Origin of the sequence: Variovorax paradoxus, from assembly GCF_009498455.1 — a bacterium.
Taxonomy (GTDB): Bacteria; Pseudomonadota; Gammaproteobacteria; order Burkholderiales; family Burkholderiaceae_C; genus Variovorax; species Variovorax paradoxus_H.
In genome coordinates, this window is sequence record NZ_CP045644.1 from 5789965 (window position 1) to 5847635 (window position 57671).

The window sequence follows — 57671 nt, forward strand, 5'->3', positions numbered from 1 at the left end:
CGGGCTTCGAGACCTGCCGGCGCATCAAGGCCAACGCGGCGCTCGCGCACATCCCCGTGCTGTTCATGACCGGCCTCTCGGAAACCGCGCATGTCGTCGAAGGCTTCGAGTGCGGCGGCGTCGACTACGTGGTGAAGCCGATCCGCGCACAGGAGGTGCTGGCCCGCCTGCACACCCACACGCGCAACGCCCGCATCACGCGCATGGCGCGCGACGCGGTCGATGTGGCGGGCATGGGCGTGGTGTTCGTCGACACGCGCGGGCGCATCGCCTGGCGCTCGCCGCAGGCCGCGCTGTGGCTGCATGCGCTCGAAGACCCGGTGGCACCGGGCCGGCTGCCTGCATCGGTAGAGCCCGCGCTGGCGCCCGGCGCATCGATCGCCATCGGCACCGCCACGGCCATGCGCCTGTCGGTGCGCAACCTGGGTGCGGCGGCGCTCGGCGAGACCATGCTGCTGTTCGCCATCCAGCGCGAAGGCCCGGCCGCGCGCCTGGCCGACGCAGCCCTCACGCCGCGCGAAACCGAAGTGCTGTCGTGGCTCGCCAAGGGCAAGACCAACCGCGACATCGGCGAGATCCTGGGCACCAGCCCGCGCACGGTGAACAAGCACCTGGAGCACATCTTCGAGAAGCTGGGCGTGGAAACGCGGGCGGCGGCGGCGGCGCTGGCGAGCGGTATGTAACCTCCATGGGGTAACCGCCCCAACGGCGCCGGGCTATCGCCCTCTAAAGCCCCGGTTGCGCTCAGAATGGGCATGCCACCGGAGACAGAGATGCTTTCAAGCCTGCTGGCCTTCCCGCCCCGCGAAAGCGCCTACAAGCGCAAGTTTTTGAACAACACGGACGAAAACCTCTTCATGGGGTCGTTCGAGAGCTTCGCGGCGGCCGAAGCCGGCGCGCCGCCCAGCAAGGCCGTCGGCTATGCCAATGCCGACGCGGGCGAGCTCTACAGCCCGCAGATCTATTTCTACGACTATCCCGGCCTCTTCTGGCTGGGCCGCTCCATCGATGCGGGCCTGACGCGCGTGTTCGACCTGGGCGGGCACGTCGGCATCAAGTACTACGCCTTCCGCCGCGTGCTGACCTATCCCGACACCCTGCGCTGGACGGTGTGCGACGTGCCCGGCGTGGTCGAGAGCGGCCGCGCAATGGCCGTCAAGCGCGAAGCGACCGGCCAACTGAGCTTCACCACCGACTACCGCGATGCGAGCGGCTGCGACGTGCTGTATGTCTCGGGCAGCCTGCAGTACCTGCCGACACGCATGGACGCGATTCTTTCCTCGCTCGCCGTGAAGCCCCGGCGCATCGTCATGAACACCACGGCCGTGCACCCCGAGCGCACGATCTACACGCTCAACAGCATCGGCGTGGCCGTGTGCGCCTACCGCATCCAGCACCACGACGAGCTGCTGGCCGACCTGGCACGCTCCGGCTACCGCAAGCGGGACGTGTGGCGCAACGAGGGCAAGCCGATCGAGGTGCCCTTCGTCGACGGTGGGGACAAGCCCTACTACGCGGGCTGCTGCTTTGACCTGATCGTTTGATTCGCCCCCATCGGCTTGTCGCGGGGGTGAGCCCAGGCGGCCCTTGTCAGACGGCGAACAGCGAATCCAGATCCGCAAAAGACTTCAGCTCGATGGCGTTGCCCGACGGGTCGAGAAAGAACATCGTCGCCTGTTCGCCGGGCTCGCCCTTGAACCGGATGTAGGGCTCGATCACGAACTTCGTCTGGCGCGCGATGAGCTTGTCGGCCATCGCCTGCCACAGGTCCATCGGCAGCACGGCGCCGAAGTGGCGCACGGGCACGTCGTGGCCGTCCACGGCGCTGTGCGACTTGTGGCCGCATTCGTCGGGCGCCAGGTGCGCAACGATCTGGTGGCCATGGAAGTTGAAGTCGACCCACTCGGCCGAACTGCGGCCTTCCGGACATTCGAGCAACTCGCCGTAGAAGGCGCGTGCCTCGGCGATGTCGCGAACGGGAAAGGCCAGGTGGAACGGGATGCGTGCAGTGGGCGTATTCATGGGGTTCATCGTTCAAGGAGTTCAGGGTGAACGAACTCTAAGCAGCGAGCCACATAACCGAAAACGATATATTTCGACGCTGAGCACCACCAATTTCGATGAATAAAAAATGATCACCGAGCTTCGAACCTTCATCGCCGTGTGCCGCCACGGCACCTTCGCCGCAGCGGGAGAGCGCATCGGCCTCACGCAATCGGCCGTCAGCAGCCAGATCAAGCGGCTCGAGGAATCGCTGGGCTTCCCGCTCTTCGATCGCACGGGCCGCTCCGCCACCTTGAATGCAGCGGGCGAGACGACGCTGGGACGGGCGGAAGAAATCTGCGCGCTCTACGCCGGGCTCGGCGAGCTGCCCGACGACGCGGCGAGCATCGGGCTGCTGCGCATCGGCGCCATTGCGTCCGCGCAGCCGACGCTGGTGGCGCGGGCGCTCGAGAAACTGCGCGCCGGCTTTCCCCTGCTGCGCGTGCACATCTCGCCCGGCGTGTCGATGCGCCTCATGGACGACCTGGACGCCGGCAGCATCGATGCGGCCGTGATCATCCGGCCGCCCTTCGGCATTCTTCCGGAGCTCACGTGGCAGACCCTGGTGCGCGAGCCCTATGTGCTCATTGCGCCGGCCGACGTGCCCGGCAGGAACTGGCGCACGCTGCTGCGCGAACAGCCGTTCCTGCGCTACGACCGCGCGTCGTTCGGCGGGCGCATGGTCGAAAGATTTCTCCAGCGCGAAGGCCTTGTGGTCAGCGATGCCATCGAGGTCGACGAAATCTCCGGGCTCATTCACCTGGCCTCGAAAGGCCTGGGCGTTGCGCTCGTGCCGTGGGTCGAGGCCCACCTTCCGCTGCCGCCGGGCGTGCGCATGCTGTCGCTGGGCGAGTCCACGTTCCATCGCGAAGTCGGGCTGCTGCAGCGCAAGCCGCGGGCCAGCCCGCCCCTCGTGGCGCAGTTTGCGCAGTGCCTGCGCGAAGCGGCCGAACCGGCGAAGGCAGGCCGAAAGAAAGTCTTGACGACCTCCAAAAAGATATTAAAGTGATATCACTTTCAACAGGAGGCCTTCATGCACGAGCAGACCCCGTCCATCCCCCGCCCGGTTCGCAGGGAGCGGCCCTACCGGTCCGTCAACGGATACGGCATCGTCGCCGTGGCGCTGCTGATCCTTGCGGTCGGCGCCTGGGTTCTCGTGCAGCGGATGCTGCCGCTGCCCCTGAGCATCTTGCTGATCGTCGTCGGCGTCGCGCTGCTGCCGGGGCTGTACATGCTCAAGCCCAACGAGGGCATCATCCTCACGCTCTTCGGTAAGTACCAGGGCACCGACCGCGCCGAGGGCTTGCGCTGGACCAACCCGTTCCAGTCGGGCCAGAAGATCTCGCTGCGCGCGCGCAACCTCAACACGCCGCCGCTGAAGGTGAACGACAAGCGCGGCAACCCGGTGGAGATCGGCGCGGCCGTGGTCTGGCGCGTGCACGACACGGCGCAGGCCGTGTTCGAGATCGACGACTACAACAAGTTCGTCGCCATCCAGTCCGAAGCCGCGATTCGCCACCTGGCCACGGTCTACGCGTACGACAGCGGCGACGACCTGCAAAGCGACGAGGTCACGCTGCGCGCCGGCCTCGACGTGGTGGCCGATGCGCTCAAGGCCGAACTGAACCAGCGCTTTTCCAGCGCCGGCGTCGAGGTGCTCGATGCCAAGCTCACCCACCTCGCCTACGCGCCGGAAATTGCCCAGGTGATGCTGCGGCGCCAGCAGGCGGTGGCCATCGTGAGCGCGCGGCACCAGATCGTGGCGGGCGCGGTCGGCATGGTCGAAGCGGCACTCAAGGGGCTGTCGGAGCGCAACCTCGTCGTGCTCGACGACGAGCGCAAGGCCTCGATGGTGTCGAACCTGCTGGTGGTACTGTGCTCGGACCGCGAAACCCAGCCCGTGGTCAACACGGGCACGCTCTACACCTGATGCATCCACGGCACCGCCCTGCTGCCGCCGCTACGTTTTTCCTCTGATGGCCAGTCCCGGTAAGAAGTCCTATCCGCTGCGCATCGATCCGGCCCTGTGGGCCGAGATCGAGCGGCTGGCGGCGCAGGAGCTGCGCAGCGCGAACGCGCAGGTCGAGTTCCTGCTGCGCGAAGGGCTTGCGAAGCGGGGGCGCCTGCCAGCGGTGGATGCGCCCGCCAAGGACGGGGCTCCGCCCAAGCCACCGCGCTAGGCTGGTAGTAACCCCGAATTTTCTGAGGGCCGATTGACAGCCTCGGCCTCTACGATGAAACGGCACCCTTCCTTCATCAGGAGACACACGCCGTGACCACTTTCGCCTCCCGTTCCGCCCTGACCCGCCGCGCCGCCCTGGCGCTGGCCGCTTCCTTCGCCCTCGCCGGTTGCGTCAGCACGCCACCCGCCGCCACCGGCGACATCCACGTCATGACCTCCGGCGGCTTCACCGCCGCCTACAACGAGCTGCGCCCCGGCTTCGAGCGCAGCAGCGGCCGCAGCGTGAAGACGGCCTACGGCGCGTCGATGGGCAACGCCAGCGATTCGATTCCCAGCCGCCTCGGGCGCAACGAGCCGGCCGACGTCGTGATCCTCGCGCGCCCCGCGCTCGATGCGCTGGTGGCGCAGGGCAAGGTCGTGGCGGGCAGCCAGGTCGACCTCGTGCGTTCGTCGATCGGCTTCGCGGTGCGCAAGGGCGCGCCCAAGCCGGACATCAGCACCGTGGACGCGCTCAAGCGCACGCTGATCGCCGCGCCGTCGATTGCCTACTCGGCGAGCGCGAGCGGCACCTACTACGAGACCGAGCTGCTCAAGAAGCTCGGCATCGAAGACCAGGTGAAGCCCAAGAGCAAGCGCATCCTCAGCGAGCGCGTGGGCACGGTGGTGGCGCGCGGCGATGCGGCCCTCGGCCTGCAGCAGGTGAGCGAGCTGCTGCCCATCGAAGGCATCGACTACATCGGCCCGCTGCCCGCCGAGGTGCAGCGCGTGACGGTGTTCTCGGCCGGCGTTGCCACGGCGTCCAAGCAGCCCGACGCGGCGCGCCAACTCATCCGCTACCTCAATGCACCGGCCGCGGCGCCCACCATCGCGAAGACGGGGCTGGAGCCGCTCTCCGCGCGCTGAACGCCGCGCGCCGGTCGCCTCACTTCATCTTGATGACGACCTTGCCCTTGGCCCGCCCCGTCTCGAGGTAAGCGAGCGCGTCGTTGGTCGCGTCGAACGCGAAGACCCGGTCGATGACCGGGCGTATCGCGCCGGCATCGATGAGCGAGGCGATCTCGCGCAACTGCGCTCCGCTGGCGCGCATGAAGAGAAACGAATAGCGCAGGCCGAGACGGCGCGCGCTGTTCCTGGCCTTGGCACTGAGCAGGCGCACGACGAGCTTCACGAACCACGGCGCCTTGATGCCACTGGCAAACGCGGGATCCGGCGGTCCTGAGATCGAGACGAGCGTGCCGCCGCGCCGCAGCACGCGCAGCGACTTGTGCAACGCGGCCGCGTCCTGGCTGTGCAGGACCACGTCGACGCCCTGCAGCACTTTTTCGAAGTCGTCTTGTCTGTAGTCGATGACGGTGTCGGCCCCCAGGCCCTTCACGAGCGCGGTGTTGGCGGCGCTCGTGGTGGTGGCGACGGTGGCGCCGAGCTGCCGCGCCAGCTGAATGGCAAACGTGCCCACGCCGCCCGAGCCCGCCTGGATGAAGACCTTCTGCCCCGCCTTCAGGTTCGCCCTTTCGACGAGCGCCTGCCATGCCGTCAGGCCCACCATCGGCATGCTCGCCGCCTCTTCCATGCTCAGCGTTGCAGGCTTGATCGCCACGGAGGCCTCGGCCACCGCCACGTACTCCGCGAAGGTGCCGATGCGAAAGTCGTCCGCCCGCGCATAGACCTCGTCACCCGCCTTGAAGCGCTGCACGCGCGGCCCGACCCTGACCACGACACCGGCGACGTCGTGGCCCAGCACCAGCGGCAAGCGGTACGGCAGGATGAGCTTGAACTCGCCGTCCCTGATCTTGGCGTCGAGCAGGTTCACGCCGGCGGCGTGGACCTCGACCAGGACCTCGTCGTCGCGCAGCTCGGGCGCGGGCACATCGGCCAGGCGCAGTGCACCCTTCTTGCCGTAGCGGTCGAGGACAAATGCTTTCATGGCGTTTTCTTTCGGGATTGGGCGATCAGTTGTGGCGCCGGAAACAGAAAATCATCGATTCAGATGATGACCGTCATACATAAAAACGAGCGAATGGGGCGGTGTTCGATCAGGCGCGTCAGGCGCCGGCGGGCAGCAGCTTGTCGAGCGCGGCTTCGCGCAGGCGCGCCGACAGCGCCGGCTCGTCGACGGCGCGCGCCAGCACCAGCGCGCCGACCATGGTCGCCAGGGTCACGAGCGCTTGCTCGTGCACCTCGGGCTGGCCCCAGCCGGGCGACTGGCGGGCGATCAGGTCGACCATCGCCTTGATATGCCGGGTCGTGGTGCGGCGCACTTCGGGGGTTTGACGGGGCGTTTCGGAACCGAGCGCCGCCAGCGGGCAGCCGGTGTCCATGCCGTCCTGGTGCTGCTGCGAGAGGTAGCCGCGCAACATGCGCTCCAGCGTTTTTTCGGGCGGCGCGGCGGCCACGACATCCGCGGCCGCGGCGGCTGATTCGGCGCAGGCCCGGCTCGCAGCCTCGGCCAGCATGGCCTCGCGCGAAGCAAAGTGGGCATAGAAGGCGCCATGCGTCAGGCCGGCCTCTTTCATGATGTCGGCCACGCCGGTGCCGTCGTAGCCGTCGCGACGGATCGCCCGGGCGGCCGCGGCCACAATGCGCTCGTGCGAGGCTTCCTTGGCTGCGTTGCGGGCATTGATTTTCTCATTTCGCATGATTTGCATCATATCAACATTGCGCGCGAGGCATGCGGGCGGGTTGCCGCTCTTAAACTGCACGCTCCTGCCTTCCCCACCCCTGACGAACGGACGCCATGACTCACCCGACGCCCTCTTCCGCCCTCGTGAACGCCTTCGCTCCCACCGGCACGCTGCGCGCCTCGATCAACCTCGGCAACCCGATCCTCGCCAACAAGGACACCACCACGGGCGAGCCTGTCGGCGTGTCGATCGACCTGGCCCGCGAGTTCGCGCGGCGGCTTGGCGTGGGCATCGAGCTGGTGGTGTTCGAGAAGGCCGCAGCTTCGGTGGACGCGGTGAAGAACGAGAAGGCCGACATCGGTTTCTTCGCGGTCGACCCTGCGCGCAGCGAAGGGCTGCGCTTCACGGCGCCCTATGTGCTGATCGAAGGCAGCTACCTCGTGGCTGAATCCTCTGCGCTGACCGACAACGCGCAGGTCGATGCGAAGGGCCACCGCATCTCGGTCGGCTCGGGGAGCGCTTACGACCTGTTCCTCACGCGCGAGATCAAGCAGGCCGAGATCGTGCGGCTGCAAGGTGCTGGGCCTGCTCTCGCTGCCTTGCGGGCGGGCGCGGTCGAGGTGGCGGCGGGCATCCGCCAGCTGCTCGAAGGCGAAGCGGCCCGCGCACCGGGCGTGCGTGTGCTGCCGGGGCGCTTCATGGTGATCCAGCAGGCGATGGGGACGCCGGCCAGTCGCGGGGCTGAGGCGCAGGCGCTGCTTTCCTCCTTCGTCGAGGAGATGAAGGCTTCTGGTTTTGTGGCCGATGCATTGAAGCGCCATCGCATCGAGGGCGCGATCGTTGCGCCGTAACTGAACGCTGCTGTTCAGGGCGCGTGCACAGGCCACCGGGTACTTCCCTCCGCGAATGTCCCCCGGGGCTGCGCCCCTCCTCCTTTATTTCGCTGCGGGAAGCACCCAGTGTCCTGTGCCCGCTGGGCGCTGTCGTGGTGCTGGCTGATCAACCACCGCTCTGAATCCGCTCACGTCGATGAGGTGCCTTGCGCAGCGAAATCAAGGAGGAGCCGAAGGCGGGGGACATTCGCGGAGCAAGGTACCGCGTCGGCGGGAGCGACGCCCTGAACATCAAAGCTTGTGCGCCTCCACAGGCCCCTGCGAATAGAACAGGAAGTAGCCCGTCTGCGTCTTGAAGCCGTTCTTCTGCCATCCGGGCGGCACCTTGAAGATGCCGAGCTGGTCGCTCGAGATGCCGACGAAAGACGTGTTTTCCGTGTCGGTGGTGATGCGGCTCCAGCGCTCGCGCGTCACCGGCTGCATCTGCATCTTGGGCTCGCTCCATTCGGGCGTGCGCACCTTGTCGCGCATGATGAAGCGGTCGCCGTCGCGCTCGATCTTGACGACCTCCTTGAGCACGCCGTTGCGTTCGACGGCGTAGACGCCGACCAGTTCGGTCTCGGGTCCGCCGCGTGCGCCGCAGGCCGAGAGCAGCGCCGCGCAGGCCACTGCCAGCAAAGAATTCAGAAGTGTTTTCATGGGATTCGGATGAGGTGACGCATGCACCGCCAGGCAGGCCCGGCGGCACATGCGGGGTTCACGAAAGAAGGCTCAGTTCAACTCAGCCCCACTCAGCGCTTCTGGTTCTCACGCAGCGGCAGCTTGCCCTGGAAGCGCAGTGCGTGCGGGTACTCTTCCTTGCCGCCCGCGTCCGCCGCCGCCATCTTCTGCTGGCTCAGCTGTGTCTTGGCGAGCAGCGGCGCCGGCAGGTTGAGCACGCCCTTGATCTGGTCGTACTGCGCCTGCGTGATGCGCCCCACGCCCAGCAGGCGGAAGGCATCGCGCTCGATGTTCAGCAGCAAGGGCTTGTTGCCCGCGAAGTTCTGCACCTTGGCCAGCAGGTTGCTCCACGACGGCGCGCTGTAGTTGCTCACGTAGTAGTCCTGCCCCGTCGGTCCGGCGAGCACGGCGGTGCAGCCCGGCAGTTCGACCTGCGTGGCGTTGTTCGACATCACGAAGGTCTCGCGCTTTTCCATCGCGTCGCCGTACGCCAGCGTGACGGGAATGGTCCACGTCGAGGCCGGGAACTGGTTCTGGTTGGGGAACGACTCCTGCGTGATGTTGACGTAGGTGCGGTCGCCGGCGCACTGCGCATCGACCGTGAGCAGCGGCACGCCGGTCTGGCGGATGAGGCTGTCGCCGATGTCGCTGACCTTCTTGTTGGTGGCCTTTTCCAATGAGGTCCACAAGCGCGTGGGCGTGACGTTGCCATACGCATAGTCCTTCAGGTAGATCTGCAGGCCCTTCTGCATCGCCTCTTCGCCGATGTAGTTCTGGATCGTCTCCAGCACGTGGCTGCCCTTGTTGTAGACGAAGATCGACGGACTGATGAAGCCGAACGAGCCTGCGTCGTTCAGGTTGCGCTGCACCGGCACCGCCGTGTTCTTCAGGTCGGCCACGATCACGTTGTGCTTGTCGAGCACGTAGTCGGAGAAGCTGTAGTACTCGGGGTGGAACTTGATGGTGGTGCGCCGTTCGAACCAGCGCGCAAACGACTCGTTGAGCCACACGTTGTCCCACCAGTCGAGCGTGACCAGGTCACCGAACCACTGGTGCGCCACCTCGTGCGTGACCACGGTCACCGAGTACAGCGTGGGCTTGTCGCCGGGCTTGGTGAGCACCGCGTCGGCAAACTCGAAGATCGCGCCCCAGTTCTCCATGCCGCCGAAGCCGGTGTTGGGCTTGTTGTCGTAGCTGTCGTTGGCGGCCACGGTGTCGAACTTCTTGAAGGGCAGCGAGATGCCGGTGTACTTGTAGTAGTAGTCCATCGAGACCTTGGTCCACTCCATGGCGAACTTGGCCCAGTCGGAGCGGCCCGGCGGCGTGAACCAGCGCAGCGCCATGTCGGTGCCGTCGAGCGGGTTCTTGAAGGTGTCGGCCAGGATGTCGAACTTGCCGCCGCCGAAGAAGGCCAGGTACATCGGCATCGAGGGCGTCTTCTCGAAGGCCACGCGCTGGTAGCCGTCGGGCAGTTTCACGGCCTCGGTCTGCGCGCCGTTCGACACGGTTTTCCAGTCGCCCGGCACCTCGGCCGAGATCTCGAAGGTGTGGCGAAAGGCCGGCTCGTCCCAGCCCGGGAACCACTGGCGCGCGAAGTTGGTTTCGCCCTGCGTCACGATGGCGTCGCTGCTCACGCCCTCGGGTGTCGAGAGGCCCACCTTGAAGATGCCCGACGCGGCCGAGCACAGCGGGTTCTTCGCGAGCACTTCCGGCGTGCAGTACTCGGCATCGGAGAACTGGATCTTGCCGTCCCACTCCATGTGCAGCAGGTACTTGCCCTTGGCGATCTGGCCGTCGTTCAGGCGCAGCTGCACGAAGTCGCCGCGCGTCTGCGGCGTGGGAATCAGCGGGATCGCCTCGCCCGGCTTGGACACCTTGCGCAGCGTGGTGCGTCCGCGCGCAAAGTTGAGGTCGTGCGCGGCGACGACGATGGCGTCGACCGGCTGGAGCACGTCGATCTCCACGTCGGCGCGGCCCACGAAGGTCTTGAGCGCTGCATCGGGGCGGAACCACAGCTTGTAGTTGACGGGCCAGACCGTGTCGGGAAGCTCCATCGGCCGCGCCGAACGATCGACCGCGGCCACTGCCGAGTCGGGTGCGGCGGGCACGCCGTCGTCGGGTGTCTTCTTGGTGGTGTCGCCGCTGTCGGCCGCGGGTGCCGTGGCCACCGACGGCGCGTTCAGGCCGGAGCCGCCGAACGATGCGCCGCCGCCGCTGTCTCCGCCGCCGCCGCAGGCCGTCAGCGCGGCAAGGGTCACGGCCGTGAGGGCCAGACGATGAACGACAGGTGTATTCAGTGTTTTCATGATCGCCTCTGGGTACGCTTGGTAAGGAACATGCGCCGCACCGCAGGCACCGGCGGATAGCCGGTGATGCACGTGACGCGCGCGGGATGAGTGGAACGACGGGTCAGCAAGAAATGCGGGCAGCACAACGCCCTCCCGGCGAACAGACAGTTCGTCAGGAACGCAGGCTCAGACCGGACCGCACCGCGCGTGTTGCGGTGGTCCCAGAATGCGCGGGGCGAGCGGCGCCATTCCCGTCAGGACGCGGGGTGTGGGGGGAGCGTTTGAACGCGGTGGGGTGTCGCGGGCCGGGCTCAGTGCCCGTGCATCGACACGATGCGTTCACCCGTCAGGTGAACGGCCGGGGCCATGGCGAAAGCGATGGCGACGGCAAGACTGGCTGCGGCTCTTGTGGTTGATTTCACGCGCATTCCCTCGTCCGTTGAAGTGCTCGCAGTTGTAGCTGATCGATGCAATGAGCTCAACGATTCGCGGAACTTTTCTCTCTCCAATTGTTCGCGCGCGATAGGCCGAATGGCGTCATGGCACGCAGCGCGTGCCATGCGATACGAAGATGGTTCTGCGACCGAAACACCTGCTCACGCAGATGACGAAAACACGGGCCGTTCACTGTGACGAAGCGGCCACAGTACGAAGGTTCCAGCCGCGGCGAAGGCTACGAAAGCTGTGAACCAGAGACTGCAGCGGTGCGTTGCGCGCGCTCGCGCCACCACAGCAGAAAGCCGCACGCGAACACCACCACCTGCGTGCCGATGAGCAGCGCAAAGCCCGCGAAGAAACCCGCCGCCGACGAGGCCGCTGTCACCGTGGTGTGTGCTGCACCGCCGCTGTGCGACACCGCGGCGATCACGCCGCCCATGAGCGCCGGCATGAAGCCCGCCACGAGGCTGCCCACGCCGTTGGTCACGCCGAACGCGCTGGCCGTGTGCTCGGCACGCGAGCAATGCTGCACGGTGCTTGGAATGGCCGGGCTCTGCAGGCCCCAGAAGAAGTTGGCGGCCACGAGGCAGGTCGCGGCCATGTACGGGTCGCGCGCGTTGATGGCCAGCAGCACCGACAGTGCCACGCCCGCGCTCGCGCCCATGAAGATGAAGGGCACGCGGTCGCGCCCGAGCTTGTCGATGAGCACGCCGCCCGTGAACACGGCGAGCACCGTCGCGTACTGCGGCAGCGAGGCGATCCAGCCCATCTCGCGCAGCGAGAAGCCGCGCGCTTCGCGCAGGTAGGTCGGCAGCCAGTTGCTGCTGCCCCAGAGGTAGGCCAGCGCCGCCGACGTCAGCAGCGTGATGAGAAACAGGTGCCGCGTGTGCAGCGCGCCCTTCACGATGCCCGCCACGCGCGCCATCGCATCGCCGAGCGACGAAGGCTTGATGCCGTCGCCGTGCCCCGGCGGCATGCGCACGAAGGCCAGCACCAGTGGAATGCCCAGCACGATGTTGAGCACGCCGAGCACATGGAACGAGCTGTCCCAATCGAACTGCGTGAGCAGGTAGCCCACCAGCGGATAACCCACCGCCAGCCCCAGCCCCGTGCCCATGTTCACCAGCGCGTTGGGCTTGCCGTTCTCGTCGCTCTTGAAGTGCGCCTTGATGTACGACGAGGCCAGCGAAAACAGCGGCCCCTCCGACACACCGAGCAGCACGCGCGAGGCCAGCAGCAGGCCGTAGCTGTTGAACATCGGCGAGGCCCAGGTCACCACGCCCCACAGGATGAGGCCGTAGATCAGGCTGCGCCGCACGCCGAACAGCGCCGAGCAGAACGGCGTGAGCACGAAGGCCGAGATGCCGTAGCCGAGCATGAAGGCCGTGGCCAGGAGGCCCTGGCTCACGCGGTCGGAGGGGTCGAGCCCGACGTGCTTCAGAAAGTCCGCATCGGTGATCAGCACCGCGATGTTGATGCGGTCGACGTAAGAGATCGCCACGATCACGAACAGCGTGATGACGCCGTACCAACGGAAGTTCTTGCTCTGCATGACCGGGGCTCTCTCTTGCTTGGGGGATGCGCGTCGTGTGGCCGCGCCTAGAACATGTGGCGCATGCCGAACTCGACGCCGCTGGAGGCGCGGTTGGGCCGCGTGATGGCGCCGGCCAAAGCCTGCGTTGCGCCGTTCTTGTTGCTGATGCGGGCAATGGTTCCGTACACCGCCGTGCGCTTCGAAAGGTTGTGCACGTAGCCCAGCGCCAGCTTCGACGTCGTGGGCTCGCGCACCGCGTTGAGCGGCTCCAGCTTGTAGCGCGCGTACGAGGCCTTGATTTCGCCCGGACCGATGGGCAGCTGGAAGCCGACCAGCACGCCCTTGGCGTCGGTGCTGCCCTTCGATTCCTTGTACAGCTCGCTCGTGAGCTTGAGGTTCATGAGCGAGGGGCCGAAGGTGTAGGCCGCGCCGAGGTTGGTCACGCGCAGGTCGCCGCTCACGTAGCGCGTGCGGCCGGTGGCAATGGCCACGTTGAGGCCGCCGCTCTGGTAGCCGAAGCGTGCGCCCGTGTGCTGGCCGTCGCGCTTGTTCGACACCTGCGTGCCGGGCAGCACCGAGGTCGAATCGTTCTCGCCCATCGCGTACATCACTTGGCCGTAGAAGCCGCCGAGATTGGCCGGCAGGAAGTAGCCGATGCTGTTCGACGCGCGCGTGCCGGTGGGCGCCACGAGGCCGCCCAGGCCCGAGAAGTAGATCTGGTTGGCGCCGATGCCGCCGCCGGTGCCGAAGGGATCGAAGATCGCGGTGTTCCAGAAGGCGGGCACGTAGTCGCGGCCCAGGCGCACTTCACCGAAGGGCCCAGCCAGGCTCACGGTCGAGCGGCGGTTGAAGCTCATCACGCCGGGCGTGCCGTTGCCGCTGGCCTGGTTGTTCGAGTTCGACGGAAAGCCCGTACCGCTGTCGTTCTGCAGGCCCATCTCGAGCCAGAAGCTGGCCGAGAGTCCGCCGCCGAGGTCTTCGGTGCCGCGGAAACCGAGGCGGCTGAACATGTTGCCGCTGTTGCCCAGCTGCGTCTTGTGGGCCGATCCGTCGCCGCTGCCGCGCGTGTAGATCACGGAGGCATCGACCACGCCGAACAGCGTGACGGAAGATTGGGCCAGCGCTCCGCCAGCCGCGGTGGCCGCAGCCATCGCGATCAAGTACTTTTTCATTGAATGTCTCGGTTGGTTTTTCTCTCGGCCGTCTTTTGGGTTGTGGCCTTGTTGCTCAGATATCCAGCACCAGCCGCTCGCCCTTGCAGCGAGAGACGCAGATCATCATGGTCTTGTTGGACGCACGTTCGATCTTGGTGAGGATGCCGTCGTGGTGATCGACTTCGCCCTCGAGCACCGCTGTTTCGCAGGCGCCGCAGACGCCTTCCTTGCAGCTGTGGTCGGGGTTGAGGCCAGCGTCGATCAGGCTGTCGAGAATCGATTTGCCCGGGGGCACCTCGACACTCTTGCCGCTCTTGGCGCACTGCACCACGCAGGTCTGTGTGGCGCTGGGCGCCTCCACATGCACGGCGGCGAAGCGCTCGATGTGTGCGTTGGCGTAGCCCAGTTGCTCGCAGCTCTTTTCAAAGGCGTCGAGCATCGGCGTGGGGCCGCAGCAGTAGTAATGGCTGGTGGCGCCCTTGCCGGCCAGCAGCGATGCGAGGTCGGGCGGAGCACCCTTCTCGTCGTCGAAGTGCCAGGTGAGCTGCACCGATTTTTCGGCGGCCAGCGCCTCGATGGCATCGCAGAAGGCGGCCTCCTTGCGGGTGCGTGCGCAGTAGACGATTTCGACCGGTTTGCCGATGGCAATGAGCCGCTGCAGCATGCACCAGATGGGCGTCACGCCGATGCCGCCGGCCACGAGCACCGAGCGTTCGGCGCCCTCTTCCAGCTTGAAGTTGTTGCGCGGCGCCGAGATCGGCAGCGTCATGCCCACGCGCAATTGCTGGTGCACGTAGCGCGAGCCGCCGCGGCTCTTGCGGTCGTTGAGCACGCCCACCACGTAGCGCTGGCGGTCGCTCGAGGGGTTGCACAGCGAGTAGCTGCGCACCAGCCCGTTGGGCAGGTGCAGGTCGATGTGGGAGCCGGCCTCGAAGGCGGGAAAGTCCACCGTCGGCGTGGCCGGCCGGAACTCGACGCTGACGATGCCGTCGGCCTCGTAGCGCATGGTGTGCACGAGGGCGTTCAGCGTGGGAGAAGACATGGCGATGCTCGCTTGCTTGCAGTTCAGGCCGTGGCGGCCTCGGCTTCGGCCAGCTGCGCTTGGGCCAGGTTGCGCATGTGCCGGCGCAGGCGGACGATGCCCAGGTCGTGCTGGTACAGGTTCTCGTGCTGGTTGGCGTCGGCTTCCATCTCTTCGAGCATCACGCGGTCTTGCTCCAGCACGTGCCAGTGGCGCGCCTCGAGGCGGTTCTTGTACAAGAAGCGCCAGGTGTCGCGCTCCCAGCCCGGCGACAGCTTGCGTGCGCGCCAGAAGAAGGTGGCCGTCATGCCGTTGGCCATCGGCGAGAAGGCGCCGATGATGATGAAGTTGCCGCCGGGGCCGCCGGTCTTCGGGTACGGAATCTCCAGGCGCATCCAGTGGATGCCGGTGTCGGCCCACTCGGTCCAGTCGAAGTTGACGTTGCGCTGGCCTTCCTTCTCGAACACGAAGCCGATGTCGGTCGGGCGAACGCCGAACTTGGCGCTCGAGTCGCCCTCGGCCATCGAGTGCGACTGCTTGTGCAGGTACGTGCCGTGCATCGGGTCCATCACGTTGTCCAGCACGTAGCGGTAGTCGCCCTTCCACTCGGTGTAGCACAGGAAGTTGGAATACTCCGCTTCATCGGTCAGCTGCTCGGGCAGCACCAGCGGCGGCGGCACGTCGACCGGCTCTTTCGAGTTGTAGAGGAACACGGCGCCCGCGCGCTCCTGCACATGGAAGTGGCGCGTGGCGCGCGAGCCTTCGAGCTTGCAGCCCGGGCTGCCGGGCACGCGCGTGACCACGCCGTCGTGGCGAACTTCAACGCCGTGGTACGGGCACGAGAGGCGGTCGCCCAGGATCACGCCCTGCGACAGCGGCGCGCCGCGGTGCGGGCAGCGGTCTTCCAGTGCGTGCAGCACGCCTTCGCCGTCGCGCCACAGCGCGATCTTGCGGCCGAGGCGGCGCAGGGAGATGGGGTTCTCCTTGATGAAGTGCGAAGGGCAGATCGGGTACCAGAGGTCTTTCAGGCCGATCTCCAACAGATGGTCGACCGGGTCAGCGGGAACGGGATGGATGGCGATGGTCATGATGGGTTCTCCTCAGGCGGCCAGCGTGGCCATTTCCTTGCGGTACAGCGCCTCGGTCCATGCGAGGCCGCCCGGCGTGGCCAGGCCGCTGTCGTTCAGGCGCTGCACGAGGCCCGGCAGGTCATGGATGCCGTCGCCATAGGCGCGTTCGATCACGTCGCCCAGCAGGTCTTCGTAGGTGGTCGCGGGGCGCTGGCGCGCCTGGTGCGGTTGGAGATAGCGGTCTTGTTGCATCGTGAGCCTCCGTAGGGCGAGGAGAAAAATTTCAGGCGGTGGCAGCAGCAGAGGCAGCGACGGCACCCTGCGCCGGCACGCCCAGCGGCACGGCCCAGGCGTCGTAGGCGTACACCCAGTCGGCGTTGCCGCCTTCGCGCAGCCAGTTGTTGCCGCGCGAGCCAAGCTGCACCTGGCTGGCGCGCTCGATGCGGGCGGTCTGGTAGCCCTGCAGCGCGGCGGGAATGTCGGCCATGGCCACGCCGTCGAGGTGGCGCGACAGCACCACGGCGTCTTCGATCGCCATGCCGGCGCCCTGCGCCATGAAGGGCAGCATCGGGTGCGCGGCATCACCCAGCAGCGCCATGCGGCCCTGCGCCCAGGCGGGCATGGGATCGCGCTCGTACAGCGCGGTCTTCAGCACGGTGTCGCAGGCATCGAGCAGCGCGCGCGCCTCGGGATGGTAGGCCACGTACTGCTCGCGCAGCTCGTCGACGCTGCCCGGCGCGGTCCACGACTCGAGGTGCCAGGTGTCCTGCGGCGTGGTGGCGAAGATAAAGATGTCCTTGCCGCGGTTCAGCGGGAAGGTGACGATCTGGCTTTGCGGGTTCGGGCCCCACCACTTGGTGAAGGCGCCCAGGTTGGGCACGCCGGCCACGCGCTCGGCGGGCACCACGGCGCGGTAGGCGACGATGCCGGTGAAGCGCGGGCTCTCGGCGCCGAACATCGCGGTGCGCACGCCCGAGTGGATGCCGTCGGCACCAATGAGCACGCCCACGCGGGCGCTGGTGCCGTCGCTGAACGACAGGGTCACGCCCTGGTCGTCGGCTGCGATGGTCTCGGCGCGCTTGCCGAGCGCCACGCGTTCGGCGGGGAACATGTCGGCCAGCGCGGCCAGCAGGTCGGCGCGGTGGATGGTGAGCTGCGGCGCGCCGTAGCGCTGTTCGGCCGAGTCGGCCATTTCGAGGCGCGAGGTTTCTTCGCCGCTGTCGTAGGTGCGGCTGATGCGGTGCGACGGGCGCGCCGCTGTTACGCGGGCGGCGTCGCCCACGCCCAGGCCGTCGAGTGCGCGCACGGCGTTCGGCGTGAGGTTGATGTCGGCGCCAACGCGGGCGAACTGCCTGGCCTGTTCGAACACGACCACGTCGTGCCCGGCACGGCGCAGTGCAATGGCGGTGACCAGGCCGCCGATGCCGGCACCGACGATGCCGATGGTGGATTCGCTTGTGTGCATGCTGTCTCTCTTTGTTCTTGCGTGCGGCTTACTCGGCCACGATGTTGCGGGCCTTGATGATCCGGGCCCAGACGGCCGTCTCATCGCGGATGTGGGTGGCGAACTCGGCGGGCTTCATGGCCGCGTCGGTCATGCCTTGCGCCTTCAGGCGTTCGCGCACATCGGGCTGTGCCAGCATCTCGGCCGCGTCTTTTGCGAGTTGCTCGACGACGGCGGGCGGCGTGCCCTTGGGGGCCAGCAGGCCGTACCACGAGGTCACGGCCACGCCCTGGATGCCCTGCTCCGCCAGCGTGGGAATGTCGGGTGCGGCGGGGCTGCGCTTGGCCTCGGTCACGCCCAGCGCGATGAGCTTGCCGTTCTTGATGAAGGGCATGGTCGCGGGCAGGTTGCTGAACATCAGCGGCACCGAGCCGCCGAGCACGTCGTTGAGCGCGGGCGCCGTGCCCTTGTAGGGCACGTGCAGCAGGTCGATGCCGGCCTGCTGCTTGAACAGCTCGCCCGCCAGGTGCAGGCCGCTGCCCACGCCGGGCGAGGCGTACGACAGCGTGTTGGGCTTGGCCTTGGCCATGGCCACCAGCTCCTTCGCGCTCTTGATGCCCGAGGCCGGCGCGGCCACCAGCACGTTGGGCGCCTTGGCGAGCATGGTGACGGGCACGAAGTCTTTTTCGATGTTGAACGGAAAGTTCGGCATCAGCGTCGGGTTGATCGTGAGGTTGCCGGCCGGCACCACGAGCAGCGTGTGGCCGTCGCCCTTGGCGCGCTTGACCTTGTCGATGCCGATGTTGCCGGCCGCGCCGACAAGGTTCTCGACCACGGCCGCCTGGCCGTAGCGCTTGGCCAGGCCGTCGGACAGCACGCGGGCCAGCGTGTCGACCGGGCCGCCGGGCGGGAACGGCGAGACGATGGTGAAGCGGTCGCTCGACAGCTGCTTGTGCGCGTCGCTCTGTGCGTGCGCGGGCAAGGCGATGGCCAGTGCGGCGGCCGCCATCAGGGAGAAAGAAAGACGTCGTTGCATGAGGTTCACCGGGTTCACTTCTTCTCGGTCAGGAAAGCACCTTTCGGGCCTTCGGCGTTCTTCTGGCGGCGCGTGTGGCCGTCCAGGCCGCCATCGACGGCCCATTCGGCGAACACGGTCGGACCGGGTTCGAACTCGCGCGGCTGCCAGTCGGCGGTGAGCTGGTCTTCGTCGGCGTAGTACTCGATGAGGCCGCCGGCCGGATTCTTGAAGTACCAGAAGTACGCGGACGACACCGGGTGACGGCCCGGGCCGAGTTGCGTGTCCCAGCCGCAGCGCGAGAAATGCAGGCCGCCTCCGAACACCTCGTGGATGTCGCGCACGGTAAAGGCCACGTGGTTGAGCCCGCGCTTGCCCGAAGGAATCTGCAGCAGGAACAGGTCGTGGTGACCGCCCTCGGGCGCACAGCGCATGAAGGCGCCACGGTTCGGATAGCCGTCGGACGACACAAAACCGAAGCGCTGCGCATAGAACGCGCTCGTCGCTTTCACGTCGCTCACGAAGAACACGACGTGGCCGACCTCGATCGGCGTGGCGCGTTCGTAGATCGGTGCGGCCTGGTTCACGCGCGGCTTGGCGTTCCAGGTGTTCATGGCGCCGCAGTCGACTTCGACCGCGCGCTTGCGGCTCACCTGCAGGCGCACGGCCAGGCCGTTGGGGTCGGTGCAGCCGATGCGGCGCGCGCCGTCGACCGTGATGTCGATGAAGGCCGGGTCTTGCGCGATGGCGGCGGCGTAGCGGTCCAGGTCCGCGTCGCTTTCCACGCCCCACACCACTTCACGCAATGTCGGGCCCTCTTCCATCGCGGGCGGCAGGTTCGCGTTGTCCAACGCCGCGACGACCACCTTGCAGCCGTTGAGGCACTCGAAGACGAGTTCGTCGGCGGCTTCGGACGTGAGTGACAGGCCCCAGTCCTGGAAGAACTGGCGGCAGGCGGGCAGGTCGTCTGCGCCGTAGGTGATCTGGTCGATGCCAAGTACGCTCATCGTGCGTTCCTCTTCAGTTCGCCCACGGGAGCGGTTGTTCGTTCGTGCCCCAGTACATGCTCTTCTGCTCCATGTACTGGAAGATGCCTTCGCGGCCCTTCTCGCGGCCCAGGCCGCTGTCGCGCCAGCCGCCGAACGGCGTGGACACCGAGAACTGCTTGTAGGTGTTGACCCAGACCGTGCCGGCCTGCACCGCGCGGCCCAGCTTCCAGGCGCGCTTGAAGTCGCGGCTCCACACGCCGGCGGCCAGCGCGTAGATGCTGTCGTTGGCCTGCGCGATCAGTTCTTCTTCGGTGTCGAAAGGCATCGCGACCAGCACCGGGCCGAAGATTTCTTCCTGGCTGATGCGCGCGTTGTTGGTCAGGCCTTCGAGGATGGTGGGCTGGTAGAAGTAGCCCTTGTCGTAGTCCGCGCCGTGCGGGCGCACGCCGCCCGTACGGATGCGGCCGCCTTCGGACACGCCCAGGTCCACATAGCGCTCGATGCCTTCGCGGTGCTTGGCCGTGATGAGCGGCCCCATCTGCGTGCGCTCCGAGGCCGGGTCGCCCACGCGCAGTGCATTGGCGCCTTCGGCCAGCCGCGTGAGGAACTCGTCGTAGATGCTGCGTGCCACGAACAGGCGCGAGCCCGCGATGCACGACTCGCCCGACGAACTGAAGATGCCGTAGAGCACGCCGTTCACCGCATGGTCGAGGTCGGCATCGTCGAGCACCATGGTCGGCGACTTGCCGCCGAGCTCGAGCGACACCGGCATCATCTTGTCGGCCGCGATGTGGGCGATGTGCTTGCCGGTGGTGGTGCCGCCGGTGAACGACACGCGCTTGACCAGCGGGTGCTTGGTGATCGCGTCGCCGATCACCGAGCCCTTGCCCGGCAGCACGCTCACGATGCCCTTGGGCACGCCGGCCGCTTCACAGATGCGCGCCAGTTCCAGCGCCATGAGCGGCGTGACTTCGGCGGGCTTCACGACCACCGCGTTGCCGGCCGCCAGCGCAGGCGCCAGCTTCTGGGCTTCGCTCGCGATGGGCGAGTTCCACGGCGTGATGGCCGCGACCACGCCCATGGGCTCGTGCACGCTCATCGTGACGAAGGCACCGCGCGAGGGGGTGATGGTTTCTTCGAGCGTCTCGAGCGCGGCGGCGAAGAACTGGAAGGTGGCCGCAGCGCTGGCCACGAGGTTGCGCGTTTCGCTGATCGGCTTGCCGTTGTCCAGGCGCTGCTTCTGCGCGAGCGACTCGCCCTCTTCGCGGATGAGCTGCGCCACGCGGTGCAGCACGGCGGCGCGCTCGTGCGGCAGGCGCTGGGCCCAGCCGCTGGTGCGAAAGGCGTGGTCGGCACGCGTGATGGCTTCTTCGACGTCGGCCAGGCTCGCGGCCTTCAGGCGCGCAATGGGCTCGCCGGTGGCCGGGTAGAGGCTTTCGTAGACGTCGCCGCCGCCCAGGCGCCATTCGCCGGCGATGCAGATCGGAAGGAGTTCGGTGGAGATCATGGGATGACTCGAAAGGTCAGATGGCCAGGGGCGCGACGCGGTTGCGCAGCGCGCGCACGGCGCTGTACACGGTCAGGGCCGAGGTCTTGGGGTTGGCCGCGAGCGGCTTGTTGCGCATGGTCAGCGTGAAGCTGCCGAAGGCGCCTTCGGCTTCGACGGTGTGCACGTTCTCGGTGGTGCCCGGGTCGGCAATGAGGCGCACCAGCGTCTGATCGAGGCCCAGGCCCGCGAGCGAGACGGTGGCCGCCACGTTGGCGTTCTTCGGATAGAGCAAGGCCGCTTCGCGCGCGCTGCCTTCGAAGATGATGGTTTCGTGGGCCAGCGTGTCGAGGTTGCGGCCCTGCTCGGCCGGCGTGCCCTTCCAGGCCTGCGGCGGCTTGCGGCCCGTGTAGCGCACGCTGCTCAAGCCGCCGATGCGGGCCGCGGCGAGCGCATCGATGCCGCCGATGGCGCCGGGAATCAGCTGCACCTGCGTGTGGCCGGCGACGGCGGCGGCTTCGAGCTTCTCGGCGAAGCCCGTGGCCGACAGCGCGCCGACCGATGCCACCACGCAGGGCGTGCCGCGTGCCAGCGCGGGCAGCACGTGCTGCTCGATGGCGGCATGGCCGGCGGTCTCGACCACGAGGTCGATGCCGGTGGCGGGCACGGCGCTGCCCACTTGCGCGTCGGGTGCGACCTTCTGCGCGGCGGCAACGCCTTCGAACGGCACGACGATGGCCACCACCTTCAGGGCGGGATCGCCGCGCAGCAGTTCGAGCACCGAGGTGCCGATGGCTCCGCAGCCGACGAGTGCAATGCGCGTGATGGCAGTGGTCATGCGTGGGGTTCCGCGTTCGCTCACTGGGCCGCGCCGAGCGCGGGAATCTGCGTGACCGTGTTGGTCGGCGGGCCGGCGAAGGTCGTCTTGAAACCGCCGATCGACAGCATGTCGATTTCCAGCAAGAACGGGCCGTTGGCGGCGAGCGCCTTGTCCAGGTGGGCCGGCAGGTCGGCCAGGTCCTTCACGCGGGCATGCGGCAGCGCGATCGACTGGCACAGCAGGTCGTAGTCGGGCGTGTGCAGCTCGGCGTAGCACTGGCGGCCGCCGTACTGCGCGTCCTGGATGTTCTTGATGACGCCGTAGCTCTTGTCGTTCATGAGCACGATGACCATGGGCGCCTTCTCCTGCACCATGCAGGCCAGCTCGCCCAGGTTCAGGATGAAGCCGCCGTCGCCGGCCAGGCAGAAGGTCTTGCGACCCGAGCCCGTCACCGCCGCGCCGATGGCCGCGCCAATGGCCATGGGCATGCCCTGGCCGATGCCGCCGCCCGTGGCGTGCACGCCGGCACTGGGTTCGAACACGCGCAACTCGCGGTTGCCCCAGGTGCTGTTCGACACCGTGACGTCGCGCACCCAGTTGAATTGGCGCCCGGCCACCGACTGCAGCTGGCGCACGAGTTCGGCATACGGGCCGAGGCCGTCGCGCAGCGTGGCCACGGCCTGGTCGTGCGCGGCGCGCAGGTCGACCAGCAGCTGCGGGTCGGCCCTGTACTTCGCGGCTTCGAGGCGATCGGCCAGGCCATCGAGGGCCAGCGCGGAATCGCCGCAGACAAAAACTTCGGACGCGTAGCAGCGGCCTTCGGCAGCGGCATCGGCGTCGATGCGGTACAGCGTGCGCGGCAGCTTCAGTTCGTACTTGAGCGTCTCGTTGCCGCGCAGGCGCGAACCGACCACGAGCATCGCGTCGCAGGTCTGATAGAAGGCCTCGACGGGCTTCTGGATGTTGTACGCGCCGAGCGAGCCGGCGTCGTCTTCTGGCACCGTGCCGCGACCTTGCGTGGTCGTGACCACGCCGAAGCCCAGCTTCTGCAGGCGCTGGATGGCCGAGCGGGCATGGCGGGCACCGCCACCGACCCACAGCAGCGGGCGCTTGGCCGTGGCCAGGCGCGCGGCCAGTGCATCGAGGCCGGCGGCCGAAGGCACGGGGCGCTCGATGGGCAGCGGCGACAGGTCGGCCGGCATGGTCGTGAGCGCCGACTGGATGTCGATCGGAATTTCCACGCTGACCGGGCCGGTCGGCGCCGTCATCGCGAGCTGCACCGCGCGCTTGAGCGTGCCGAGCACCGTCTCGACGCTGCGCACGCGCAGCGCGGCCTTCGACACGGCCTTGAGCATGGTGAGCTGGTCGGGCGCTTCGTGGATGTACGACATGCCCTTGTCCAGGTACGGCGTCTCGATCTGGCCCGTGATGTGCAAGAGCGGCGCGCCGGCGGTCAGTGCCTCGACCATGCTGCCCGCGATGTTGCCCGCGGCCGGGCCGGTGCTGGTGATGCACACGCCCAGGCTGGCGGTGGAGCGCGCATAGGCGTCGGCCATGTTGCCCGCGCCGGCCTCGCCGCGCGCCGAGATGAAGCGCACCGTGCCGCGCTGCGCGAAGGCATCGAGGATCGGCATGTTGTGGATCGAGATGACGCCGAAGGCTGCCTTGACGCCGCACTGCTCGAGAAAGGCGGCGACGACGGCGCCGACCGTGACGGTGTTGTTGGGGTTATGCATGGCGGGAATGGCCTCCGGAAATATCGATGTGGCTGCCGGTCGTGTACGACGCGAGCGGTGAAGCAAGGAAAAGGATCGCGCGCGCGGCTTCGGTCGGAAGCCCCAGGCGACCCAGCGGAATGTGTTTGGTGGTGGCGAGCTGGCGGCTCCAGGCGGCCCAGTCCTGCGACTTGTCTTCGCGCGCGTCGAAGCGGCGGCGCCACTGGCCCGACTCGACGAGGCCGATCAGGATGCCGTTGACGCGCACGCCCTGCGGCGCGAACTCGGTGGCCATGGAACGCACGAGGTTCAGCAAGCCTGCGCGCGCGGCCGACGTAGCGACCATGTGCGGCTCGGGCTGACGCGCGAGCAGCGAGTTGGCGCAGACGATGGCGGCATCGCCCAGCACGGCGCGCTGCGCCGCGAGCTGCGGCAGGAAGGCGCGCGTCGGGTGGATGACCGAGAAGAACTTCAGGTGCAGCTCTTCCATCCAGGCCGCGTCGTCGGTGTCGGCGAACGTGGACACACGCCCCTGCCCTGCGTTGTTGACCAGCATCGAGGCCGGGCCGAGCGCGGCCTCGCTGGCAGCGGCGAAGGCGCGCACCGAGGCGGCGTCGCGCACGTCGCAGGTCTGTGCGAACAGCTTCGCATCCGGGTACGTGGCGCGCAGGCCGGCCACGGCGGCATCGAGCCGTTCGGCGTTGCGGCCACACAGCGCCACGGCGGCGCCGCAGCCGAGCAGCAGCTCGACCGTGGCCAGGCCGATGCCCGACGACCCGCCCGTGACCACGGCCACGCGGCCGGCCAGTGCGTCGGCGGCGAAGAAGGAGGAAGAAGGGGCGGAGGTCGTCATGATCAAAAAAGCGTGTCAGGCGCTGCGCAGCGGAACCACCTTGGCGGTGCTGTTGCGTGCGGGCGAGTAATTGAGCAGGCCCGAGATCTCGTCGGCCGTGCCGCGCACGCGCAGCACCATCTCGTCCATGCGGTTCTCGTCGATGTGGCCCGAGGTGATGGTGGCGCCCAGCGCCGCCACGATGTGGCCGCTGTGGTCGCGCACCGGCGCGGCGATGGTCGAGATGTTCGATTCGAAGAAGCCCTCGCCCAGCACATAGCCGCGCTGGCGGTCGGCCTGCACCATGTCGAACAGTTCGTTCACGGTCTTGGGCGTGCTCGGCGAGAAGGTCTCGAGCTTGTCTTCGGGGTACAGCGCGCGCAGCTGCGGCAAGGTGAGGTCTTCCAGCAGGATGCGGCCCAGCACCGTGGCGTGGGCCGGCAGGCGCGTGCCCACCGTGACCGAGCTGGCGAACGGCGTGGCCGGCGCCACCTTGGCGACGTAGACGATCGAGCGGCCGTCGCGCACCACGAGGTTGCAGGGCGTGCGCAGTTCGTCGCACAGGCGGTTGAGCAGCGGCGTGCCCAGTTGCGTGAGCTCCAGCGAGGCCAGGTATTCGAAGCCCAGGCGCAGCACGGCCAGGCCCAGGCGGTAGTCGCGTCCGCCCTCGGCGCGCTCGAGGAAACCCATGTTCTCCAGCGTGGTGAGCAGGCGAAAGACGGTCGAGCGCGGCAGGTCGAAGCGGCGCGCCAGCTCGGGCGCGGAGAGCGTGCGGCTCTCGCGGCTGAACTCGCACAGCACGCGCAGGCCGCGCTCCAGCGCGGGCACGTTGTAGCGGTCTGCGCCCTCTTCCATCACTTCGTTGTCGGTGGCCATCTGGGAATTCCTCTCGGTTCTCTTGTTCGTGTCGGGTCAGCCGGCGAGCGATTCGCGCAGCAAGGCGGCGACGGCCTGCGGTTGTTCCACATAGCCGGCGTGACCCGCATCGTCCACCAATTCGAGGGGCACGCCGCAGCGGCGCGCAACCTCTTCGCAGGCGGCCGGCGGCGTGACGACGTCGAGCGCACCGCAGGCCACGCGCACGGGCATCGGCGGCGGCAGGTCGGCCAGCAGGTCGGCGTTGCACAGCAGCTCGACGGCCTGGCGGTAGCCGTGGTCGTTCAGGCGCGCCATGTTCCAGCGCACCCACTGGCGGGCGTGCTCGCTGGCACCGTCGGAGACGAGCCGGCCCGCGCGCTTGGCGGCCATGCCGGCAATGCCGAGGTCGTCGAGCGTGGCCAGGCGTTCGGCGCGCACCTTGGCGCGGGCGTCGATGCGCTCGGGGGCGCCATAGCCGATGGCGGGGCTCACAAGCACGAGGCGGCGGATGCGCGCACTGGCACTCGACTCGTTGCGCGCAGCCGATGCAGCGGTGATGGCGCCCAGTGAATGGCCGACGAGCACGCAGGAGCGGATCGAGAGCGCGTCGAGCATTTCTTCAAGACGCGCGGCGTAGTCGGCAGCGGTCGGCGTGGCCGAGGCCAGCGGCGTCGAGCGGCCATAGCCCGGTGCGTCCCACGCAATGAGGCAGGCCTGCGGCGCCAGCAGCGCCGCGGTGTCGAGCCACGAGGCCGCGCCCGAGCCGATGCCGTGCAGGCACACGATCACCGGGCCCTGTCCGCATTCGCGCACCGACACCACCGCGCCGTTGCCGACCGCGACGTCGCGGGCCGGAAAGCGTGCGTCGAGCCGCGCCAGCTCGAAAGCCGGCAGGGTCTGCGCGGGGATGTCGATGGTGCCCATGGCCTGTTCGCTCGTTCGCTCGCTCAGCGCTTGATCTTGGCCAGCGGATGGTCGGCCGGGTACGTCGGCTTGATCGGCTTCTGTGCGCCGAGCATCACGCACATCAGCGCGTCTTCGTCGCCGATGTTGATCTCTTCGCGGTACACGCCCGGCGGCACCGAGATCAGGTCGCGGTCGGTCATGATGGTTTCGAAGCGCTCGCCGTCTTTTTCGATGACGACCTTGAGCTTGCCGCGGATGAGGAAGAACACTTCTTCCACGTCGGTGTGCAGGTGCGGCGGGCCTTCGTGGCCGGCCGGGATCACCATGGTCGAGAAGGTGAAGTGCTCCGAAGGCACGGTGTTGGTGTCGGCCGCGACACCGGTGCCGCCGGTGCCCACGTAGCGCATCTGCGCGCGGCGGAACTTGGGATCGAAGTCGGCCTGGAACTTCAGCGCGTCCCAGTCGTAGGTGCGGGTTTCGTAGCGCGCGATGCGGGTGTTCATCCACTCGGCCAGGCTGGAACCTTCAGGCTGCACCAGCGTGCTGCCGACATCGCCAGCGGCGGTGTTGCTGTTGATCTTTTGCTGTTCGGACAAATCGCTCATGGGTGTACTCCTTGGTCGGGAAAATTCGTTCAGTGCATCGCGAAGCCGCCGTTCACGGCGAGCAGCTGGCCGGTGACGAAGCGCGCCAGGCCGGACAGCAGGAACACGGTGGCGCCGCAGACGTCGGCCGCCTGCTGCTCGCGCGGGATGGCGCGGCCTTCGAGGTATTTCTGGTGGCGCGCCATCGGCACGTACTCGGTGGCTTCGACCAGTGTGAGGCCCGGTGCCACGGCGTTGACGGTGATGTTGTCGCCGCCCCATTCGCGCGCCAGCGAGCGCGTCATGGAAATGACCGCGCCCTTGCTCGACGCGTAGGCCAGCAGGTTGGGCGCGCCCCACAGCGCCGTGTCCGACGCGAGGTTGACGATGGCGCCACGGCCGCTGGCCGCCAGCGCGGGGCGGCAGGCGCGGCCCATGAGCCAGCTGCCGCGCACGTTGACGTTCATCACGCGGTCCCACATGTCGATCTCGAGCTGGTGCGCGTCGCGCCCGCCCGAGTTGGTGATGGCGGCGTTGTTGACGAGGCCGTCGAGGCCGCCGAGCAGGCGTACCGCCTCGGCGGCGCCCGCCTCGATGGAGGCCGGTTCCGACAGGTCGATCGCCAGCGCGTGCGCCGTGCGGCCGGCATCGCGCAGCGCCTTGGCTTCGGTTTCGGCCAGCTCGCCGAGGATGTCGGCCAGCACCACGCTCGCACCCGCCGCGGCCACGCACTGCGCGAACGCCAGGCCCAGGCCGCGCGCACCACCGGTCACGAGCACGCGGCGGCCGGCCAGCAGGTTGGCGGGCATCTCGGCCAGCAGCGACTGCAGGCTGGAGGGATCGGCGATGGCTTTGAGGTCGGTCATGGCGGGCTTCTGGTTAAGTTCAGTCGGCCTGGATGCCGAGTTCCTTGATGACCTTGCCGAAGCGCGCGAAGTCGGCGGCGTTGGTCTTGGCGAGCACGTCGGCGTCGCCGCCCACGGGCGTGGTGCCCAGCACGGCCATGCGCGACACGATGTCGGGCATCTTCAGGATCTCGTTGAAGTGGCCGTTGAGCGTCTTCACGACTTCGGGCGGCAGGTTGCGCGGGCCCCACAGGCCGTTCCAGGCGGTCAGCTCCACGTCCTTGTAGCCCAGCTCGGCGAAGGTCGGCACCTTGGGTGCGAGCGGCGAGCGTTCTTTCGAGGCCACGGCCAGCGGAACCATCTTGCCGTTGGGCATGTACGGCGCCACGGGGCCGAGCGTGATGAAGGTCACCGGCACGTGGCCGCCGAGCACGTCGTTGACGGCGGGCGCCACGCCCTTGTACGGCACGTGCGCCAGGCTGGTGCCCGAGGCGCGGGCGAACATCTCGCCCAGGATGTGCATCGGCGAACCGCTGCCCGGGCTGGCGTAGCTCAGCGACTTGCCGCCCTTGGCCGCGGCCACCGCGTCCTTCAGGCCGGTGTAGCCCTTGGCGCCGCTGGCGACGAGGAAGAGCGGCAGGCTGCCGGTCTGCACGATCGGCGTGAAGCCGTTGAGCACGTCGTAGCCCGAGGCGCTGCCGGTCTTGAGCACCAGCTGCGCGATCGAGAAGGTGCTGGGCGCGAGCAGCAGCGTGTAGCCGTCGGGCGCGGCCTTCGACACATAGGCGCTGCCGATGATGCCGCTGGCACCGGGGCGGTTGTCGACCACCACGGGCTGGCCGACGCGGGCCGAGAGCTTCTCGGCGTACAGGCGCGCCAGGGCGTCGGTGTCGCCACCCGCCGGATAGGCAACGACCAGCGTGATCGGCTTGCTGGGGTAGGTGTCTGCCCAGGCGAGTCCGGAAGCGCAAGCGGCGGCCAGGGAGACGGCAGCGGCGATGGCGAGGCGGCGAGTGTGTGTCATCGGGGGTCCGTGGAATCGGTTGTTTGTTTCACTAAAGAAACAACGATTTATTAATGGAACACCGCGAGAATACCGAGGAAGACAACTTCATGACTAGGTAAAAACCCTAGTCAGCGTGCAACCGGGCGTGTACGCCCCATGAAAAAGGGCGGCCGTTTCGGGCCGCCCTTCGAGGGTGGGAGCAGGGTTTGGCTACCCGCCGTAGCGCGCCACGGTCAGGCCTTCCATGTCGATTTCGGGCGTCCTGCCCCCGATCAGGTCGGCCATCACGCGGCCCGTGCCGGCCGCCATGGTCCAGCCGAGCGTGCCGTGGCCGGTGCTCAGCAGCAGGTTGGGCACGCGGGTGGCGCCGATCACCGGCGTGCCGTCGGGCGTCATGGGGCGCAGGCCGGTCCAGAAGGACGCGTCGCGCACCGGGCCGCCGCGCGGGAACAGGTCGGTCACGACGTGTTCGAGCGTGTCGCGCCGCCGCGCATCGAGCGCGAGGTCGAAGCCCGAGAGCTGCGCCGTGCCGCCCACGCGGATGCGATCGCCCAGGCGCGTGACGGCGACCTTGAAGGTCTCGTCCATCACGGTCGATTCGGGCGCGCCGCTCGCGTCGGTGATGGGCACGGTGATCGAGAAGCCCTTGACCGGGTACACCGGCAGGCCGATGCCCAGCGGCCGCACCAGCGCGGGCGAGTAGCTGCCGAGCGCGACGACGTAGCAGTCGGCAGTGAAATGGCCTTGGTCGGTGCGTACCCCAGTCACGCCCTTCCCCGCTTCGTGTTCGAGGGCGTCGATGGTCACGCCGAACCGGAACTGCACGCCCTCGGCTTCGGCCAGCTTGGCGAGCGCCTGCGTGAACTTGAAGCAGTCGCCGGTCTCGTCGCCCGGCAGGCGCAGGCCGCCGACGAACTTGTCTTTCACGGCGCCGAGCGCGGGCTCATGCACAACGCAGCCGTCGCGATCGAGCACCTGGTAGGGCACGCCGGACGCCTTGAGCACCTCGACGTCTTTCGCGGTGCCGTCGAGCTGCGCCTGCGTGCGAAAGAGCTGCAGCGTGCCCTGCATGCGTTCGTCGTAGCGGATGCCGGTGTCGGCGCGCAGCGTCTTCAGGCAGTCGCGGCTGTATTCGGCGAGCCGCACCATGCGGCCCTTGTTGAGTTCGTAGCGCGCCTGCGTGCAGTTGCGCAGCATCGACAAGCCCCAGCGCCACATCGCCGGATCGAGCATCGGCTTGATGACCAGCGGGCTGTGCTGCATGAGCATCCACTTGATCGCCTTGACCGGCACGCCGGGCCCGGCCCACGGCGCCGAGTAGCCGGGCGACACTTCGCCCGCATTGCCGAAGCTGGTTTCGAGCGCGGGCGCCGGCTGGCGCTCCAGCACCGTCACCGTGTGCCCGGCGCGCGCCAGGTAGTACGCCACCGAGGTGCCGATGACACCGCTGCCGAGAATCAGGACCTGCATGACAACCCCTCCCTCTTGAAAGCCGCCATGGGCCTGAGGGTACAGGGCCGGCGGTCAAAGACCCAGTGCGTCCTGCAATTGGCGCGCCGTCCAGCGCTTCGGGCTTTGCGGCCAGGCCTCGAGCAGCGCGACCATGCGCGCGTTGCGCGGCGCGCTCAGGCCGTGCTCCTGCGCGAGTCGCACCACCTCGCCGCTGAGCGCGTCGATCTCGGTGCGACGGCCCAAGGCCAGGTCGTCGGCCATGCTGGAACGCGCCTTGGCGTCGATGCGCAGCATGCGCGCCGCGACGATGCGAAACAGCCAGTCGGGCAGCCGCAGCAGACCCGGCAGTCGCCGCGCAGGCACCGCCGCCACCTGCGCGGGCACGATGCCACCCGTGCGCAACACGTCCAGCGTTTCGTCGATGAGCGCCGCGAAGCAGCAGCGGTAGCCGCGCTGCATGAGCTCGTCGCGCAGCGGCAGGCCCGACAGCGCGTTGACCGGGTTGTTGAGGTTGAGCAGCAGCTTGCCCCACTGCACGGGCAGCAGGTCGGCATGCAGGTCGAGCGGCACGCCGGCGCGTTCGAACACGGGCAGCCAGTCGCGCAGCGCAGGATCGTCTTCCGCGGCCAGACGGCCGGGCGTGCCGCGGTGGAAGGCGCCGTCGTCGATCTCGGCCACGTTGTACGGCACCATGCCGGCGCGGATGTTCAGCGACGGGCCGGCCTGCCCCGCGGCAGCGCAGTTCGAGATGCCGTTCTGCAGCGAGACGACCGTGGTGCCGGCGGGCAAGGCAAAGGCCAGCTCGCGCGCCGCCTCGGCCGTGGCGCCGCTCTTCACGCACAGCAGCACCAGCGCGGGCCGTGCGCCCACCGGCACCTGCTCGCACAGGCGCAACGTGGGCGCCGCCAGTTTGTGCCGGGCGCCGTCGAGGTCGGTGAGCGTGAGGCCGTGGCGCGCGAGCTTGTCGAGCACGCGCGGACGGCCGACGAAGGTGACGGGCACGCCCGCCGCCGCAAGGCTGCCGCCGATGAAACAGCCGATGGTGCCCGCCCCCATCACGAGCACTTCACCGGGGATCGCGTCGGACATGAAGTGCTGTGTGGGTAGTGAGCGAAAGGGTCTCAGGTGCGTTCAGCGACCCAGGCCTGCACCGATTGCAGCGCGGCCGGCAGGCCCGCGGCATCGGTGCCGCCGGCCATGGCCATGTCGGGCTTGCCGCCGCCCTTGCCACCGACCTGCTGGGCCACGAAGTTGACCAGCTCGCCGGCCTTCACCTTGCCGATGCTGTCGGCCGTGACGCCGGCTGCGATCTGCACCTTGTCGCCGTCGACGGCGGCCAGCACGATGGCGGCGGTCTTCAGCTTGTCCTTCAGCTTGTCCATGGTGTCGCGCAGCGTCTTGGCGTCGGCGCCGTCGAGCTTGGCCGCGAGCACCTTGATGCCGTTGACGTCGACCGCCTGCGCGATGAGCTCGTCGCCCTTGGACGATGCGAGCTTGCCTTTGAGCGCACCCACTTCGCGTTCGAGCGTCTTGACCTGCTCGAGCACCTGCGAGAGGCGGCCCTGCAGCTCGGCGGCCGGCGACTTGAGCGTGGCGGCCACGCTCTGCACGGTCGATTCGAGGTCTTGCAGGTACGACAGCGCGTTGGCGCCCGTGACGGCTTCGATGCGGCGCACGCCGGCGGCCACGCCGCCTTCGCTGACGATCTTGAACAGGCCGATGTCGCCCGTGCGGCCGACGTGGGTGCCGCCGCACAGTTCGCGGCTGGTGCCGATGTCGAGCACGCGCACGGTCTCGCCGTACTTCTCGCCGAACAGCATCATGGCGCCGGTCTTCTGGGCCGACTCGAGGTCCATCACACGGGCCTGCGTGGGCGCGTTGTCCAGGATCTCGGCGTTGACGCGCTTCTCGATCTCGAGGATCTGGTCGCGCGAGACGGCTGCGTTGTGCGCGAAGTCGAAGCGCGTCTTGTCGGCGTCGACCAGCGAGCCCTTCTGCTGCACGTGGTCGCCCAGCACTTCGCGCAAAGCCTTGTGCATCAGGTGGGTGACCGAGTGGTTGCGCATGGTGGCGGCGCGGCGCGCGGTGTCGACCGCGGCCTTGACCGCGTCGCCGACCTTCAGCGTGCCTTGCGTTTGCGTGCCGTGGTGGCCGAACACGTCGGCCTTGATCTTCTGCGTGTCGTCGACGCCGAACTGCACGCCTTCGGCCACGAGCACGCCCTGGTCGCCGACCTGGCCGCCGCTCTCCGAATAGAACGGCGTGGTGTCGAGCACCACGATGCCGCTCTGGCCTTCCTTCAGTTCATTGACGGCCGCGCCTTCGACATACAGCGCGACGACCTTGGCGTTTTCTTCGAGGTGCTCGTAGCCGGTGAAGGTGTTGCCCGCGCCGGCGTACTCGACGTTGCGGTCCATCTTGAACTTGCCGGCGGCACGGCCCGCGGCCTTCTGCTTTTCCATCGCGGCGTGAAAGCCGGCTTCGTCGACGCTCAGGCCGCGCTCGCGGCACACGTCGGCCGACAGGTCGAGCGGGAAGCCGTAGGTGTCGTGCAGCTTGAAGGCGACGTCGCCCGGCAGCACCTTGGCATCGCCGGCCAGCGCCGCGTCGAGGATTTCCATGCCGATCGCCAGGGTCTCGAAGAAGCGTTCTTCCTCAGCCTTCAACGTCTGGGTGATGTGCTTCTCGTCGGCCACGAGCTTGGGGTACGCGTCGCCCATGAGCTTCACGAGGTCGGGCACCAGCTTGTGGAAGAAGGGCTTCTTCTGGCCCAGCTTGTAGCCGTGGCGGATGGCGCGGCGAATGATGCGGCGCTGCACGTAGCCGCGGCCTTCGTTCGACGGAATCACGCCGTCGGCCACCAGGAACGAGGTGGCGCGGATGTGGTCGGCAATCACGCGCAGCGAGTTGTTCGACAGGTCTTGCGTGCCGGTCTCGCGGCCTGCGGCCTTGATGAGCGCGTCGAAGATGTCGATTTCGTAGTTGCTGTGCACGTGCTGCAGGATCGCGGCCAGGCGCTCCAGGCCCATGCCGGTGTCGACGCAGGGCGCGGGCAGTTTCTTGACCGAGCCGTCGGGCTGCATGTCGAACTGCATGAACACGTTGTTCCAGATCTCGATGTAGCGGTCGCCGTCTTCATCGGGCGAGCCGGGCGGGCCGCCGGCGATCTCGGGGCCGTGGTCGAAGAAGATTTCGGAGCACGGGCCGCAGGGGCCCGTGTCGGCCATCATCCAGAAGTTGTCGGACATGTAGCGGCCGCCCTTGTTGTCGCCGATGCGCACGACGCGCTCGGGCGGCAGGCCGATCTCTTTCGTCCAGATGTCGTAGGCCTCGTCGTCCTCGATGTAGACGGTGGCCCAGAGCTTTTCGGCCGGCAGCTTGTAGACCTGGGTCAGCAGCTCGAAGGCCCACTTCAGCGAGTCGCGCTTGAAGTAGTCGCCGAAGCTCCAGTTGCCCAGCATCTCGAAGAAGGTGTGGTGGCGCGCGGTGTAGCCCACGTTCTCGAGGTCGTTGTGCTTGCCGCCGGCACGCAGGCAGGCCTGCACCGAGGCGGCGCGCACGTAGGGGCGCTTGTCTTCGCCGAGGAACACGTCCTTGAACTGGACCATGCCCGAGTTCGTGAACATGAGCGTCGGGTCGTTGCCCGGCACCAGCGAGCTCGAAGGCACCACCGTGTGGCCCTTGGAGGCGAAGAAATCGAGAAAGGTCTTGCGGATGTCCGCGACCGTGAATGTGGGCTGGCTCATCTTTGGATTTCGTCTGCCGTCAGGGCGGCCTGGCGATGGCGACCCTGCGTCGAAACCACTGCGTTGAACCGGCCTAACTGCTTGATTTGCTTGAACAATCGATTATAGGTTTGCGCATGGTGCCCGGGCCCGCCCCGGGCCTTGCGCGCACGCGATCCGGAAGCCGGGGCTAATATGGACGGCTGAAGCGGCGCGCGCCCTCCCCGGCTGCAGCCTGTTTCTTCCCTGTTTTCATCGGCAACCATGAATCAAGGAGCACGCATGGCGGGTCAGGCCTCAGCACCTCACTGGAAGATCGAAGACCTCGATTTCTCCCGAATCGCACGCGAACAGGTGCGCACGGACGAAAACCTCTTCTACCTGGTGGCGTCGGCCTCCTTCATCGAGAGCGGCTCCGACCTGTACACCCAGAACCTGGTCGATTTCTTTCGCGGCGATGACGAGGTCACCGGGTGGCTGTCGAACCACTGGGAGCAGGAAGAGCTGCAGCACGGCCGGGCCCTGCGCGCCTATGTGCGGCACGTGTGGCCCGAGTTCGACTGGGACACGGCCTACCGCGGCTTCCTGGCCGAGTACGCGACCTACTGCAAGGTCGAGCTGCTCGCTCCGACCCGCGCCCTTGAACTGACCGCCCGCTGCGTGGTCGAGACCGGCACCGCCACCTATTACCGGGCCATGGCCCGCAGCACCACCGAGCCGGTGCTGCGCGACCTGGCCACGCGCATCGCGACCGACGAGGTCAACCACTACAAGCACTTCTACCGGTTCTTCCGCCGCTACCGCGCACAGGAGCGGCTGAACCGCTTGCGCGTGATGGGCACCATCGGCCGGCGCACCCTGGAACTGAAAAGCGAGGACGCCGACTGCGCCATCCGCCACGCGGTGAAGGCCCGCGCCCCGCACCGGGCGGGCGACGTGGCCTATGTGCAGCAGCTCAGCGCCCGCATGAACCGCACCATCCGCACCCACCTGAGCCCCGGCACCGCGCTCAAGATGCTGATGCGCCCGCTGGAGCTGCCGGCCCGCGTGCAGACGGTGATCCAGTACCCGATCCGGCAGTTCATGGAGCACGTTTTTCTGCGCTGAAGGGCAGAAAACAGGCAAAAAAAACCCAGCACGATGCTGGGCTGAATCTCTGGATTGCTGTCACGCACAGAGAACCCGCACTGGAAGCGAGTCCGCAAAATTTAGGGCCAGCGCTGCCGCCGGGTTGTCAGACAACACCGACAGTTCTGCACGATCGTGCCGGCCACCGGCATCCCCGCAAGTTCGAAAAACTGCCAAATTCTTCACACTTTTTAACTTGTCCTACGGTTACGACATTTTTCAGCTGACACGCCGGGCGCCCGTCCTCACCGAGGATGCACCTGCTGTCACGCAACAGGGCCGCAAAAGAAGAGCTCTCTGTTTGCCTTAGAGCGCGCCCCTTCGGGGGCCTCTCGAGATACCCGCTCCGGCGGGTATTTTTTTGCCTGCCGCAGGGCCGCCATCGCGCTACCACATCGAAGTGACGGGTTTTCCCAATCCGATGGGGACAATGTTGTGGAAAACCTTGTGTGCAGCGTTCAAGACCGTTGCCTGGCGGGGCCTGCAACACGGTGCCTGCGAAAGAGGCAGCGAAGGTAAAAAACCCGGAGAAATATTTTTCTCGGCGTTTTCGCCACAGTTTCGGCGCCGGATCAGAACGCGCCGGGCACCGCGCCCAGCCCGGACATCCGGTGGTCGAGTCCACCTGAAGAGCGCGGCGTCGCGGCGTCGCAGCGTGCCGCGTGCGTTAGGCTTCGCGATCCATTCCACCCTTCATCCCATGCACATCGAAGAGCGCGTCCACATCGCCGTCCCGCCCGGGGTTATCGACACCATCTGGAGCGAGGTCGACCGATGGCACCTGTGGGACCCTGACACCAAGCAAGCCCGGCTCGACGGGCCCTTTGCGGTGGGCACAAAAGGCCGGCTCGTTCCACAGAAGGGCATGGGCGTTCCGATGGTGGTCACCGAGCGCGCCGAGGGCCGGTCGTTCACCGCACAGGGCTACATCCCCCTGTTCCGCATGCACTTCAGGCACACGGTGTCTGCGGCAGATGGCGGCTCGGACGTCGTGCACCGCGTGTGGTTCACCGGCGCCCTTGCCTTCCTGTTCGGGCCCGGCGTTGCCAAGCAGGTTCGGGCGGGGCTTCCCCGGACCATGCAGTCGCTGAAAGCCTATGCCGAGCAACGCCACAACACGTCGGGACCTGGCGATCGTCCATAAAGTGCGCATCAAGGCGCATCATGGGCCGATGCACATCCACCTCGGCTTTGAGATCGCGTACCAGTTTCCCCGGCCGACGCCGATGATCCTGGCCCTCAGCATTCACTACTCGCGCGCCTCGGACCTCGTGCGCCCGGACCATCTGCTCACGCAGCCGGCTGTTCCCACCACCGCCTACCGCGACCTGTTCGGGAACTGGTGCACGCGCCTGGTCGCGCCCGCCGGCCGCTTCGTGCTGAGCACCGACACCGTGGTCCGCGACAGCGGCGCAACCGACGTCGTCGTGCCCTCCGCGCCGCAGGTGCCGGTGGAGTACCTGCCCGAATCCACCCTGCTCTATCTGCTGGGCAGCCGTTACTGCGAAACCGACCTGCTGTCCGATTTCGCCTGGCAGCGCTTCGGCCACGGCCCGACCGGCTGGGGCCGCGTCCAGGCGGTGTGCGACTTCGTGCACCAGCACATCGAGTTCGGCTACCAGCACGCCCGGCGCACCCGTTCGGCGTTCGAAGCCTTCAAGGAAGGGCAAGGCGTGTGCCGCGACTATGCGCACCTGGCCATCACGCTGTGCCGCTGCCTGAACATTCCGGCCCGTTATTGCAGCGGCTACCTCGGCGATGTCGGCACCCCGCCGCCGCACGGCACGATGGATTTCGCGGGCTGGTTCGAGGCCTTCCTGGGCGACCGCTGGTACACCTTCGATGCACGCAACAACGTGCCCCGCATCGGCCGCGTGCTGATCGCGCAGGGGCGCGACGCCAGCGACGTCGCGTTGTCCAGCACCTTCGGGCCGAACGAGCTGGACGGGTTCAGGGTGTGGTGCGACGCGGTGCAGTGAACGGATCAGTCCACCGCGTCGACGAACGACAGCCCCGGCAGCACCGCACCGGCTTCACCTCGCCCCCAATCCAGGTCGCCAGGCGCTCCTGCGCCTGCGCGGCCTCCACGACCACGTCGAGCCTTGCGATGAAGCGGATGCGGCCGATCAGGGCGACGTCCCCCCATGGAACGCCGCCCACGGCATCGATCGCAATGCCTCGGCCAGCTCGATGCGCCCGTGTCCGATCGACAGCGACTCGCCCGTCAGCAGGTTCTCGACTACGCCGTCGCGGACGCCGTCGGGCAGGCGCAGCGTGGTGCCGTTCCAGGCCTGCGCCTCGGGCAGCGCCGGCAGCGCGTCCTCACCGTCGGGACTGCGGCGCGACAGCGTGGCGAACAGGCGCCCCGTGACGATCACGAGCATCTGCCCTTCATGCCGGCGCGCAAAGGCCACGACATGCCGTGCCAGCGGCCCTTCGACCTGCAGCGGCTCGTAGCTGCCCTCGCGAAACAGCAGCGGCTGCGCGCGCCGCAACGACAGCAGGCGCCAGATGAACCACAGCTTGGCGCGGCCGTCGTGCGGTGACAGGGCCAACGCACGCACCTGCGCCGCCAGGTCGCCCTGCCCCGCCATCGCCTGCAGCGCCGCCAACCGCTCCTGGCGCAGCGCGTAGTCCACCGGCCGCCGGTTGTCCGGATCGACCAGGCTCAGTTCGATGAGTTCGCTGCCCTGGTAGAGGTCGGGCACGCCGGGCGAACCGTATTTCAGCAAGGTGAGCGTGAGCCCGTTCCAGGCGCCGAACCACGCCAGCGTGTCGGCCAGCCGCTGGATGTCGGCCAGGCAGCCGTTCGTGGCCGGCTCGGCCAGCAGCGCACGCACGAAACCTTCGAGGCCGGCCTCGTAGTCGGCATCGGGCTGCGACCAGCGCGTGCGCAGCTTGGCTTCGCGCGCGGCCTTTTGCATGTACTGCCAGATGCGGTCGCTGAAGCCCGGCGCGGTGCCGGCATCGAGGCCGCCCACCGGCAAGGTGCCCAGCAGCGTCTGGTAGAGCAGGTACTCGTCGGTGCGCGATGGCGCTTCGCCGCTGGCCAGCCTGCTTCGCGCGCTGCGGCACAGGCCGTGCCAGCGCGCGAGCGCCTGCATCCATTCCTCGGGCATCTCGGACAGCACGTCGATGCGATGGCGCACCTCTTCCGAGCGCTTGTTGTCGTGCGTCGAGGTCGCGAGCATCGTGTGCGGCCAGCGCCGCGCGCGGTCGGCGCTCGCCGCATGGAAGGCCTCGACCTCGATGCCTAAGCGGTCGGGCTCGCCGCCCACCTCGTTGAGCGCGCTGAGCGGAAAGTAGCGGTAGAACGCCGTGTCCTCCACGCCCTTGGCCGCCACCGGCGCGCTGAACTGCTGGAAGCGCACCGCGAAGCGCCGCACCTGTTCGCCCAGCGCGGCCGGGGCCGAGGCGACGGCCTCGCCGCGCAGCGCGCTGCGCACGAAGTCGAACACCGAGCGGTCGGCATCGCCGCTGTGCTGCATCGCCTGGTTCACGGCCTCGTTCACGGCCTCGTCGATGAAGCGCGCGTCCTGCGCCGAGGGGCCGTCGACGATGTAGGTCCGGTAGACCGGCATGCACGCGCCGACCTCGGCCAGCGCACGGCGCAGCGCATTGAGCGTGTAGTCGCGCGTGCGGCGGTCGGCCCGCGCGATGCGCAACAGCTCGGTGGAGAGCACGTTGAGTTCCGACGACAGCGCGTTGCGCATCACCTCGCGCCGCCCCGCGCGGCACACCGCGGCGAAGTCGTCGGTCTCGCCGGTGAAGCGTTGCCACGCATGCACCACGGCGGCCTCGGCCGTGGTGTCGACGAGCACGCCGTTGGCCACGTTCGCGAAGCGGTAGCCGGTGGTGCCGTGTACGTGCCAGCTGTCGGGTACCTCTTCGTGCGCGCCGGCGATCTTCTCGGCCACCACGTACAGCGGGCGCGCGGGGCGGCCGTCGGCATCGTGCGTGGGCAGCACCAGCCCGGCGCGGCGCGCATAGCCTTCCTGCAGCTTGCGGAAGTAGGCCGCCGGGTCGTACAGCCCATCGGGGTGATCGATGCGCAGGCCGTCCACCACACCGGCCGCCGCGAGGTCGAGCGCGAACGACTGCGTGGCCTCGAACACCTCGTCGCGCTCCATGCGCACGGCCGCCAGGTCGTTGATGTCGAAGAAGCGGCGGTAGTTGATTTCGTCCGCCGCCACGCGCCAGTGCGCGAGCCGGTAGGCCTGCGCCTCGATGAGCCGGTGCAGCGCATCGCGCGCCTCGGGCTGGGCCAGGTTCAGTTCGGCCACCGACGCCGCCAACGCCTGCGCGACGGCCGGATGGCGCTGCGCCAGCCGCGCGAGCCGGTCCTTGAGCAGTTCCTTGTCGCGCACACGTTCGGCCTGGGCCTGGGGATAATCCGTGTCGCGCGGCGGCAGGTGCCCGAACGCGGTCGACAGGCTCGCCAGGCGGGCGCACGCCGCCGCATCGCCCAGCCGTGCGAGCGCACGCTCGAGCACGAAGGGATAGCTCTCGGGCGCCAGCGGAAAGCGGTGCTCGTAGTAGCGCACGGCCAGGCTGCCGGTGTCGGCCTCGAAACGCAGCACCAGTTCGCCGTTGTCCAGCGCCTCGCCGTAGTGCACGCCCAGCACGGGCAGCAGCACCTTGCCGGTCAGCTCGACGTTGAGCGGCTGCCAGTCGATGTCGAAGTACGGTGCGAACAGCGAGGCCGGACCGTTCTCCAGCACGTCCATCCACCACGCGTTGTCGGCGCCGAACACGCCCATGTGGTTGGGCACCATGTCCAGCAGCTGGCCGAGGCCGTGGGCCTTCAGCGCCTCGACGAAGCGCGCAAAGCCTTCCTCGCCGCCGAGCTCGGGGTTGACCTGCGCATGCGCGACCACGTCGTAGCCGTGCATGCTGCCCGCGCGGGCGCGCTGGATCGGCGAGCAGTACACGTGGCTCACGCCGAGCTGCGCGAGGTACGGCAGCACGCGGATCGCGTCGTCGAAGCCGAAGCCCTTGTGGAACTGCAACCGGTAGGTGGCGCGCGGCACCCGGGTCTGCAGGCCGGGCGATTCGCCACCGGCTTCGGCCTTGCGCGGCCGCGCCGCCCGCAAGGCCTCGCCCAGTGCACGCATGCGCTCGCCGCCGACGAGGGCCGTGATTGGCTCGGGCAGCTTGCGCCGCCAGTTCGGGTGCGTGTCGACGGTGCCGGGCAGGTTGGCCTGCGCGACCACGCCGGCCACGTCCTCGAGCTGCACCATCATCAGCGCCGACGGCGTGGCCGCGAGAAAGGCGTGCGCCGCTTCCACGAGCCGCGCCGACGGCAGCGCGCCGCCCGCGGCCTGCGCCACCTCCTCGCGCGACAGCAGGCCCGCCTGCTGCAGGGCCTGCATCAAAGCGATGCGCTCCTGCGCGCGGTCCATGAGCTGTTGGTCGAACACCGCGGGGTCGGGAAACAGGTCGAGCGCGAGGCGTTCGCGCAGGTCGGCGGCGGTCCACCAGCCGGCGAAGGTCGCGAGGTCGTGCGTGCCGATCGCGACCAGCGCGGCGGCCGGGTAGGCCTCGGGCGGCTTGAAGCGGCCGACGTCGTGCTGCTTCTCGAAATACAGCAGGCGGTACGAGAGCACGTCGGCCTGCGCGAGCGCTTCGCGCACCGCGTCCTCGACCGTGCCGAGGTCTTCGCCCACGACCATGCAGCGGTTGCGGTGGCTTTCGATGGCCACGATGGCGAGCATCTCGTCGAGCGGATAGGACACGTACGCGCCCTCTCGCGCACTCGCGCCGCGCGGAATCCAGAACAGCCGCATCAGCCCCATCACGTGGTCGATGCGCAGCGCGCCCGCCCCGCGCATGGCAGCGCGCAGCGTCTCGATGAAGAAGCGATGCCCCTCGGCGCGCAGCCGGTCGGGGCGCAGCGGCGGCAGTCCCCAGCCTTGGCCGGCGGGGTTGAACTCGTCGGGCGGCGCGCCCACGCTGGCGCCCGGTGCGAACACCTGCTGCGCGCCCCAGGCGTCGGAGCCGGCGCGTTCCACCGACACCGCGAGGTCCATGTACAGGCCGATGCCCATGCCGAGCGCATCGCACCGCGCCGCCACGCGCGCCAGCTGCCGCGACGCCACCCACTGCAGGTACTGGTGGAACTGCACGCGCGGCGCATGCGCCACGGCAAACGCGGTCACCTCGGCGGAGTCGGGGTCGCGGTAGGCGGCGGGCCAGTCATGCCAGTCCCATGCGCCGCCTTCCCGTGCGAGGAAATGGGCCTGCAGCGTCTCGAACAGCGCGTGCTGGCGCAGCGCTTCGCCGCGCTCCGCGACGAAGGCCAGGAACGCACGGCCCGTCTCGCTGGGTGCGCCGTCCACCGGCAGGTGCCGTGCGCAGAAATGTTGGAAGAGCAGCGCGAGCACCTCGAACTTCGCCGCAGCCACGCCGGCGTGGTCGACCAGCGGGCTCGCGCGCAACGCGGCAAGCCGCGCCTGGAAGTCGGGCGACTGCACGCGCTCGCGCGCCACTTCGCAGGCCTCGAAACCCTCGACCGCCTCCACGTCGATGCACAGCACGTTGAGCTGCTGGCGCGACGACGGGCTGTACGGGCTCGCGTGCAGCGGCGTGCTCGCGAACAGCGCGTGCAGCGGGTTGAGGCCGATCACGTCGGCCCCCTGCGCCGCCATGCGCACCGCCAGCTCCTCGAGATCGCCGAAGTCGCCGATGCCCCAGTTGCGCGGCGAGCGCAGGCTGTACAGCTGCACGGCCGGGCCCCACACGCGTCCGCCGTCGCGCACCGCGGGCGGCCGGTAGCAGCGGCCCGGCGAAGCCAGCACGCGGGTTTCGCCGGGCAGCCCTTCGATGCGCAGGCCGTGGTAGCCGGCTTCGAGCGCCATCGGTATCTGCAGCGTGCGCTGGCACCAGGCGATGCCGTCGATGTCGGTGCGATCCGTCTCGGCAAAGCCGTGGGCATCGGCCTCGCCTTCCACCTCGCGGCCGTGCTCGTCCGCAAGCTGCCAGCGCAGCCGGTTCATCGATGCCGGCATGCGCAGCGGCACCGACCACGCCGTGCTGCCGGCCTGCACGACCTGCACCGGCGGCAGCGCCTGCGCCCAACGCGCGCGATGCGCGGCGGCCAATGCAGGGCCCGCATCGGCCGTGCTGTCGAGCCGCACGCCGAACTCGGCCAGCAGCGCGATCAGGCTGGCGGTGGAGGCTTCGCGCCGGACGCCGAAGGCGTCGAAGTAGCCGGTCGCGATGCCGAAATGCGCGCAGAGCTGGCGGAAAGCGTCATCCACCATGCAGCGCTTCCAGCGTCACGTGCACCGCGCCGCGCCCCAGGCTCAGCGTGCTGTCGCCGCGCGTCACGCCGTCGCTGTGGACCACCTCGCCGGGCAGCTCGGCGAGCAGCGCCACGGGCTGGGTTCCGAAGTGCGCCAGCAGATAAAGCCGTGCCCCGCCCAGGTCCCATTGCACCTGCAGCGTGCCGTTCTCGCAGCGCCAGGTGCCCGCGCCCGCCATGCCGCCGAGCCGGGGCACGATGAATCGATGGCGCAGCGCCAGCAGTTGCTGCACCTCGCACAGCCGCGCAAAGTGCGCGCGCGCGCCACGCTCGCGCCAGCGCAGCTTCGACGCTGCGAAGGTCGCCTCGGCATTCGGATCGGGAATGCGGGCGCGGGCGGCTTCGTCCGCGAACGCGGCGAAGCCGCCGAACTCCGCGCGCCGGCCTTCGGACACGGCGCTCGCCAGGTCCGGTCCGAAATCGCAGAAGTACTGGAACGGCGTGGAGGCCGCGAACTCGTCGCCCATGAACAGCATCGGCACGTGCGGCGACAACAGCAGGCAGGCCATGGCCGCGCGCACCAGCACCGGATCGCCCAGCGCATGGATGCGCTCGCCGAAGGCGCGGTTGCCGACCTGGTCGTGCGTCTGCAGGAACGACACGAAGGCCGTCGACGGCAGCCGCGTGCTCGGCTCGCCGCGCGCCTCGCCCTGGCGGAAGGCGGACGGTTGCCCCTGGTAGATGAAGCCCTCGGCCAGCGCCTGCGCCAGCCGGCGCACCGGGTCGTCGGCATAGTCGGCGTAGTAGCCGTCGCCTTCGCCGGTGACCAGCACATGCACCGCGTGGTGCAGGTCGTCGTTCCACTGCGCCGTGCCGGCCACGGGCCGGCCGCGGCCGTCGCGCAGCAGCATCGAGGCCTGGTTGGCGTCGTTCTCCAGCACCAGGTGCACGTGGCGCTCGCGGGCCGGGCCGTTGTTCAGCGCCTCGCGGATCTCATGCACGATGTGCGGCCGCGTCTCGTCGTGAATGGCATGCACCGCGTCCATGCGCAGGCCGTCGAAGCGGAACTCTTCCATCCAGTAGAGCGCGTTGTGAATGAAGAAATCGCGCACCGTGCGCGAGCGCGGCCCGTCGAAGTTGATGGCCGCGCCCCACGGCGTCTGCTTGCCGGCGTTGAAGAACTCGGGGCAGTAGCCGTGCAGATAGTTGCCCTCCGGTCCGAAGTGGTTGTAGACCACGTCGAGCAGCACCATGAGGCCGAGCGAATGCGCCGTGTCGACCAGCGCCTTGAGGTCGTCGGGCGTACCGTACGAGGCATCGGGCGCGAACGGCAGCACGCCGTCGTAGCCCCAGTTGCGCTGCCCCGGAAAGTCGGCGAGCGGCATGAGCTCGACCGCGGTGATGCCCAGTTCGGCCAGCGCGCCGAGCCGCGCCGTCGCCGCCTGCAGCGTGCCTTCTTCGGAGAAGGTGCCGACATGCAGTTCGTAGACCACGGCCTCTTCCCACGGCCGGCCGCGCCAGGCGTCGTCGGTCCATCGGAAGCGGCGCGGGTCGATCACGGCGCTCGGGCCGTGCACGTCGTCGGGGTTGAAGCGCGAGGCCGGGTCGGGCACGCGCGTGCCGTCGGGCAGGCGGAAGCTGTAGCGGTCGCCGTGCGCGGCATCGAGCACCGTGAGGCGGTGCCAGCCCTTGGCGTCGCGCGTCATGGGCTGCGAGGCCAAGGGATGCTCGAGCACGATCGCTTCGGCCGATGGCGCCCACAGGGCGAACTCGACGCCCTTCTCCTGCACCGTGGCGCCGAAAGGCATGGCGTGGGAATGGCTGCTCATGGCCGCACATCCGGCCGGCTCATCACGACGAGTGAGCGGCATTGCAGCGGATAGACGGGCTCGCCCCACGCCGGCGCGAGCGATGCGGCGTCGTCGGTGGTCGGCGGCGGCGAACTGCTGGCGGTGTCCACGAGCAGCCGCCATGCGCCGTGCGGCATCGGCGGCAGCGTGAAGGCGATCTCGTCGTGATGCGCGTTCATCAGCACCAGAAAGTCGTCGTCGTGCTGCGCCTCGCCGCGCGGCCCGCGGTCGGCAATGCCGCCGCCGGGGATGTACATCGCGATGCAGCGCGCGTTGGCGTCGTTCCAGTCTTCGGGGCGCATCTCGGCGCCGTCGGGCTTGAGCCAGTGCACGTCGGTGAGCGTTTCGCCCTCGGCGGGTTTGCCGGCAAAGAAGTTGCGGCGCCGGAACGACGGGTGGGCGCGGCGCAGCGCCACCATGCGCTCGACGAAGGTCGTGAGCGCCAGCCGTTCGGGCGTGGGCGCCCAGTCGATCCAGCCGAGCTCGTTGTCCTGGCAGTAGACGTTGTTGTTGCCCTGCTGCGTGTGGCCGCGCTCGTCGCCGGCCAGCAGCATCGGCACGCCCTGCGACAGCAGCAGCGTGGCCAGCAGGTTGCGCTTCTGGCGCTCGCGCAGGGCCAGCACCTCGGGGTCGTCGGTGGGGCCTTCGACGCCGCAGTTCCACGACACGTTGTGGCTGTTGCCGTCGCGGTTGTCCTCGCCGTTGGCCTCGTTGTGCTTGTCGTTGTACGACACCAGGTCGTGCAGCGTGAAGCCGTCGTGCGCGGTGATGAAGTTGATGCTCGCGGTGGGCCGCTTGCCCGACCAGCCGTAGAGGTCTTCCGAGCCGGTGACGCGCTTGGCCACCTCGCCGATGAGCCCGCCGTCGCCTTTCCAGAAGCCGCGCAGGCCGTCGCGGTACTGGTCGTTCCACTCGGCCCAGCCGAGCGGGAAGTTGCCGACCTGGTAGCCGCCGTGGCCCAGGTCCCACGGTTCGGCGATGAGCTTCACGCGGTTGAGCGTCGGGTCTTGCCGGATCGCATCGAAGAAGCCGCCGAGGTTCTCGACCTTGCCCGACTCGCGCGCCAGCGCCGAGGCCAGGTCGAAGCGGAAGCCGTCGACGTGCATCTCCTCGGCCCAGTAGCGCAGCGAGTCCATCACCAGCTGCAGCGCATGCGGATGCTCGAGGTTGACGGTGTTGCCGCAGCCGGTGAAGTCGTCGTAGTAGCGGCGGTTCTCGGCGTTGGCGATGTAGTAGCTGGCGTTGTCCACGCCGCGCATCGAGAGCGTGGGCCCGAGCTGGTTGCCTTCGCAGGTGTGGTTGTAGACCACGTCGAGGATCACCTCGATGCCCGCGGAGTGCAGCGACTTCACCATGGTCTTGAACTCCTTCACCTTGCCCGAGGCGCTGTAGCGCATCTCGGGGGCGAAGAAGGCCAGCGTGTTGTAGCCCCAGTAGTTCTGCAGGCCCTTCTCGGCCAGGTGCCGGTCGTTAAGGAAGCTGTGCACGGGCAGCAGCTCGACGGTGGTCACGCCCAGGCGCTTGAGGTAGTCGACCACCGGTGCGCAGCCGAGCGCGGCGTAGGTGCCGCGCAATGCGGGCGGCACGTCGGGGTGCGTCATGGTGAAGCCGCGCACGTGCATCTCGCAGATCACCATGTCCTGCCACGGCACCGAGGGGCGGCGGTCGTCGCCCCAGGTGAAGGCGGTTTCGAGCACGCGGCCCTTGGGCATGAGCGGCGCGCTGTCGCGGCGGTCGAAGGACAGGTCTTCGCGCTTGCTGCCGACCGTGTAGCCGTACAGCGCATCGCCCCAGCGCAGCTCGCCCACGAGGTCTTTCGCGTACGGATCGACGAGCAGCTTGTGCGGGTTGAAGCGGTGCCCCTCCTCGGGCTTGTAGGGGCCGTGCACGCGGTAGCCGTAGGCCTGGCCGGGGCGGGCCTCGGGCAGGTAGCAGTGCCACACGCCGTCGGTGCGCTCGCGCAGGGGAATGCGCTGCAGCTCATGCCGGCCGCGCTCGTCGAACAGGCAGAGTTCGACCTTGTCGGAGTGCTGCGAAAAGAGGGCGAAGTTGACGCCCTCCCCGTCCCAGGTGGCGCCGCGCGGGTAGGGTCGGCCGGGCCAGACGGCCGTGATCGTCGGATGGGTCTTGGATGTCATTCAGGGGCCGATGGGCGTGGAAAGAAAAATCAACGGGGTGGACGGTCGGTGGTGTCGAAGCGCGGCGGCGTGCCCACCGGCGTGACGGCGGGCGGGGCTGTCTTGCTGCTGCCGCTGACCTGCACCTGTTTGGGCCACCAGCGTTCGATCTGCGCCTTCGCCCAGTCCTTGCCTGCCAGGCCGAAGGCCAGCGCCAATGCAAAAACCACGCCGGCCAAAATCACGAGGAAGCTCTCGCGCACGATGTCGCCGCCCACCTTCACCTGGTCGAGCGCGATGAGGATCACGAAGGCCATCACCGCGTACTGCGCCACCTTCCCGAAGAGCACGGCGTCCTGCATCTTCACGCTGCGGAAATAGCTGCCCACGGCCTCGCCCACGAAGCGCGCAAAGTACGAGCCGAAGGCCAGCACCAGCAGCGCCACGAACACGTTGGGCACGAACCAGACGATGCGCCCCAGCAGGTCGGCGATGTAGCTCAGCCCCATGCCGTTGAAGGCGATGAGCAGCGAGGCCAGGATCACCAGCCAGTACATCAGCACGCCGAACAGGCTGCTGGTGTCGCCCTGGAACCCGCCCTGGCGCAGGAAGTTGTCCAGCCCCGCGCGCTCGGTGAGCACGTTGAAGTTGACGGCGCGCAGCGCCTTGGTCACGGCGAAGCGGGCCGCCTTGGCGACCAGCCAGCCGACGAGCACCACCAGCAGCCCGATCAGCAGGCGCGGAATGAAGGCGCCGACCTGGTAGAGGATGGCGCGCAGCGGCTCCAGGTGAATGCCGAAGTTTTCCATGGTGTGTCTTCCGTTGAGGTGGCTGGAGAGGGCTGCAGATGACGGGTCAGGCACGCGGCGCGTTGATCAGCGCGAGCACGCCGTGCAGCGGCACCTGGGCCCAGTCGATGCGGTTGTCGAGCTCGTAGCGCAGCTCGTACAGGGCCTTGTCGAGTTCGAACAGCGCGAGCAGCTCGGCGTCGATCGGTGCGCCGTCGACGCCATAGCCGCCCAGGAAGGCCTCGCGCGTGGCGCGCTCCCAGGCGATGGCCGGCGCGGCCAGCCGCTGGGCTTCTTCGGGGCTTTGCGCCACGCGGCGCAGCGCCGTCCAGCGCGCGTAGTTGAACGAGCGCAGCATGCTCGCCACGTCGCGCAGCGGCGAGCTCTTGGTGCGGCGCTCCTCGAAGCTGCGCGCGGGCTCGCCCTCGAAGTCGATGATGACGAAGTCGTTGTCCTTCACCAGCACCTGGCCCAGGTGGAAGTCGCCGTGGTAGCGGCTCTTGATGCCGCCGCCTTCCGCCGGTTGCCGCGCCTCGATGCCGGCCTGCAGTGCGTCGGCCGCGTCCAGCAAGGTGCGCGCGTCGGCCTGCGCGGCGCCGGGCACGAGGTCGAGGCGTTCACGCAGCAGCGCAAGCGTTGCCGTGGCGTCGCTCGCGGCCAGCGCCTTGAAGCTGGCGAAGTCGGCCGCCGCAAGCGGCTCGGGGTCGAAGGCGGCCGCGCCGGTGCGCGTGGCAAGCGCCTGGTGCAACTCGGCGGTGCGCCGCCCCAGCGTGGCCATGAGCGCCAGAAAACCGCCGTGCACCGCGGCCACCTCGGCGCCGTCGGGCGTGTCGGCTTCGGTGGTGGCCACGTCGCGCAGGAAGCGTTCGAGGTAGCCGAGCGTGTAATCCCAGCCGTCGCCCTGGTTGGCCACGTAGCTCTGCACCATCGCCAGCGTCATGGTGCGGCCGTCGGTCGTCAGGTATTCCAGCGCGCCGAGCACGGGCACGCAGTGCGGGTAGCGCGCGTCTTCGGTGAGGAAGCGGCCCATCTCCAGCTCGGGGTTGATGCCTTCGCGCACCTGGCGGTAGCCCTTGAGGAACAGCGTCTCGTTCAGCGCGATGACGGTGTTGCTGCTCACGCCGCTCGGGCGTCCCACGGCCAGGGAGTCGATGTCGACCTGCAGGTGCGCGAAGGCCGCGGTCGGCCGGAACACCAGCTTGCCGTTGGCGGTGGGCAGCTCGGCGCCGCTGGCGATGGTGCGCAGCAGCGCGCGGCAGAAGGCCTCGTCGTAGAAGGCGTCGCCCATGAGGCCGACCTGCGCCTGCTGGCGCACCTTGGCGAGTGCGGCCTGCGCCACGCCGGCCATGCGCTCCTCGTCGCGCTCTTCCCAGGCCAATGCGAGCGGCATGAAGTAGGTCGCGCCGCCGGTCGGGCCTTCGAGGTCGAGCAGCGCCAGCATCCAGCTTTGGCCGTCCACGTCCCACACGGCGTGGTCGGCCACGCGTGCGCGGCGGATGACTGTGCCCTTGGAGGCGTACCAGCGCTGGATCTCGATGTGGCGCGGCAGCGTCTCCAGCTCGAACTGGGCGCGCATGCGCTCGGACATGCCGATGCGCCACGGCATCACGCGCTCGCGGAAGAAGCTGGTCCAGCCGTCGAACAGGACGAGCGTGGGCCACTCCTGCAGCGCCACGCCTTCCTGGTGCCAGCTCGGTGCATCGGCCTCGGCCGTGAGCTTGAACCAGTAGAAGCCGTACGACGCCATCGTGAGCAGGTAAGGCAGCTCGCCGATGGGCGGGAATGGCGCGCGGCCCAGCATCTCGATGGGCACGAAACCCTTGAACTCCGACAGGTCGAGTTCAACCGGCTGTGCGGCGCGCGAGAGGTTGAACACCGTGAGGATCACGTCGCCGTCGTACTCGCTCAGGTACGCCAGGATCTTGCGGTTGCCCGGCTTCAGGAAGCGCCGCTTGCCGCGCCCGAAGGCGTAGCTGGTCTTGCGCACGGCAAGCATGCGCTTGGTCCAGTTGAGCAGCGAGCTGGCGTCGCGCGCCTGCGCTTCCACGTTGAGCGCCTCGTAGCCGAACATCGGGTCCATGATCGGCTGCAGGTAGAGGCGCTGCGGGTCGGTGCGTGAAAAGCCGGCGTTGCGATCGGGGCTCCATTGCATGGGCGTGCGCACGCCGTTGCGGTCGCCGACGAACACGTTGTCGCCCATGCCGATCTCGTCGCCGTAGTAGATGATGGGCGAGCCCGGCATCGACAGCAGCATGCCGTTCATGAGCTTGACGCGGTCCATGTCGTTTTCCATCAGCGGCGCCAGCCGCCGGCGGATGCCCAGGTTGATGCGCGCGCGCATGTCGGCCGCGTACATGGTGTACATGTAGTCGCGCTCCTTGCTGGTCACCATCTCGAGCGTGAGCTCGTCGTGGTTGCGCAGGAAGATGGCCCACTGGCAGCCCTCGGGAATGTCGGGCGTCTGCGCCATGATTTCCACGATGGGGTGGCGGTCTTCCTGCGCGATGGCCATGTACATGCGCGGCATGAGCGGAAAGTGGTACGCCATGTGGCACTCGTCGCCATCGCCGAAATACTCGCGCACGTCCTCGGGCCACATGTTGGCCTCGGCCAGCAGGAAGCGGTTCTTGTACTGCGCGTCGATCGCGGCGCGCAGCCTCTTGATCACCGCATGCGTCTCGGGCAGGTTCTCGTTGCTGGTGCCGTCGCGCTCCACGAGGTAGGGAATGGCGTCGAGCCGGAAGCCGTCCACGCCCATGTCGAGCCAGAAGCGCATCGTCTTGAAGATGGCCTCGAGCACCGCCGGGTTGTCGAAGTTCAGGTCGGGCTGATGGCTGAAGAAGCGGTGCCAGAAGTACTGCTTGGCCACCGGGTCCCAGGTCCAGTTCGAGGTTTCGGTGTCGGTGAAGATGATCCGCGTGCCCTGGTAGATCTGGTCGGTGTCGCTCCACACGTAGAAGTCGCGTTCGGGCGAACCGGGCGGCGCCAGGCGCGCGGCCTTGAACCACGGGTGCTCGTTCGAGGTGTGGTTGATGACCAGCTCGGTGATCACGCGCAGGCCGCGCTTGTGTGCTTCGGCCAGCATCTCGCGGAAGTCGTCGAGCGTGCCGTACTGCGGGTGCACGTCTTCGTATTCGGAGATGTCGTAGCCGTCGTCGCGCAAGGGCGACGGGTAGAACGGCATGAGCCAGATGGTGTTGACGCCCAGCTCCTTGACGTAGTCGAGCTTGGCGGTGACGCCCCGGAAGTCGCCCATGCCGTCGTTGTTGGAGTCGAAGAAGGCCTTGACGTTGAGCTGGTAGATCACCGCGTCGCGGTACCACAGCGGATCGTCGCTGGTGTCGATCTCGACGGTCTCGAGCGCGATATGGGAGACGGGTGCGTTCATGGGCGATTCGCCTTCCTGGTCTTGGAGAACTTAGAGAAAGTAGTCGAAGTCGCGCTCGTCGCCGTGGCGGCGACGCACCACGAAGATGTGCGCGGGCACGCTGCGGGGATCGAGTCGGATGTAGTGCCAATCGCCCTGCCAGGTGAAGCGCTGGTTGCTCAACAGGTCGTGCATCTGGAACGCCTGCCCGTCCTTCACGCCCACGCTCGCGGGCTCCAGCCCGACCCAGCCGGTCTGCACGTGGTGGGGGTCGAGGTTGACCACGGTGACGATCACGTTCTCGCCGTCGGGCGAGGCCTTGGCATAGGCCAGCAGCTGGTCGTTGTCGATGTGCAGAAAACGCAGGCCGCGGTCGCGCTGCAGCGCCGGGTTCTCGCGGCGGATGCGGTTCACCTGCGCAATGAAGGGTTCGAGGCTGTCCGGGTCGTCGTCGGGCCGGTGGCGCAGTTGGTACTTCTCGGAGTCGAGGTATTCCTCGCTGCCGGCGCTGCGCGGCAGGTGCTCGCGCCGTTCATAGGCCGGCCCGTAGATGCCGTAGTTGGCCGCGAGCGTGGCAGCGAGCACGAGGCGCGACATGTAGACGGCGGGCTCGCCGGTCTGCAGCTGCTCATGCAGGATGTCGGGCGTGTTGGGCCAGGCGTTGGGGCGGAAGTAGTCGATGCCGGGCTCGGTCGACAGCTCGGTGAAGTACGCCTGCAGCTCTTCCTTGGTGTTGCGCCAGGTGAAGTAGGTGTAGCTCTGCGAGAAGCCCAGCTTGGCGAGCCGGTGCATCACCTTCGGCCGCGTGAAGGCCTCGGCCAGGAAGATCACGTCGGGGTGCGCGCGCTTCACTTCGCCGATGACCCACTCCCAGAACGGGAAGGCCTTGGTGTGCGGGTTGTCGACACGGAAGATGCGCACGCCCTCCCCGATCCAGTGGTCGATCACGCGCTTGAGCTCGGCCCACAGGCCGCGCCAGTCCTCGCACTCGAAGTTGAACGGATAGATGTCCTGGTACTTCTTGGGCGGGTTCTCCGCGTACTGCACCGTGCCGTCGGGCCGCCAGCGAAACCAGCCGGGATGCGCCTTCACATACGGGTGGTCGGGCGCGCACTGGAAGGCGATGTCGAGCGCAATCTCCAGGCCGTGCTCGCCGGCGCGCGACACCAGGTGGCGAAAGTCTTCGGCCGTGCCGAGCGCCGGCAGGATCGCCGTGTGCCCGCCTTCGGCCGCGCCGATGGCCCAGGGGCTGCCCACGTCGTCGGGGCCTGCCTGCAGCGCGTTGTTGGGGCCCTTGCGCTGTTCGCGGCCGATGGGGTGGATGGGCGGGAAATACAGCACGTCGAAGCCCATGGCGGCGATGGCCGGCAGGCGCGCTTCCACGTCCTTGAAGGTGCCGTGCACGCCCGGCGCGGGGCCCGTCGAGCGCGGAAAGAGTTCGTACCAGGTGCTGAAGCGCGCGCGCTCGCGGTCGGCGAACAGCGGCAGCTCGACCGAGTGGCGCACCGCGTGTTGCCGGTCAGGATGGCGCCGCGCCAGTTCGGCGTATTCGTCGTCCAGCGCGAGCGCCTTCAACGACACCACGTCGGAGCCAGGGCTGGCCGCCACGGCATCGAGTTCGGTGGCCCAGCGCTGCAAGGCGACGCGGTCGGCACCCTCGGCGCGCGATGCGGCGGCGGCGATTTCGAGCGCGCCGACCTGCGCGGCAATGCGCACGTCGGCGGGGTCGACGCGCCGCGTCATCTCGCTGCGCCACGACTCGAAGGGGTCGACCCACGCGACGACGGTGTAGACGTAGCGACCCGGCGACGGCGGCGAGAACGCGGCCTCCCACACGTCGTTGCCCAGCGGCTTCATCGGCACTTCGCGGAAGTCCTTCTGCTCGTGCGCGCGCCAGCACAGCTGCACGCGCACCACGTCGTGGCCGTCGGTAAAACAATGCGCGCGCACTTGCACGCGCTCGCCGGCCACGCACTTCACGGCGAAGCGGCCGTGGTCCACGTTCGGCAGCACGGCATCGATGACGGCGCGAACCGCGCCGTCGGTCACGCCGATGTCGATTCCGTCGTTCGCTGCGGCGGCGGGCTTGGTCGAAAAGATGTTCTTCATCGGGCAACGTGCTCCAGGATCAGCGTGGACAGGGGCGGCAAGGTGAGGCTCACCGATTGCCTGCGGCCGTGGGAGCGCACGGGCGCCGCATCGACGCCGCCGAAGTTGCCCCAGCCCGAGCCGCCGAATTCCGTGGCGTCGGTGTTGATCACCTCCTGCCAGTGGCCGCCGAGCGGCACGCCCAGCAGGTAGTTGGTGCGCGGCACCGGCGTCATGTTGCTCACGACGAGCAGCGGCGGGCTGCCGTCGCTGGCCTTGCGCAGGAACGCGAACACGCTGGTGTCGGCGTCGTCGGCCGCCACCCACTCGAAGCCCGCCGACGAGAAGTCGACCTGGTGCAGCGCGGGCGTGCCGCGGTACACGCGGTTGAGCTGGGCCACCAGGCGCTGCAGGCCGCCGTGCCCTTCCTGCTCGCAGACCCACCATTCGAGTTCGCCGTCGTGCGTCCATTCGCGGCGCTGGCCGAACTCGCCGCCCATGAAGAGCAGCTTCTTGCCCGGGTGCGCCCACATGAAGCCGTACAGCGCGCGCAGGTTGGCGAACTGCTGCCAGCTGTCGCCGGGCATCTTGTTGAGCAGCGAGCCCTTGCCGTGCACCACCTCGTCGTGCGACAGCGGCAGCACGAAGTTCTCGTGGAAGGCATACACCAGCGAGAAGGTCAGCTTGTGGTGGTGGTACTTTCGATGCACCGGCTCTTGCTTCATGTAGGCCAGCGCGTCGTGCATCCAGCCCATGTTCCATTTCTCGCCGAAGCCCAGCCCGTCCATGTCGGTGGGGCGCGAGACGCGCGGCCACGCGGTCGACTCTTCGGCGATGGTGACGGTGTCGGGGTGCGCGCGGTACACGGCGCGGTTCAGCGTCTGCAGGAAGTCGATGGCCTCCAGGTTCTCGCGCCCGCCGTGGCGGTTGGGCACCCACCCGCCGTGGCTGCGCGCGTAGTCGAGGTAGAGCATCGACGCCACGGCGTCCACGCGCAGGCCGTCGAGGTGGTACCTGTCGAGCCAGAACAGCCCCGACGACACGAGGAAGCTGCGCACCTCGGGCCGGCCGTAATTGAAGATGCTGGAGTTCCACTCGGGGTGGAAGCCCTGGCGCGGATCGGCGTGCTCGTACAGGTGCGTGCCGTCGAAGAACGCCAGCCCGTGCTCATCGGTCGGAAAGTGCGAAGGCACCCAGTCGAGCAGCACGCCGATGCCCTGCTGGTGCAGGTGGTCGACGAGGTACATGAAGTCCTGTGGCGAACCGAAGCGCGACGTGGGCGCGAAGTAGCCGGTGGTCTGGTAGCCCCACGAGCCGTAGAACGGATGCTCGGTCACGGGCATGAGCTCCACGTGCGTGAAGCCCATCTTCTTCACATATGCGGCCAGCCGGTGCGCGACTTCGCGGTAGCCGAGAAACTGGCCGTCCTGGCGCTGCCACGAACCCAGGTGCACCTCGTAGATCGACTGGGGCGCATCGAGCGCGTTGCGCTGGCCGCGCGTGGCCATCCATTCGTCGTCGCCCCAGGCGTAGGCCAGGTCGCAGACGCGCGAGGCGGTCGCCGGCGGCGCCTCGGCGCAGAACGCGACGGGGTCGGCCTTGTCGACCGTGTAGTTGCCGTGGTGGGAGCGGATGCGGTATTTGTAGGCCTGGCCGGCTGCGGCGCCGGGCACATGCCCGTGCCAGATGCCCGAGCCGTCAGGGCTCGGCGCGAGCGGATCGGCATCGCCGGACCAGCCGTTCCAGTCGCCGACCACCGCGACCGACGCGGCATTGGGCGCCCACACCGCAAAGTCTGCGCCGCCGCCCTCTTCTTCATGGAGGTGGCAGCCGAGCAGGTCGTACAGCCGGGCGTGGGTTCCCTCCCGGAAAAGATAGACGTCCTGCTCGCCCTGGCGTGGTTGGTTCGTTGTCGTTGGCACCGGCGCTCCCGTTGAAGGCCGGTGGAACGGTTGTTCGAGGACCGACTACGCATCGCCTCCAGCCAGTCCCGGTTATGCAAGCCCCGCGCATGCCGCGGGTAAGGCCTGGGTCGCCTCGGCTTGTCGGAGAACAGCCCGCAGCCCGGGCCGGAATGCGCAGGCTCAGGCGCGCAACGCGCTGCCCTGTGCGACGGCCCCGCCCTGGGGCAGCCGGTAAACGGGGGAGTGAACAAAGTCGTCGGACATCAGCGTCACCGGCTGCAGCGGCTGGGTCCGGTAGCGCGCGATGGCGGCGGCTGCGAGCGCATCGAAATGCGCCTTGCACGCGTCGATCATTTCGTCGCCGATCTCACGCGCGCCGAACGCGTCGTGCAGCGTGTCTTCGGAAATCTGCGCGACGATGCGCTCGCCGTCCCGACCCTCGGGATACACCGCGAATCGCACGCAGGCGGTGTCGAAACAGTAGATGCCTTCGAAGTCCATGTCGCCTGTCTCCTGGTCCCGCTCCAAGGGCGGGTGCGCGCTGCATTCGGCGCGCACCCGGGCGCAGGCGGCACTGCGTTTTTTCCTGTCTCGATGTCAGACGGCGCCTACAGCTGCGACTGCAGGCGGGCGCGCAGCGTCTGGCGCAGGTTGCGCACCTGCTCGCGGCCGCGTTGCGCATCGTGCGCCTGCATCTGCAGGATCAGCCGCACGCCGACGGGCAACCGCAGCGCCAGCGCTTCGCGGTAGCGCGCCACGGCCGCATCGTCGGCGCGCGCGCAGGCGTCGAGCACCGACGACTCGCTGGCCGCCACGCCCACCGCCGCCTTCACGTGTGCCCAGCCGCGGTGCACCGCGCCCAGCGCCGTGCCGCCTTCGGCCGGCTGGCCGCCGCAGGTGATGACGAGTTCCACCAGCTGGCTGGCCGCGGCCTGGCACTGCGCGGCGCGCGAGGCGAGCACGTCCTTGTGGCGCCGCGCCCTCGCCTCGTCCGTGCAGGCGCGAAAAGCCTGCGCGTCGTCGCGCGCGCCTTCGAGCAGGTGGTTGAGGACGTGGACGACGCCGTCGGTGGACAGCGCATCGCCCGCCGGGGCGTCGCGCGCCGGATCGTCTGTGTCTGCATGAAACAGGTTCTGGTCCTTTGCCATGTCGGACTCCTTTTTTTCAAAGTTGAAGGGACTGGCTTCATCCTCGCGCGCAGCGCAGGCTCGGTCGTCGGGTCGGGGCCCGGCTGCATGTAGGCCTTGCCCGGCGCGGCGGATGATAAAAACATGTCTCATGAAGGACCCCGATGCCCCGGCGCTCGCGCTGATCGACACCTGCGCGCACGCATCGCTCGCGCTGCTGGAACGCAACCTCACGCCGCACGGCATCCTGGCGGCCAGCCGCACCGAGGCCGCCGAGGCGCGACGCTACACGCGCATCTTCGGACGCGACGCCGCGATCTGCGTGCTCGCGATGTGCGGCAGCGGTGTACCGGCACTGGAGCAAGGCGCGGTCGCCAGCCTCGACGCGCTCGCGGCCCACCAGGCGGCCAACGGCCAGATTCCCAAGTACGTCGACCCCGAGGGCCGCGACGCCGACTTCTGGTACCTGGGCTGCATCGACGCCACGCTGTGGTGGCTGATTGCGGTGGACCACGTGCGCCGCCACGGGCAGGTCGGCCCCTCGCACTGGGCTGGCGAGGTCGAACGCGCCATCGGCTGGCTGCTGGCGCAGGAGCACCAGCACTTCCGGCTGCTGCAGCAGAACGAGGCCAGCGACTGGGCCGACATCATGCCGCGCTCGGGCTACGTGCTGTACACCAACGCGCTCTGGTACGAGGTGAAGCGCCGCTTCGCACTGGACCATGCCGAGGCCACGAAGCACCACTTCAACCACCTGTTCAACCCGTTCCAGCGCGACCTGCCGGAGTACCACCGCGCGCGGCTGCTGCAGCACTACGCGCGCCGCGGCCGGCGCGACCCGGGGCTGTACCTGAGCTTCGTCAACCTGGCCGTGGTGGGCGACGAGGGCGACGTGTTCGGCAACGTGCTGGCCATCGAGAGCGGGCTGGCCGACGCGGAAATGGCGCAGCGCATCGTGCAGACCCTCACCGAGGCGCATGCCAGCGTGCCCTACCCCGTGCGCGTCGTGCTGCATCCGCTGTCGCGCCAACACCCGCTGTGGCGGGCGTACATGGGGCGCCACCAGCAGAACATCGTGCACCAGTACCACAACGGCGGCCTGTGGCCTTTTGTCGGCGGCTTCTGGGTGCGGGCGCTGGCCCAGCTGGGCGCGCACGACCTCGCGTGGGCCGAGCTGGCACGGCTGGCCCAAGTCAACGCGCTGGACGACTGGCGCTTCACCGAGTGGTTCCACGGCCGCACGCTGGCGCCGATGGGCATGGCCGGCCAGAGCTGGAATGCCGCGACCTTCCTGCTGGCGTTGCGCGCCTTGCGGCAGCCGCAGCCGCAGCCGCTATGAGCCTCAGGCCGGCTTGTCGCGCATCCGCTGGAGCGCGGCGCGGCCCACCGGCGTGATGCGCACGATGACGCCCGAGAGCTCGGGCCCGTCCGACTCGGTCGGGAGTTGGGCCTCGACAAGGCCGGCAGCCACAAGCACGGCCGCGTTTCGGATGTCCACAGGATCGGTCACCGTCAGCGGAAAAGACTGGTCTTCGATCCGCCTGAGGAAATCCATCGGCATTGGCTGCTCCTAGTTTTGAAGCAGAAAGTGTAGGCCGAACCGTCGTCCTCTGTCCCGGGGCAACCCCCCATACGCTGGGGGTTGGATTCGGCCTCACACGAGCGGCGGATCGCTCTCGCGCGCCGGATGGCGGTGCTGCCCCACGCTCGCGATGAAGTCGATGGCGGCGGCGTCCGCATGGGCCGCGTCCGCGAGGATCAGCCCCGGGTCGGGCGTGCCGTCGGGCAGCGCCAGCGGAATGCCCGCCTCGGTCAGCAGGGCCTGCGAGGCGCCGAGCGCGAGGATGGTCTTGCCGTGGCGGTACTGGTCCTTCACGAACTCCACCGTGTGGCCGTCGGCGATGAGCGCTTCCACGGCGGCCAGGCCGTCGGGCAGCACCAGCGCATCGAACAGGAAGCCCGGGCTGTTCTCCATGCTCGCATCGGCTTCCAGCGGGGGCGTGCCCGCCACGGCGCAGGTGCCCAGGCGCGAGGCGACCAGCCGCGGCACGGCCCCGGCCGCCACCAGCGCGCCGAGCAGCGTGCCCAGCGAGGCGCCGTCCGCGCCGTCGGCCACGAGCATCGCGATCTTGCGCGTGCGGATGCCGCCGTCGCCGGGGCGCGCCGTGAGCGACAGCGCAGGCGAGCGGTCGACCTCGGGCGTGGGCGGCGTTTCCATGGCGCGGGGCAGCGGCGCGGGCAGCGCCATGCCCAGGCCCTCGGCCACGCGTGCGGCGAGGTCGGGCGATGCGTTGTGCAGGCTGGCCACCACGCGCTCGCGCACGGCGGGCACCGTCACCTTCGACAGCTCGAAGCGGAAGGCGGCGGCGATGTGCGCCTGCTCCCACGGCGTCTGGCTCTCGAAGAACAACCGCGCCTGCGCGTAGTGCTCGGCAAACTTCACGGGCTTGGCGCGCACCTTGTCGCTGCTCTCCTTCG

Annotated in this window: 47 protein-coding genes (2 of these 47 only partly in view); 11 read left to right on the forward strand and 36 right to left on the reverse strand. The window is 68.5% G+C overall.

Annotated elements, in window-relative coordinates; all coding sequences use genetic code 11:
- Positions 1-683, forward strand: the 3' portion of a protein-coding gene (locus GFK26_RS26755; protein WP_153284615.1) for a response regulator transcription factor. The gene continues 217 nt to the left of window position 1, outside the view; 683 of the gene's 900 nt are visible here — the last part of the coding sequence; its start codon lies beyond the left edge, outside the window; it ends in the stop codon at positions 681-683.
- A 90-nt stretch (positions 684-773) separates the two neighbouring features.
- Complete coding sequence (locus tag GFK26_RS26760) at positions 774-1544, forward strand: TIGR04325 family methyltransferase (RefSeq protein WP_153284616.1); 771 nt, start codon at positions 774-776, stop codon at positions 1542-1544.
- 46 nt (positions 1545-1590) lie between these two features.
- On the opposite strand, the gene GFK26_RS26765 is transcribed toward GFK26_RS26760, so the two are convergent.
- Positions 1591-2022: a VOC family protein gene (locus GFK26_RS26765; protein ID WP_153284617.1), complete on the reverse strand. Its 432-nt coding sequence runs from the start codon at positions 2020-2022 to the stop codon at positions 1591-1593.
- 109 nt (positions 2023-2131) lie between these two features.
- Here GFK26_RS26765 and GFK26_RS26770 point away from each other — a divergent pair, with 109 nt between their 5' ends.
- From GFK26_RS26770 to GFK26_RS26785, 4 genes are all read left to right on the forward strand, one after another.
- Positions 2132-3052, forward strand: a complete 921-nt coding sequence (locus GFK26_RS26770) for a LysR family transcriptional regulator (RefSeq protein WP_153284618.1) — start codon at positions 2132-2134, stop codon at positions 3050-3052.
- 24 nt (positions 3053-3076) lie between these two features.
- Positions 3077-3973, forward strand: coding sequence for an SPFH domain-containing protein (locus tag GFK26_RS26775; protein ID WP_153284619.1), 897 nt, complete (start codon positions 3077-3079; stop codon positions 3971-3973).
- Between the two features lie 46 nt (positions 3974-4019).
- Positions 4020-4223 (forward strand): hypothetical protein, encoded by a 204-nt coding sequence (locus GFK26_RS26780; protein ID WP_153284620.1) that lies wholly within the window; start codon positions 4020-4022, stop codon positions 4221-4223.
- A gap of 92 nt (positions 4224-4315) precedes the next feature.
- A complete protein-coding gene (locus GFK26_RS26785) occupies positions 4316-5128 on the forward strand; it encodes a substrate-binding domain-containing protein (RefSeq protein ID WP_153284621.1) in 813 nt (270 codons plus the stop codon).
- 19 nt (positions 5129-5147) lie between these two features.
- Here GFK26_RS26785 and GFK26_RS26790 read toward each other — a convergent pair whose 3' ends face one another.
- Both GFK26_RS26790 and GFK26_RS26795 read right to left on the reverse strand, forming a co-directional pair.
- Entirely contained in the window at positions 5148-6149 is a 1002-nt protein-coding gene (locus GFK26_RS26790) for an NADP-dependent oxidoreductase (RefSeq protein WP_153284622.1), read from the reverse strand.
- A 118-nt stretch (positions 6150-6267) separates the two neighbouring features.
- A complete protein-coding gene (locus GFK26_RS26795; RefSeq protein WP_153284623.1) occupies positions 6268-6873 on the reverse strand; it encodes a TetR/AcrR family transcriptional regulator in 606 nt (201 codons plus the stop codon).
- 86 nt (positions 6874-6959) lie between these two features.
- Between GFK26_RS26795 and GFK26_RS26800 the strand changes: the two genes are divergently transcribed.
- The gene (locus tag GFK26_RS26800; protein WP_153284624.1) at positions 6960-7697 is read left to right on the forward strand and encodes a transporter substrate-binding domain-containing protein; all 738 of its coding nucleotides are present in this window, start codon (positions 6960-6962) and stop codon (positions 7695-7697) included.
- Between the two features lie 273 nt (positions 7698-7970).
- On the opposite strand, the gene GFK26_RS26805 is transcribed toward GFK26_RS26800, so the two are convergent.
- The 22 genes from GFK26_RS26805 to alaS form a co-directional block, all read right to left on the reverse strand.
- Positions 7971-8378, reverse strand: coding sequence for a hypothetical protein (locus tag GFK26_RS26805; protein ID WP_153284625.1), 408 nt, complete (start codon positions 8376-8378; stop codon positions 7971-7973).
- 92 nt (positions 8379-8470) lie between these two features.
- Positions 8471-10705 carry a M1 family metallopeptidase gene (locus GFK26_RS26810; protein WP_153284626.1) on the reverse strand — a complete coding sequence of 745 codons (2235 nt, stop codon included), beginning with the start codon at positions 10703-10705 and terminating at the stop codon, positions 8471-8473.
- A 655-nt stretch (positions 10706-11360) separates the two neighbouring features.
- Entirely contained in the window at positions 11361-12677 is a 1317-nt protein-coding gene (locus tag GFK26_RS26815) for an MFS transporter (protein ID WP_153284627.1), read from the reverse strand.
- A 47-nt stretch (positions 12678-12724) separates the two neighbouring features.
- Complete coding sequence (locus GFK26_RS26820; protein WP_153284628.1) at positions 12725-13831, reverse strand: porin; 1107 nt, start codon at positions 13829-13831, stop codon at positions 12725-12727.
- A gap of 55 nt (positions 13832-13886) precedes the next feature.
- Entirely contained in the window at positions 13887-14855 is a 969-nt protein-coding gene (locus GFK26_RS26825; RefSeq protein ID WP_153284629.1) for a PDR/VanB family oxidoreductase, read from the reverse strand.
- 23 nt (positions 14856-14878) lie between these two features.
- Complete coding sequence (locus tag GFK26_RS26830) at positions 14879-15922, reverse strand: aromatic ring-hydroxylating oxygenase subunit alpha (RefSeq protein WP_153284630.1); 1044 nt, start codon at positions 15920-15922, stop codon at positions 14879-14881.
- Positions 15923-15934: 12 nt separating this feature from the next.
- Positions 15935-16156, reverse strand: a complete 222-nt coding sequence (locus GFK26_RS26835; protein ID WP_153284631.1) for a recombinase-like helix-turn-helix domain-containing protein — start codon at positions 16154-16156, stop codon at positions 15935-15937.
- 31 nt (positions 16157-16187) lie between these two features.
- Positions 16188-17369, reverse strand: coding sequence for an FAD-dependent monooxygenase (locus GFK26_RS26840; protein WP_153284632.1), 1182 nt, complete (start codon positions 17367-17369; stop codon positions 16188-16190).
- A 28-nt stretch (positions 17370-17397) separates the two neighbouring features.
- On the reverse strand, positions 17398-18384 hold the full coding sequence (locus tag GFK26_RS26845) for a Bug family tripartite tricarboxylate transporter substrate binding protein (RefSeq protein WP_153286121.1): 987 nt from the start codon (positions 18382-18384) through the stop codon (positions 17398-17400).
- A gap of 14 nt (positions 18385-18398) precedes the next feature.
- Entirely contained in the window at positions 18399-19370 is a 972-nt protein-coding gene (locus tag GFK26_RS26850; protein WP_153284633.1) for a VOC family protein, read from the reverse strand.
- Positions 19371-19383: 13 nt separating this feature from the next.
- Positions 19384-20859, reverse strand: coding sequence for an aldehyde dehydrogenase (locus GFK26_RS26855; protein ID WP_153284634.1), 1476 nt, complete (start codon positions 20857-20859; stop codon positions 19384-19386).
- Positions 20860-20875: 16 nt separating this feature from the next.
- Positions 20876-21676: an aspartate dehydrogenase gene (locus GFK26_RS26860; RefSeq protein ID WP_153284635.1), complete on the reverse strand. Its 801-nt coding sequence runs from the start codon at positions 21674-21676 to the stop codon at positions 20876-20878.
- 20 nt (positions 21677-21696) lie between these two features.
- Positions 21697-23394: a thiamine pyrophosphate-binding protein gene (locus tag GFK26_RS26865; protein ID WP_153284636.1), complete on the reverse strand. Its 1698-nt coding sequence runs from the start codon at positions 23392-23394 to the stop codon at positions 21697-21699.
- On the reverse strand, positions 23387-24226 hold the full coding sequence (locus GFK26_RS26870; RefSeq protein WP_153284637.1) for an SDR family oxidoreductase: 840 nt from the start codon (positions 24224-24226) through the stop codon (positions 23387-23389). The genes GFK26_RS26865 and GFK26_RS26870 overlap by 8 nt, the downstream gene beginning before the upstream one ends.
- Before the next feature lie 15 nt (positions 24227-24241).
- Complete coding sequence (locus tag GFK26_RS26875) at positions 24242-25081, reverse strand: IclR family transcriptional regulator (protein ID WP_099796581.1); 840 nt, start codon at positions 25079-25081, stop codon at positions 24242-24244.
- A gap of 36 nt (positions 25082-25117) precedes the next feature.
- On the reverse strand, positions 25118-25987 hold the full coding sequence (locus tag GFK26_RS26880) for an alpha/beta fold hydrolase (protein ID WP_153284638.1): 870 nt from the start codon (positions 25985-25987) through the stop codon (positions 25118-25120).
- A 23-nt stretch (positions 25988-26010) separates the two neighbouring features.
- A complete protein-coding gene (locus tag GFK26_RS26885) occupies positions 26011-26574 on the reverse strand; it encodes a cupin domain-containing protein (protein ID WP_228121791.1) in 564 nt (187 codons plus the stop codon).
- A gap of 29 nt (positions 26575-26603) precedes the next feature.
- Positions 26604-27419 carry an SDR family oxidoreductase gene (locus GFK26_RS26890; RefSeq protein WP_153284639.1) on the reverse strand — a complete coding sequence of 272 codons (816 nt, stop codon included), beginning with the start codon at positions 27417-27419 and terminating at the stop codon, positions 26604-26606.
- 19 nt (positions 27420-27438) lie between these two features.
- A complete protein-coding gene (locus GFK26_RS26895; RefSeq protein ID WP_153284640.1) occupies positions 27439-28422 on the reverse strand; it encodes a Bug family tripartite tricarboxylate transporter substrate binding protein in 984 nt (327 codons plus the stop codon).
- Between the two features lie 192 nt (positions 28423-28614).
- Positions 28615-29874, reverse strand: coding sequence for a D-amino acid dehydrogenase (locus GFK26_RS26900; protein WP_153284641.1), 1260 nt, complete (start codon positions 29872-29874; stop codon positions 28615-28617).
- A gap of 54 nt (positions 29875-29928) precedes the next feature.
- Positions 29929-30945, reverse strand: a complete 1017-nt coding sequence (locus tag GFK26_RS26905; RefSeq protein WP_153284642.1) for a 2-dehydropantoate 2-reductase — start codon at positions 30943-30945, stop codon at positions 29929-29931.
- Between the two features lie 32 nt (positions 30946-30977).
- Positions 30978-33602 carry an alanine--tRNA ligase gene (alaS, locus tag GFK26_RS26910; RefSeq protein WP_153284643.1) on the reverse strand — a complete coding sequence of 875 codons (2625 nt, stop codon included), beginning with the start codon at positions 33600-33602 and terminating at the stop codon, positions 30978-30980.
- 261 nt (positions 33603-33863) lie between these two features.
- Here alaS and GFK26_RS26915 point away from each other — a divergent pair, with 261 nt between their 5' ends.
- From GFK26_RS26915 to GFK26_RS26925, 3 genes are all read left to right on the forward strand, one after another.
- Positions 33864-34688, forward strand: a complete 825-nt coding sequence (locus GFK26_RS26915) for a ferritin-like domain-containing protein (RefSeq protein WP_153284644.1) — start codon at positions 33864-33866, stop codon at positions 34686-34688.
- Positions 34689-35409: 721 nt separating this feature from the next.
- Positions 35410-35853 (forward strand): SRPBCC family protein, encoded by a 444-nt coding sequence (locus GFK26_RS26920; protein WP_153284645.1) that lies wholly within the window; start codon positions 35410-35412, stop codon positions 35851-35853.
- A 28-nt stretch (positions 35854-35881) separates the two neighbouring features.
- Positions 35882-36688 (forward strand): transglutaminase-like domain-containing protein, encoded by an 807-nt coding sequence (locus tag GFK26_RS26925; protein ID WP_153284646.1) that lies wholly within the window; start codon positions 35882-35884, stop codon positions 36686-36688.
- Positions 36689-36835: 147 nt separating this feature from the next.
- On the opposite strand, the gene GFK26_RS26930 is transcribed toward GFK26_RS26925, so the two are convergent.
- From GFK26_RS26930 to GFK26_RS26970, 9 genes are all read right to left on the reverse strand, one after another.
- A complete protein-coding gene (locus tag GFK26_RS26930) occupies positions 36836-41971 on the reverse strand; it encodes a malto-oligosyltrehalose synthase (protein ID WP_153284647.1) in 5136 nt (1711 codons plus the stop codon).
- Positions 41961-43781, reverse strand: coding sequence for a malto-oligosyltrehalose trehalohydrolase (gene treZ / locus GFK26_RS26935; protein WP_153284648.1), 1821 nt, complete (start codon positions 43779-43781; stop codon positions 41961-41963). Before treZ ends, GFK26_RS26930 begins: the two co-directional genes overlap by 11 nt.
- Complete coding sequence (glgX, locus tag GFK26_RS26940) at positions 43778-45940, reverse strand: glycogen debranching protein GlgX (RefSeq protein ID WP_153284649.1); 2163 nt, start codon at positions 45938-45940, stop codon at positions 43778-43780. Before glgX ends, treZ begins: the two co-directional genes overlap by 4 nt.
- 29 nt (positions 45941-45969) lie before the next feature.
- Positions 45970-46728, reverse strand: coding sequence for a mechanosensitive ion channel family protein (locus tag GFK26_RS26945; protein WP_153284650.1), 759 nt, complete (start codon positions 46726-46728; stop codon positions 45970-45972).
- Between the two features lie 46 nt (positions 46729-46774).
- Positions 46775-50095: a maltose alpha-D-glucosyltransferase gene (gene treS, locus GFK26_RS26950; RefSeq protein ID WP_153284651.1), complete on the reverse strand. Its 3321-nt coding sequence runs from the start codon at positions 50093-50095 to the stop codon at positions 46775-46777.
- Between the two features lie 30 nt (positions 50096-50125).
- On the reverse strand, positions 50126-52183 hold the full coding sequence (locus GFK26_RS26955; protein WP_153284652.1) for an alpha-1,4-glucan--maltose-1-phosphate maltosyltransferase: 2058 nt from the start codon (positions 52181-52183) through the stop codon (positions 50126-50128).
- The gene (glgB, locus tag GFK26_RS26960; RefSeq protein ID WP_153284653.1) at positions 52180-54084 is read right to left on the reverse strand and encodes a 1,4-alpha-glucan branching protein GlgB; all 1905 of its coding nucleotides are present in this window, start codon (positions 54082-54084) and stop codon (positions 52180-52182) included. Before glgB ends, GFK26_RS26955 begins: the two co-directional genes overlap by 4 nt.
- 162 nt (positions 54085-54246) lie before the next feature.
- Entirely contained in the window at positions 54247-54567 is a 321-nt protein-coding gene (locus GFK26_RS26965) for a hypothetical protein (protein WP_153284654.1), read from the reverse strand.
- A gap of 107 nt (positions 54568-54674) precedes the next feature.
- Positions 54675-55214: a PA2169 family four-helix-bundle protein gene (locus tag GFK26_RS26970; protein ID WP_228121792.1), complete on the reverse strand. Its 540-nt coding sequence runs from the start codon at positions 55212-55214 to the stop codon at positions 54675-54677.
- Between the two features lie 130 nt (positions 55215-55344).
- Between GFK26_RS26970 and GFK26_RS26975 the strand changes: the two genes are divergently transcribed.
- Complete coding sequence (locus tag GFK26_RS26975) at positions 55345-56532, forward strand: amylo-alpha-1,6-glucosidase (protein ID WP_153284655.1); 1188 nt, start codon at positions 55345-55347, stop codon at positions 56530-56532.
- A 3-nt stretch (positions 56533-56535) separates the two neighbouring features.
- On the opposite strand, the gene GFK26_RS26980 is transcribed toward GFK26_RS26975, so the two are convergent.
- A complete protein-coding gene (locus GFK26_RS26980; RefSeq protein WP_153284656.1) occupies positions 56536-56754 on the reverse strand; it encodes a hypothetical protein in 219 nt (72 codons plus the stop codon).
- Positions 56755-56847: 93 nt separating this feature from the next.
- On the reverse strand, positions 56848-57671 hold the 3' portion of the coding sequence (locus tag GFK26_RS26985) for a catalase (protein ID WP_153284657.1). Its footprint extends 1597 nt past the window's final position; the window shows 824 of its 2421 coding nt (coding positions 1598-2421); its start codon lies beyond the right edge, outside the window; the stop codon is at positions 56848-56850.

Coding starts and splice junctions, on each gene's coding strand:
- GFK26_RS26760 (WP_153284616.1), top strand. CDS start 774: ATGCTTTCAAGCCTGCTGGCCTTCCCGCCCCGCGAAAGCGCCTACAAG.
- GFK26_RS26765 (WP_153284617.1), bottom strand. CDS start 2,022: ATGAATACGCCCACTGCACGCATCCCGTTCCACCTGGCCTTTCCCGTT.
- GFK26_RS26770 (WP_153284618.1), top strand. CDS start 2,132: ATGATCACCGAGCTTCGAACCTTCATCGCCGTGTGCCGCCACGGCACC.
- GFK26_RS26775 (WP_153284619.1), top strand. CDS start 3,077: ATGCACGAGCAGACCCCGTCCATCCCCCGCCCGGTTCGCAGGGAGCGG.
- GFK26_RS26780 (WP_153284620.1), top strand. CDS start 4,020: ATGGCCAGTCCCGGTAAGAAGTCCTATCCGCTGCGCATCGATCCGGCC.
- GFK26_RS26790 (WP_153284622.1), bottom strand. CDS start 6,149: ATGAAAGCATTTGTCCTCGACCGCTACGGCAAGAAGGGTGCACTGCGC.
- GFK26_RS26795 (WP_153284623.1), bottom strand. CDS start 6,873: ATGATGCAAATCATGCGAAATGAGAAAATCAATGCCCGCAACGCAGCC.
- GFK26_RS26800 (WP_153284624.1), top strand. CDS start 6,960: ATGACTCACCCGACGCCCTCTTCCGCCCTCGTGAACGCCTTCGCTCCC.
- GFK26_RS26805 (WP_153284625.1), bottom strand. CDS start 8,378: ATGAAAACACTTCTGAATTCTTTGCTGGCAGTGGCCTGCGCGGCGCTG.
- GFK26_RS26810 (WP_153284626.1), bottom strand. CDS start 10,705: ATGAAAACACTGAATACACCTGTCGTTCATCGTCTGGCCCTCACGGCC.
- GFK26_RS26815 (WP_153284627.1), bottom strand. CDS start 12,677: ATGCAGAGCAAGAACTTCCGTTGGTACGGCGTCATCACGCTGTTCGTG.
- GFK26_RS26820 (WP_153284628.1), bottom strand. CDS start 13,831: ATGAAAAAGTACTTGATCGCGATGGCTGCGGCCACCGCGGCTGGCGGA.
- GFK26_RS26825 (WP_153284629.1), bottom strand. CDS start 14,855: ATGTCTTCTCCCACGCTGAACGCCCTCGTGCACACCATGCGCTACGAG.
- GFK26_RS26830 (WP_153284630.1), bottom strand. CDS start 15,922: ATGACCATCGCCATCCATCCCGTTCCCGCTGACCCGGTCGACCATCTG.
- GFK26_RS26835 (WP_153284631.1), bottom strand. CDS start 16,156: ATGCAACAAGACCGCTATCTCCAACCGCACCAGGCGCGCCAGCGCCCC.
- GFK26_RS26840 (WP_153284632.1), bottom strand. CDS start 17,369: ATGCACACAAGCGAATCCACCATCGGCATCGTCGGTGCCGGCATCGGC.
- GFK26_RS26845 (WP_153286121.1), bottom strand. CDS start 18,384: ATGCAACGACGTCTTTCTTTCTCCCTGATGGCGGCCGCCGCACTGGCC.
- GFK26_RS26850 (WP_153284633.1), bottom strand. CDS start 19,370: ATGAGCGTACTTGGCATCGACCAGATCACCTACGGCGCAGACGACCTG.
- GFK26_RS26855 (WP_153284634.1), bottom strand. CDS start 20,859: ATGATCTCCACCGAACTCCTTCCGATCTGCATCGCCGGCGAATGGCGC.
- GFK26_RS26860 (WP_153284635.1), bottom strand. CDS start 21,676: ATGACCACTGCCATCACGCGCATTGCACTCGTCGGCTGCGGAGCCATC.
- GFK26_RS26865 (WP_153284636.1), bottom strand. CDS start 23,394: ATGCATAACCCCAACAACACCGTCACGGTCGGCGCCGTCGTCGCCGCC.
- GFK26_RS26870 (WP_153284637.1), bottom strand. CDS start 24,226: ATGACGACCTCCGCCCCTTCTTCCTCCTTCTTCGCCGCCGACGCACTG.
- GFK26_RS26875 (WP_099796581.1), bottom strand. CDS start 25,081: ATGGCCACCGACAACGAAGTGATGGAAGAGGGCGCAGACCGCTACAAC.
- GFK26_RS26880 (WP_153284638.1), bottom strand. CDS start 25,987: ATGGGCACCATCGACATCCCCGCGCAGACCCTGCCGGCTTTCGAGCTG.
- GFK26_RS26885 (WP_228121791.1), bottom strand. CDS start 26,574: ATGAGCGATTTGTCCGAACAGCAAAAGATCAACAGCAACACCGCCGCT.
- GFK26_RS26890 (WP_153284639.1), bottom strand. CDS start 27,419: ATGACCGACCTCAAAGCCATCGCCGATCCCTCCAGCCTGCAGTCGCTG.
- GFK26_RS26895 (WP_153284640.1), bottom strand. CDS start 28,422: ATGACACACACTCGCCGCCTCGCCATCGCCGCTGCCGTCTCCCTGGCC.
- GFK26_RS26900 (WP_153284641.1), bottom strand. CDS start 29,874: ATGCAGGTCCTGATTCTCGGCAGCGGTGTCATCGGCACCTCGGTGGCG.
- GFK26_RS26905 (WP_153284642.1), bottom strand. CDS start 30,945: ATGTCCGACGCGATCCCCGGTGAAGTGCTCGTGATGGGGGCGGGCACC.
- alaS (WP_153284643.1), bottom strand. CDS start 33,602: ATGAGCCAGCCCACATTCACGGTCGCGGACATCCGCAAGACCTTTCTC.
- GFK26_RS26915 (WP_153284644.1), top strand. CDS start 33,864: ATGGCGGGTCAGGCCTCAGCACCTCACTGGAAGATCGAAGACCTCGAT.
- GFK26_RS26920 (WP_153284645.1), top strand. CDS start 35,410: ATGCACATCGAAGAGCGCGTCCACATCGCCGTCCCGCCCGGGGTTATC.
- GFK26_RS26925 (WP_153284646.1), top strand. CDS start 35,882: ATGCACATCCACCTCGGCTTTGAGATCGCGTACCAGTTTCCCCGGCCG.
- GFK26_RS26930 (WP_153284647.1), bottom strand. CDS start 41,971: ATGGTGGATGACGCTTTCCGCCAGCTCTGCGCGCATTTCGGCATCGCG.
- treZ (WP_153284648.1), bottom strand. CDS start 43,781: ATGAGCAGCCATTCCCACGCCATGCCTTTCGGCGCCACGGTGCAGGAG.
- glgX (WP_153284649.1), bottom strand. CDS start 45,940: ATGACATCCAAGACCCATCCGACGATCACGGCCGTCTGGCCCGGCCGA.
- GFK26_RS26945 (WP_153284650.1), bottom strand. CDS start 46,728: ATGGAAAACTTCGGCATTCACCTGGAGCCGCTGCGCGCCATCCTCTAC.
- treS (WP_153284651.1), bottom strand. CDS start 50,095: ATGAACGCACCCGTCTCCCATATCGCGCTCGAGACCGTCGAGATCGAC.
- GFK26_RS26955 (WP_153284652.1), bottom strand. CDS start 52,183: ATGAAGAACATCTTTTCGACCAAGCCCGCCGCCGCAGCGAACGACGGA.
- GFK26_RS26965 (WP_153284654.1), bottom strand. CDS start 54,567: ATGGACTTCGAAGGCATCTACTGTTTCGACACCGCCTGCGTGCGATTC.
- GFK26_RS26970 (WP_228121792.1), bottom strand. CDS start 55,214: ATGGCAAAGGACCAGAACCTGTTTCATGCAGACACAGACGATCCGGCG.
- GFK26_RS26975 (WP_153284655.1), top strand. CDS start 55,345: ATGAAGGACCCCGATGCCCCGGCGCTCGCGCTGATCGACACCTGCGCG.
- GFK26_RS26980 (WP_153284656.1), bottom strand. CDS start 56,754: ATGCCGATGGATTTCCTCAGGCGGATCGAAGACCAGTCTTTTCCGCTG.